The following is a 56627-nucleotide window of genomic DNA, read 5'->3' on the forward strand; positions in this document are numbered from 1 at the left end:
CGCGGTGACGAGCGCGTCGGCGTCCCGAGCGGCCGCGTCGAGCAGGTCGCTCACCTTCTCCTGCCCGACGAGGTCGTCCCACACCGTCATGGGTCACGCCGCCCTTCCGTCACATTTCGCGTTCCGGTGTCCATTGTGCGGGCGACCACTGACAGCCGGGGGCCGTGGTGACGTTCCCGGTCAGCCCCTGCGGCCCCGCCCGCGGCCCCGGCCGCCCTGATCCTCGTCGTACCCGTCGTCCTCGTACGACCCCAGCAGCTCGTCCGCGAGCGTCGGCAGATCGTCCAGCGGTGTCTCCTCGGCCCAGTCGGACCGCGGCCGCCGTCGCGCGACGCCGTCCTCGTCGACCTGCGGAAGCTCCCGCGTACGGTCGTCGGGGGCGGCGGGACCGGCGGCCGACCGCTCGTCCCGGAAGAACCCCTGCGGCATCCGCTGCGCCGGGTCCTCGCCCCGCACGGGAGGCAGTACGGCGGTCTCGTCCGCCGCACCGGGAGCGACCGGAGGCAGCACGGCCGTCTCGTCCGCCGCGCCCGCAGCCACGGGGGGCAGCACGGCCGTCTCGTCGGCAGCACCCGGAGGTACCGGCGGCTGCGGAAGCTTCGCCGTCACCTCGGACTCGGACTCCCCGGACGGCTTGCGGGACCGGGACGGCCGACCGCCGCCCTGCTCGCCCTTGGCGCCGCCCTTCGGCTCCTCCTCGTCCGCCCGAACCGGCCGCAGCACCGCCGTCTCGTCCGCCGCGCCCGGCTTCACCACGGGCGTCGGCACGGTCGCCGCCTCCCGCGCGGCGGCGGGAGCCGTCGGCCGGGGTGCCGCGGTGACCGTCGGCTGGGGTGCCGCGGGCTGCTGTGCGGCCACGTCGGCGGCGGCCGACGCCGCTGCCGCCTGGCGCCGGGCCTCCTCGGCGCGCAGCAGCGCCGCCTCGGCCTTGCGCTGCTTCTCCAGCCGCCGGGCCTCGGCCTCGGCGTGCAGCCTGGCCTCCTCCTCGGCCTGCCTGCGCCGCCGCTCCTCCTCGGCTCTGCGCCGGGCCTCCTCGGCGGCCCTGGCCTCTTCCTCGGCAAGGAGCCGGGCCCGCTCCTCCTCGGCACGCCTGCGTGCTTCCTCGGCCCGCTGCCGGGCCTCCTCCGCCTGCCGCTCGGCCTCGCGCCGCTGCGCCTCCTCCAGCTCGCGCCGCTTGCGCTCCTCCTCCTCGGCGCGCAGCTTGGCGAGCTGTTCCTGGCGCTCGCGCTCCAGGCGCTCCTCCTCGGCCTTGCGCGCGGCCTCCTCCTCGGCCTTGCGGCGGGCCTCCTCCTCGGCGGCCTTGCGGGCCTCCTCGGCGGCCTTCACCTCGGCCTCGGACAGTGGGAGCACGGTGTCGAGCCGGTGCCGGATCACGGTCGTGACGGCCTCGGGCTCCTGGCCCGCGTCCACGACCAGATAGCGCCCGGGGTCGGCGGCGGCCAGCGTGAGGAAACCGGCCCGCACGCGCGCGTGGAACTCGGCAGGCTCCGACTCCAGCCGGTCCGGAGCCTCGGTGAACCGCTCGCGGGCGGCCTCCGGCGCGACGTCCAGCAGGACGGTCAGATGGGGGACGAGGCCGTTGGTCGCCCAGCGGTTGATCCGGGCGATCTCGGTCGGGGACAGGTCCCGGCCCGCGCCCTGGTAGGCCACCGACGAGTCGATGTAGCGGTCGGAGATGACGACGGCTCCCCGCTCCAGCGCGGGCCGTACAACCGTGTCGACGTGCTCGGCGCGGTCCGCCGCGTACAGCAGCGCCTCCGCCCGGTGCGAGAGCCCCGCCGACGACACGTCCAGCAGGATCGAGCGCAGCCGCTTGCCCACGGGAGTCGCCCCCGGCTCGCGGGTGAGCACGACCTCGTGGCCCTTGGCCCGGATCCACTCCGCGAGGGCCTCGGCCTGGGTGGACTTCCCGGCGCCGTCGCCGCCCTCCAGGGCGATGAAGAAGCCGTTCGCGGCCGGCGTCTGTGCCGGGTCGTCGCCGCCGAGCAGCGCGTCCCGCAGGTCGTGCCGCAGCGGCACGCCGGACCGGTCGTCGACCTTGGCCAGCACCAGCGCGGCCACCGGCAGCAGCAGCGCGCCGACCAGCATCAGGGTGAAGGCGGCGCCGCCGTGCGCGAACACGAACTTGCCGTTCTCCAGCCGGTGCGGGCCGATGAGGGCCGCCACCAGGGGCGCGATCAGCGCGCCGAGCGCCACGAGGACCCGTACGACCGCGTGCAGGTGTTCGGTGGTACGCGGCCGGCGGTAGTCCTCGGTCTCCTGGTCGAGCAGCGTGTGCCCGGTGTTGGCGGCCACGCCCGCGCCGACCCCGGCGAGCGCGACGATCAGCAGCACGCTGGTGACGTCCGGGACGAGCCCGGCGGCAAGCAGCGCGACGCCCGTGAAGGCGATCGCCAGCGACAGCAGCCGGCGGCGGGACAGCGACGGCAGCACGGCGGGGGCCGTGCGGATGCCGACGACGACTCCGCCGGTCAGGGCGAGCACCAGCAGGCCGTACAGCACCGGGCCGCCGCCGAGGTCCTTGGCCTGCAGCACGGACACGGCGACGGCGGCGGCGATCGCCCCGGCGACGGCGGCGCAGGCGAGGACGAGCAGCGGTACGGCCCCCGTGCGGCCGTTGTCCACGCCCGTGCCCGTCCTGGGGCGGCGCAGTCCCTCCAGCGGGGACCGCGGGCGCGGGGTGCGCGCGTCGGGCAGCTCCAGGTACGTCAGCACGGACAGCGACGCGGCGAACAGGCCGGCCGCCACATACGAGCCGAGGGCCGCCTGGTGCTGGGCGAACCAGGCGCTCACGGTGCCGAGGAGGTTGTTGAGCAGCGCCGCGGTGACGAGGGCGGCGGCCGCCAGGGGGACCGCCACGAAGCCCGTGCGCAGCGACAGGCGGCGCAGGGCGTCCATGTGGTCCGGCAGCGGTCGTACCGTCGCGCCCTCGGGGGGCGGGGCGGGCAGCAAAGCGGGGGCGGCGCTCTCCCGGCACACGGACCAGAAGCGCTCGGCGACACCGGTCACGAAGGCGGTGACGAGCAGGACCGGCAGCGCGTTGGCGGGCGTCCAGTCGATCCACAGGGGCGCGATGATCAGCAGTACGGCGCGCAGACCGTCGGCGCCGACCATCGTCCAGCGGCGGTCGAGCGGGCCGTCCTGCGAGGTCAGGGAGGTGAGCGGGCCGAGGAGTACGGCGCCGAAGAGCAGGGTGGCCAGGATGCGTGCCCCGAAGACGGTCGCCACTGCGAACGCCACGCCCCGGTAGCCGCCGCCGAAGGAGCCCTCGGCGATCGCCGCCTGGAGGGCGAGCAGGACCAGCACCAAGAGCGCGAGGGCGTCGCCCACGCCGCTCACGAGCTGTGCGCTCCACAACCGCTTCAGCTGCGGCTGGCGCAGCAGGGCGCGGACCGCCCGCTCGCGGGAGTCCGCTACGAGGGTGTCGTCGGGTGCTGTGGTGAGGGCCGTTGGCTGCTCGGCTCGCGTCATGCTTTCAGCCTATCGGCAGGGACCGACAGCCCGCCGCGCCCGTCCGAACGTGCGCACGCCCCGACACCAAAGTGATGCCGGGGCGTTCGTTTTGCGAACAAGATGTGAAGCAGGATGTGAAGACCGGCGGTCCCAGTCGTCCGCCGACCGGTCTCAGTCCTCCGCCGACGCCTTGGAAGCAGCGGCCTTCGAGGCCGTCGTCGCCTTCTTGGCGGCGGTCTTCTTGGCCGTCGTCGTCTTCTTCGCCGTGGTCGTCTTCTTGGCGGCCGTCTTGGTGGCGGTCGCCTTCTTGGCCGGGGCCTTCTTGGCCGGGGCCTTCTTCGCGGGCGCCTTCTTCGCCGTCTTCTTGGCGGGGCCCTTGGCGCGCTTCTCGGCGAGCAGCTCGAAGCCGCGCTCCGGGGTGATCTCCTCGACGCTGTCGCCCGAACGCAGGGTCGCGTTGGTCTCGCCGTCGGTGACGTACGGCCCGAAGCGGCCGTCCTTCACGACGACCGGCTTTCCGCTGACCGGGTCCTCGCCCAGCTCCTTCAGCGGCGGCTTGGCGGCCGCCCGGCCACGCTGCTTCGGCTGGGCGTAGATCGCCTGGGCCTCCTCCAGCGTGATCGTGAAGATCTGGTCCTCGGCCTGCAGCGACCGCGAGTCCGTGCCCTTCTTCAGGTACGGGCCGTAGCGGCCGTTCTGCGCGGTGATCTCCACGCCGTCCGCGTCCGTGCCGACGGAACGCGGCAGCGACATCAGCCGGAGGGCGTCCTCCAGGGTCACCGTGTCCGGCGACATCGACTTGAACAGCGAGGCCGTACGCGGCTTGACGGCGTTCTTGCCGGTCTTCGGGGTGCCCTCGGGGAGCACCTCGGTGACGTACGGGCCGTAGCGGCCGTCCCTGGCGATGATCTGGTGGCCGCTCTGCGGGTCCGTGCCCAGCTCGAAGTCGCCGCTCGGCTTGGCGAGCAGTTCCTCCGCGAGCTCGACGGACAGCTCGTCCGGGGCGAGGTCGTCGGGGATGTCCGCGCGCTGGTGCTGCTCGGTGTCCTTCTCGCCGCGCTCGATGTAGGGGCCGTAGCGGCCGACCCGCAGCACGATGTCGTTGCCCACGGGGAACGACGACACCTCGCGCGCGTCGATCGCGCCCAGGTCGGTCACCAGCTCCTTGAGGCCGCCGAGGTGGTCCCCGTCGCCGTTGCCCGCCTCGGCCGCGTTGCCGTTGTTCGTGCCCTCGCCGAAGTAGAACCGCTTCAGCCACGGCACGGCCTGCGCCTCGCCGCGCGCGATGCGGTCGAGGTCGTCCTCCATCTTGGCGGTGAAGTCGTAGTCGACGAGCCGCCCGAAGTGCTTCTCCAGCAGGTTGACCACGGCGAAGGACAGGAAGGACGGCACCAGGGCCGTGCCCTTCTTGAACACATAGCCGCGGTCGAGGATCGTGCCGATGATCGACGCGTACGTCGACGGGCGGCCGATCTCGCGCTCTTCGAGCTCCTTGACCAGGCTGGCCTCGGTGTAGCGGGCCGGGGGCTTGGTGGCGTGCCCGTCGACCGTGATCTCCTCGGCCGTCAGCGCGTCACCCTCGTTGACCTGGGGCAGCCGGCGCTCGCGGTCGTCCAGCTCGGCGTTCGGGTCGTCGGCGCCCTCGACGTAGGCCTTCAGGAAGCCGTGGAAGGTGATCGTCTTGCCGGACGCGCTGAACTCGACGTCCCGGCCGTCGGCGGCGGTGCCACCGATCTTGACGGTGACGCTGTTGCCGGTCGCGTCCTTCATCTGAGAGGCGACGGTCCGCTTCCAGATCAGCTCGTAGAGCTTGAACTGGTCGCCGGTCAGCCCGGTCTCCGCCGGGGTGCGGAAACGATCACCCGAAGGACGGATCGCCTCGTGCGCCTCCTGGGCGTTCTTGACCTTCCCGGCGTAGGTGCGCGGCTGCGGCGGCAGATAGTCGGCGCCGTACAGCTGCGTGACCTGGGCGCGAGCGGCCGCGACGGCGGTGTCGCTCAGCGTCGTGGAATCCGTACGCATGTACGTGATGTAGCCGTTCTCGTACAGCTTCTGCGCGACCTGCATGGTCGCCTTCGCGCCGAAGCCGAGCTTGCGGCTGGCCTCCTGCTGCAGCGTCGTCGTACGGAACGGGGCGTACGGCGAGCGGCGGTACGGCTTGGACTCGACGGACCGCACGGAGAACCGGGTGTTCTCCAGGGCGGCGGCGAGGGCGCGGGCGTTCGCCTCGTCGAGGTGGAGGGTGTTCGCGGTCTTGAGCTGCCCGAGCGAGTCGAAGTCGCGGCCCTGGGCGACGCGCCTGCCGTCGACGGACTGAAGCCGGGCGACCAGGGTCGACGGGTCGCTCGCGTCGCCGGCGCGGCCGGTCCCGAAGGTGCCCGTCAGGTCCCAGTACTCGGCGGAACGGAAGGCGATGCGCTCACGTTCGCGCTCCACCACGAGCCGGGTCGCGACCGACTGGACACGGCCGGCCGACAGGCGCGGCATGACCTTCTTCCACAGGACCGGCGAGACCTCGTAGCCGTACAGGCGGTCGAGGATGCGGCGGGTCTCCTGGGCGTCGACCATGCGCTGGTTCAGGTCGCGCGGGTTGGCGACGGCCTCGCGGATCGCCTCCTTGGTGATCTCGTGGAAGACCATCCGCTTGACCGGGACCTTGGGCTTGAGGACCTCCAGGAGGTGCCACGCGATGGCCTCGCCCTCGCGGTCCTCATCGGTGGCGAGGAAGAGCTCGTCGGAGTCCTTCAGCAGGTCCTTGAGCTTCTTGACCTGGGCCCTCTTGTCGGCGTTGACGACATAGATCGGCTCGAAGTCGTGCTCGACGTCCACGCCGAGGCGGCGGACCTCGCCGGTGTACTTCTCCGGCACCTCCGCGGCGCCGTTGGGAAGGTCGCGGATGTGCCCGACGCTCGCTTCGACTACGTAGCCGGGGCCCAGGTAGCCCTTGATCGTCTTCGCCTTGGCAGGCGACTCGACGATGACGAGTCGGCGGCCGCCCTGTGCGGTCTCGCTGGTCGGGGACAACTTCGCTCTTCTCTCCGGTCGACGCTGGGGCCTGCCCGGGCCTGTGTCCCGGGTCGTGTCGTGGTGACGCTGCGGAGTGTGACGGTACATCCCGCCCCCGTGTCAAACGGGAAAAGCCCACAACGGCCACTCGAACGGTAACCCGACTACCGGCATTCCTGCCGCCCGGAGTGCCAGGCCGCCGTCACAGCCCTGTCCGGAGCGTGACGCTCCCCTTACGCGTACGGCAGTACGCGACCCGCGGTCACATGCGGGTGAGGCAGTACGCGCCGAGGCCCAGGGCGACCACTCCGGCGAGGCCCGCGAGGGTGGCCGATGCGACCTGATTCACGCCATGGGCGACCGGTTCACGGTGCCGGACCCGGGCGCCGGTCCACACCAGCAATGCGCCTCCGAACAGGGCGAACACCACTCCCGCGAAGATCGCCGGTCCGCTCTCCATGGCTCCCCTGCCCCTTTTCCGCCGTCCATGAGTGCCCAGGGGCCGGAGACTGGCACGCACGGGCGGCGTGCGGGCGAACCCGAGGTGAACGACGAGCCGACAGCTTTTCGTACGCGCATTCGAATAGTCTCGATGCGAGACCGGACACAGATATTTTTCCGGCCGTTTTCTTGCCGTCGGCGCGTCCCGGGTCGCGCCGCGCCCCGTCCGCGCCCCCTTCGGGCCCGGTGCGACGCCGGTCACCCGACCGGTGTGCCGTACGGCACGGGTGGTGTGCGCGTGTCGCGCGGCCGGCGTGCGCGACGGGTGTCCGTACGCCAGGTGACGCTCACCCGGGTCGGCCCGACGCCGTAGCCACCCGGCCGGAGCCGGCCGCGGACCGCGGACTCAGCCGGCCGGTTCGAGGAAGCCCTGTTCCACCAGCAGCCGGATCTGCGCGGGCGTGCTGTCGCGCAGCACCACCGGGTCCTCACCCATCAGCTGGGCGATGGCGTCGATGATGCGGCCCGCGCTCAGCGTGCCGTCGCACACGCCCGCGAAGCCGGCCCCGACGGTGTCCACCCGGGTGGCGCGGCGCATACCGCGGTGCTGGCGCAGCACCACATGCTCCGGGTCCTCGGCGCCGGGCAGCCCGACCTGCTCCTGGACGACCTCGGCGACGAGCCTGAAGTGCCCCTCCAGCAGGGCGGCGTCGTCGTGCCGACGGAGATAGTCGAGCCGGGCGAAGTGCGCCCGCACCGTTTCCCCGAGCGGCTGTTCGATCGGGTGCGGCCATTCCTCCACGACGACCGAGGGCTCGGCGGCAGAGGTCCTGCGCAGCGTGATCCAGCCGAAGCCGACCGCCTTGACCTTGCGCGCCTCGAACTCGTCGAGCCAGGCGTCGTACCGCGCCTGGTACTCCGCCGGGTCACCGCGGTGGTCACCGGCGTCCCTCAGCCACAACTCGGCGTACTGCGTGACGTCCTGCACCTCGCGCTGCACGACCCAGGCGTCGCACCCGCGCGGCACCCACGACCTGATCCTGTCCTGCCAGTCCTCCCCTTCCACGTGCTGCCAGTTGGCGAGGAACTGGGCGAACCCGCCCTCGTTCAGACGCTCGCCCGCTCCCTGAACGAGCGAGCGGCACAGATCGTCCCCGCCCATCCCGCCGTCGCGATAGGTCAGACGGGCGCCGGGCGAGATCACGAACGGCGGGTTCGACACGATCAGGTCGAACGTCTCGTCGTCCTTGAGCGGCTCGAAGAGCGAGCCCTCGCGCAGATCGGCCGCCGGGGCGCCGGACAGGGCGAGTGTCAGCGCGGTGATGTGCAGCGCGCGCGGGTTGAGGTCGGTCGCCGTCACGCGTGTGGCGTGCTGGGCGGCGTGCAGCGCCTGGATGCCGGAGCCGGTGCCGAGGTCGAGCGCGGCGGCGACGGGCGTGCGGACGGTGATGCCGGCCAGGGTCGTGGAGGCCCCGCCGACGCCGAGGACCACGGCCGAGTCGGTCTGACGGCTCTGGCCGCCGATGCCGCCCGCGCCGCCGACGGCGCATCCGAGGTCCGACACGATGAACCAGTCCTCGCCGTCCGGGCCGCCGTAGGGCCGGATGTCCACGGTGGCGGCGACCTCGTCGTCGCCGACGCGCGTCAGCCACCGGCTCTGCAGGCACTCCTCGACGGGCAGCACGTCCGCCACGCGCGCGTGCGGCACGGGCTGCTGGAGCAGGAACAGCCGTACGAGTGTCTCCAGCGGCGTGTCTCCGCGGGTGGCCCTGAGTGCGGGCACGGTCTCGCTGCGGGCCAGGGCCGCATACGCGGGGGCGCCGAGCAGTTCGAGCAGCCCGTCGGCGGTGAAGGCGGCGCCGAGCAGGCCGGCACGGAGCCGGGCGGCGACATCGGGACGGTCGGAGGACGGCAGGGGGGACAGGGTGGCGTTACTCACGTCCCCCATTGTGTCCGCTCGGACCGACATCGCACGTACCCGAACCGGCCCGCGTCAGCCGCCCGCCTTCGTGCTCAGCCCGCCGTCGCCGAGGCCGAGGAGGAGGCCGACTTGCAGCTCTCCTGCTTGGCCATCGCCTTGCCGACGTCACCTTCCTCAAGGTTCTTCAGCGCGTCGTTCCCGGTCGTGCTCAGCTTGTCGAGCTGGGTGGCGATGTCCTTGAGGCCGTCGGCGAACTTCGCCTGGTCCTTGGTGTCGAGCTCGTCGACCTGCTTCTTCAGGGAGGCGTAGGACGCGCCGATCTGGTTGAGCTCCTTGACCGCGTCCTGCTGCTTCTTCTTGCCGTTGTCCACATCCGGCGCCCCGGCCGAGTTCACGGCGGCGCCGATCGCCTTGTAGGCGTCGGACATGTCCTGGAAGGCCTTCGCATCGGTCTTCTGGACGTCCGCGGGCGCGCTGTTGTCCGAGGTCTGCTTCTGGATCGCGGCGTTGGCGGCCGCGATCTTCTTGGCCTGCGGCTGGACCGCGTCGCAGACCTGCTTGGCCCAGGCATCCAGCTTGTCGTTGTTGTCGCTTCCGCCGCCGCTGCTGCATCCCGTCAGCGCCGCCATGAGTACCGCACCGCCGGACAGTGCGGCCGCGAGCTTCTTGTTCACCGGATCGGTCCCTTCCCTGGCTCTCGGCCCCCGGACCCTACACGCCGGATGGGTGACAGTCGCACGCCGAACAGCCGATAAGGACCATTTTGCTCCTCTTTGCACCAAGCGAGAGAAGGCTCACCATGAGGGCGTGCGCACACACGAACGGGCGGGCGGCACATCAATGCGCGCCACCCGCCCGTCCGTTGAACGGTCCGCCGTAAGACGGCCTACGAAACCACCGCAGGATCGGCCGACTTGCTCACCCGTTCGGCACTGTCCTCGTCGCCCACGGCGATACCGCGCCGCTTGGAGACGTACACGGCGCCGACGATCACGACCAGCGCGAGGACCGCGATCGCGATCCGTACGCCGAGGTTCTTGTCATTGCCGTACGAGAACTTGATGACCGCGGGCGCGATGAGCAGCGACACCAGGTTCATCACCTTCAGCAGCGGGTTGATCGCGGGACCGGCGGTGTCCTTGAAGGGGTCGCCGACCGTGTCACCGATCACCGTGGCCGCATGGGCCTCGCTGCCCTTGCCGCCGTGGTGGCCGTCCTCGACCAGCTTCTTGGCGTTGTCCCAGGCACCACCGGAGTTGGCCAGGAACACCGCCATCAGCGTGCCCGCGCCGATCGCGCCCGCGAGATAGGAGCCGAGGGCGCCGACACCGAGCGTGAACCCGATGAAGATCGGCGCCATCACCGCGAGGAGGCCCGGCGTGGCCAGCTCCCTGAGGGCGTCCTTGGTGCAGATGTCGACGACCTTGCCGTACTCGGGCTTCTCCGTGAAGTCCATGATCCCGGGCTTCTCGCGGAACTGCCGTCGCACCTCGTACACCACGGAACCCGCCGACCGCGACACCGCGTTGATGGCGAGTCCGGAGAAGAGGAAGACGACCGCCGCACCCGCGATCAGGCCGACCAGGTTGTTCGGCTGCGAGATGTCCAGCGACAGGCTCATCGGCGCGCCCGGGCCGGTCAGTTTCGCGCCCACGTCCTGCACGCTGGTCGTGATCGCGTCGCGGTACGACCCGAAGAGCGCCGATGCCGCGAGGACGGCGGTGGCGATGGCGATGCCCTTGGTGATGGCCTTGGTGGTGTTGCCGACCGCGTCCAGGTTGGTGAGCACCTGCGCGCCCGCGCCCACGACGTCACCGGACATCTCGGCGATGCCCTGCGCGTTGTCGGAGACCGGACCGAAGGTGTCCATGGCGACGATCACACCGACCGTGGTGAGCAGACCGGTGCCGGCCAGCGCGACCGCGAACAGGGCCAGCATGATGGACGTACCGCCGAGCAGGAACGCCCCGTAGACGCTGAGGCCGATCAACAGGGCGGTGTAGACGGCCGATTCGAGACCGACCGAGATACCGGCCAGGATGACGGTGGCCGGGCCGGTCAGGGAGGTCTTGCCGATGTCCATCACCGGACGGCGGTTGGTCTCGGTGAAGTAGCCGGTCAGTTGCTGGATCACGGCGGCGAGCAGGATGCCGATGGCCACCGCGACCAGTGCGAGGATCCGCGGGTCGCCGTCCTTGCCGCTGATCGTCGTGTCGGTGACGCCGTCGAGGTCCGCGTACTTTCCGGGCAGATAGATGAAGACCGCCACCGCCACGAGCACGAGCGAGATCGCCGCGGAGATGAAGAAGCCCCGGTTGATCGCGGTCATGCCGCTGCGGTCGCTGCGGCGCGGCGCGACAGCGAAGATGCCGATCATCGCGGTGATCACGCCGATCGCGGGCACCAGCAGCGGGAAGGCGAGCCCGGAGTCGCCGAAGGCGACCTTGCCGAGGATGAGCGCCGCGACCAGGGTCACGGCGTACGACTCGAACAGGTCCGCCGCCATACCGGCACAGTCGCCGACGTTGTCGCCCACGTTGTCGGCGATGGTCGCGGCATTGCGCGGGTCGTCCTCCGGAATGCCCTGCTCGACCTTGCCGACCAGGTCGGCGCCGACGTCGGCGGCCTTGGTGAAGATGCCGCCGCCCACACGCATGAACATGGCGATCAGGGCGGCCCCGAGGCCGAAGCCCTCGAGCACCTTCGGCGCGTCGGCCGCGTACACCAGCACCACACAGGAGGCGCCCAGCAGGCCGAGCCCCACCGTGAACATGCCGACGACGCCGCCTGTGCGGAAAGCGATCTTCATGGCTTTGTGCGAGACGGCGGTGAGATCCTTTTCCGGCTCACCTTCCGCCGGGGTGGCCTCCCGGGCCGCCGCGGCGACACGCACATTGCTGCGGACGGCGAGCCACATGCCGATATAGCCGGTGACCGCCGAGAACGCCGCGCCGATCAGGAAGAACACCGATCGCCCGGCGCGCTGATTCCAGTCGTCCGCGGGCAGCAGCATGAGCAGGAAGAACACCACGACGGCGAAAACGCCGAGCGTGCGCAGCTGCCGGGCCAGATAGGCGTTGGCGCCTTCCTGGATCGCCGTCGCGATCTTCTTCATGCTGTCGGTGCCCTCGCCCGCCGCGAGCACCTGGCGCACCAGGACTCCCGCGACGACCAGCGCCGCGACCGCGACGACCGCGATGATCGCCACGAGGACACGGTTGTCGTCGGTCAGGACTGCGGCTGCGAAGGTTGTGGGTTGGCCCAACTGATGAGGGGTAGAAAGCCCCGCCATTCGTCCTCCTTGACGCTTGGGCTGAGCTCAAGATGTGGACGGATTGTAGGTACCGGAACCTGATCAAAACAGAGCGCGGTAAACGGAATTAGCCTTCACCTGCTCTTCAGCAAATGATCGACATCGCGCCAGAGAACCCGAAAGTGGTAACGCCCCAAAGGCATTGACGCCCGCATTGGCGCTTGATCAAATAATCCGGTGATTGATCGTGAATTTCTTCACGAATTCCGATGGTCGCAGGTGGCCGCAGGGAAACAGCACGAAGGGCCCTGCTGAGCAGGGCCCTTGTGAGTGAGCGGGGTTGCGCCGAACGGGTGCGACGGGAGTGGTTCAGGCGAGCGCGACCGCCGGCGGGGTGGTCGGCCAGGTCATGCGGATCAGCCCGCCGTGCTCCCCGGCGCTGACCTCCACGTCGTCGACGAGGCCGCTGATGACCGCGAGGCCCATCTCGTCCTCCTCGGTCTCCGCGTCCCCCTCCTCGGGGGCACCGCCGGGCGCCCGGTCACCCGGGGCCGAATGCGGCGCCTCGTCGCCGACCTCGATGGAGAACTGTTTCTCGTCCTCGATCAGCGCCACCTTCACCGGCGCCGCGATACCGGCGCTCTGGTGCAGCCCGACAGCGCGGGAGCAGGCCTCGCCGACGGCGAGCCGCACTTCGTCCAGTACGGCCTCGTCCACTCCGGCCCTGCGCGCCACCGCTGCCGCCACCAGTCGGGCGGTCCTGACGTGCTCGGGCAGCGCGCTGAAGCGGAGTTCAACGGTGGCCATGCATCCCCCTCGCAACTTCGGGCGTGCGGTCGGGGGCCGGGCCGCCGAAAGCCCGGACCCCCTGATGAGACTTCTTCCGCCCCGGGCACTGCGGCCCGGGACCGGGCGCGCCGACGATTCGGGCCGATCGGCGGTCCGGGATCGGTCGGCAGCAGCCCAGGTCAGTCGGTGGCCGCCACCGCTTCCTCGACCGAGGTGTGGATCGGGAACACCTTGGTGAGGCCGGTGATGCGGAAGATCTTGAGAATGCGCTCCTGGTTGCAGACCAGGCGCAGGGAGCCCTCATGGGCACGCACGCGCTTCAGCCCGCCGACCAGCACGCCGAGACCGGTGGAGTCGAGGAAGTCCACGCCCTCCATGTCGACGACGAGGTGGAAATTCCCGTCGTTCACCAGCTCGACCAGCTGCTCGCGCAGCTTGGGCGCGGTATATACGTCGATTTCGCCACCGACCTCGACGACCGTACGATCGCCGACGGTACGGGTCGACAGGGACAGGTCCACGGATCCTCCAGCACCTTGCTATCGAGCGGTCGCCCCTCGGGACACCTCGGCTTGCGGCCCCCGGGACGTACGCCAGCCGCGATGGCATTCAATCACTTACCGGCAGGCGTGCACGACGCCTTGGCCCCATTGTCCGTCACGCCAGTGACACACTCGGTGCCAATGGCCAAGAATCACCGATCCGATCGATCCCCGACGGACACCGCAACCCGCCTCGCTCCGGGCACGGTCCTGGACCGGCTCGCCTCCGGACCGAGCCGGGCCTCGCGCATCACTCATACGGAGCACTTGCCCCCGCGCGAGGGTCGCCATGCCGTCTGGCCGCACCGGATTCGCCCGGAAGTGATCGCGGCGGTGCAGTCGGCCGGTATCGAGCACCCCTGGGCGCACCAGGCACTCGCCGCCGAGCACGCCCTGGACGGCGACTCGGTGGTGGTCGCCACGGGCACGGCGTCGGGCAAGTCCCTGGCGTATCTCGTGCCCGTCCTGTCGACGCTCCTGGACGGCTCAAAGGCCCCGAACGGCCGCGGCGCCACCGCCCTGTACCTGGCTCCCACCAAGGCCCTCGCGGCCGACCAGTGCCGTTCGGTGAAGGAACTTTCACACCCGCTGGGCACCGCGGTCCGGGCCGCCGTGTACGACGGCGACACGCCGGTGGAAGAACGCGAATGGGTCCGCCAGTACGCCAACTACGTCCTCACCAACCCCGACATGCTCCACCGCGGCATATTGCCCTCGCACCCGCGCTGGTCCTCCTTCCTGAAGGCGCTCAAGTACGTCGTGATCGACGAGTGCCACACCTATCGGGGCGTCTTCGGCTCGCACGTGGCACAAGTTCTGCGCCGACTACGCCGTCTGTGTCAGCGCTACGGCGCGTCGCCCGTCTTCCTGCTGGCCTCCGCGACCGCCGCGGAGCCCTCCGTGGCCGCCCGCCGCCTCATCGGCCTTCCGGTGACCGAGGTCGCCGACGACGCCTCCCCACGCGGGGAACTGGTGTTCGCCCTGTGGGAGCCCCCGCTCACCGAGCTGCACGGCGAGAAGGGCGCGCCGGTCCGCCGCACGGCCACCGCCGAGACGGCCGACCTGCTGACCGACCTCACCGTGCAGGGCGTGCGCTCGGTCGCCTTCGTACGCTCCCGGCGCGGCGCCGAGCTGATCTCCGTCATCGCCCAGGAACGGCTGGCCGAGGTCGACCGCTCCCTGGCCCGGCGTGTCGCGGCCTACCGCGGCGGCTACCTCCCCGAGGAGCGCCGCGCCCTGGAACGCGCCCTGCACTCCGGTGAGCTCCTCGGCCTGGCCGCGACAACAGCCCTGGAGCTCGGCGTGGACGTCTCGGGGCTCGACGCCGTACTGATCGCCGGGTACCCCGGCACGCGCGCGTCCCTGTGGCAGCAGGCGGGCCGGGCGGGCCGCTCCGGGCAGGGCGCCCTGGCAGTGCTGGTCGCCCGCGACGACCCGCTGGACACCTTCCTCGTCCACCATCCCGAGGCCCTGTTCGACCAACCGGTGGAATCCACGGTCCTCGACCCCGACAACCCGTACGTCCTGGCCCCGCACCTGTGCGCGGCCGCCGCGGAGCTTCCGCTGACCGAGGACGACCTGGAGCTGTTCGGCCCCGCCTGCGCGGAGCTGCTGCCGCAGCTGGAGGCCGCGAAGCTGCTGCGCCGCCGCACGAAGGCCTGGCACTGGACGCGCCGGGAGCGGGCCGCCGACCTGACCGACATCCGCGGCGGGGGCGGCCGGCCGGTGCAGGTCGTCGAGGAGGGCACAGGACGCCTCCTCGGCACGGTGGACGCGGGCGCCGCGCACTCCACCGTCCACGAGGGCGCGGTGCACCTGCACCAGGGCCGTACGTACCTGGTGCGCTCCCTCGACCTGGAGGACTCGGTCGCCCTGGTCGAGCAGGCGGACCCGCCCTATTCGACGGTCGCCCGCGACACGACCTCGATCTCCGTCCTGGAGACGGACGTCGAGCTCCCCTGGGGCGCGGGACGCCTGTGCTACGGCTCGGTCGAGGTCACCAACCAGGTCGTCTCCTTCCTGCGCCGGCGTGTCATCACGGGCGAGGTACTGGGCGAGACCAAGCTCGACCTCCCGCCGCGCACCCTTCGCACCCGCGCCGTGTGGTGGACGGTCACCGAGGACCAGCTGGACGAGGCCCGGATCAACCCGGAGATCCTCGGCGGCTCCCTGCACGCCGCCGAGCACGCCTCCATCGGCATGCTGCCCCTCTTCGCCACCTGCGACCGCTGGGACATCGGCGGCGTGTCGGTGCCGCTCCATCCCGACACCCTCCTGCCGACGGTCTTCGTGTACGACGGCCACCCGGGCGGTGCGGGCTTCGCGGAGCGCGCCTTCCACACCGCCCGCGAGTGGCTCACGGCCACCCGCCAGGCCATCGCCTCCTGCGAGTGCGACGCCGGCTGCCCGTCCTGCATCCAGTCCCCCAAGTGCGGCAACGGCAACGATCCGTTGCACAAGCGGGGGGCCGTGCGCCTGCTCACGGTGCTGTTGCGGGGGGCGCCGGAGGAGAAGGCCGGGGAGGATCCGGAGGAAGGGCCCCAGCAGGAGCCGGAGGAGAAGGCCGAGCAGGAGCCGGAGGAGGGGGCGGAGCAGGGGCCGGTCCCGCAGGTCCCGCCCGCGATCTGACCTCCGCCGTGAAAGGCCCCTGCCCGGAGGACGCCGTCACGTCCGACGTGTCGCCCACGACGGCACAGCGCACCAGCCGGGTGCCCTGCGCCACCGCCACCCGCTCGGCGCGAGCGCAGGCCGCCGTGGTGCCCTCGGCCCAGTGGTCCGCCGCCGCGAGCGCCGCGAGATCCGCACCGCCCGCCGCACGGTGCCGGGCGACCACGGCATGCCCCAGGGCGAGCAGCACGCCGAACACGACGCACAGGACGGCGATCGCACCGATGCTCCAGACGGTGGCCGACCCTCGGTCCGAGAAGCGGCACGAGGCCCATCTCCCCAGGCGGCGACTCATCGCCCAGCCTCCGCCCCGCCGCCCGTCGGCCCCGCGGTCACCGCGTCCTCCGCCGACGCCACGGCCTCCTCCCGTACTTCGAAGGGCAGGCCGGGCAGCAGCGGCGGATCGGCCACCACCGTCACCCGGACCCGGTCCCCCTCCCGGGCCACCGTGACCTTCGCGCCGTGCGGTGCCGCCTCACGGGTGACCGCCACGACCGCGTCGGCCGGATCCTGGCGGGCGGCAGCCCGGGCGCCCGTGCGCGCCGCGTCCACGCACTGGATCTGCGCCGCCACCACGAGCAGCCCACAGACCAGCGCCATCGTGAACGCCACCAGCACGGGCAGCACCACGGCCGCCTCCGCGGTCACGAACCCCGCGTCCCGGCGCTCCCCTCGCTCACATCCGGGCACTGAGGGCTCGTTTCACGATGGCCTGCAGCTCCGCCCTGACCTGCCCGCTCGTCACGACCTCGTAGAGCAGCAGGGCGAATCCGACCGCCGCGACGATCCCCATCGCGTACTCGGACGTGACCATGCCCGCGTCCCGGCACCGCCGCGCCTGCCACCACGCCCGTACCTTCCTGGCCTTCTCATTCATCTGCACTCCTTCGCATTGCAACTCGGTTGACCACGTGGATTCGTCTATCGGCCCGGTCATCGACCACCCCCTCCCACCACTCCGCCCGCCAACCCGATCACCACGGGCAGCACACCGACCGCGATGAAGGCGGGCAGGAAGCACAGCCCGACCGGCGCGGTGACCATGACGGCCGCACGGCGGGCCCGTGCCGTCGCGGTGCGTGCCCAGTCCGCGCGGGCGTCCGCGGCGAGCCGTGCGACGGGACCGGCCGCCGGGAGCCCCGATTCGTCAGCGCGCTCCAGGAGCCGGGCCAGGGCACCGGCGCCGGGCAGCGACGCCAACCGCCGCCAGGCGTCCGCCGGTTCACTGCCGAGCCGCACCTCCACGGCGCCCCTTGCCAGCCCTTGTCCGACAGGCCCCGCGAGGGCGTCACCGACGGCCTGGGCGGCGATCACCGGACCGGCACCGGCCGCGATGCAGGCCGCCAGAAGGTCCGCGGCGAGCGGGAGTTGGCGCGCGGCTTGAGCGGCATCCAACTCCTCCGCCCGGCCCGCTTCCTCCTGCCGGTGCCGCCAACGCCACAGCCCCGCGGCGGCTCCCAGCCCCACCGCCATCCCGGCCGGCCCGCCGACCAGCGCCCACCCGGCGCCCACCACCCCGGCCACGGGCAGCCACCGCCGTACGACGCCCCGCACCTCGAAGGGCGTCCCGGTGTCCGGTGCCTTCGAAGCCACCAGCCCGGCCAGCCGTCGCCGCACCCGCCGTCCGCGCCGTGCCGCCTCGAACCGCCGTACCGGCCAGCCGAGGAGCAGCACCGCGACCGCGACCGCGACCGTCCCCAGGCTGTGGACAAGCTGAGCGCTCATACCGCCTCCGCTCCCCGCACGATCCGCGCCGCCCACCACAGGCCGACGGCCTCCAGCACCCCGCCGACCACCAGGCAGCCCAGGCCGGCCCCGGTGTGCAGCAGCACGTGCAGCGGGTCGGCGCCCATGGCCGTACCGAGGAGCAGGCCCAGTACGGGCAGTGCCGCGAGCATCACCGCCGTCGCCCGAGCGCCCGCCAACTGGGCGCGCAGGTCGGCGCGCTGGTCCCGTTCGGCGCGCAGGGCCCCGTCGAGCCGGTCGAGGCCGGCCGCGAGCCCGGCGCCCTGGTCCACGGCCACCCGCCAGCAGGCCGCGAGCCCCAACAGCCCCTCGGCGCCCGGGTGCCGGGCCGCCGCGGCGAGGGCGCCCGGTACGTCCCCGCCGAACCTGGCCGCCGCGAGCACCGCCGCCTGTGCGTCCGCGAGCCCGCCGGAGTCCCGCTCGGCCCGCAGCAGCGCCTCCCCCGGCTGCCGCCCGGCACGCACCTCCCCGGCGAGCACGCCACACAGCGCGATCACCGCGTCCCCGCGTCGCTCCCGGGCCCGCCCCGCCTCCCTGGCCAGCCGCAGCCGCCGCAGCACCGGCACCCCGGCCGCCCCCGCGACGACCGGAATCACCGAGGCGCCCAGCAGCGCCAGCACCAGCCCCGCGGCCAGTGACCACCACTCGCCCCGCAACCGGCCGCGAAGCCGCCGCAGTTCACCCATGGCCTGCTCCCACGGGGACGGTCCGGTCCCCACCGCCCCGCCACCGGCAAGGAGCAGCCTCGCCCGCCGGGCTTCCCGGTGCCGTCCACCCATCAGCCAGACGGCCGCACCGGCGCACGCCACGGCAGCACTCATCGACATCTCACCCATCTCACCCATCTCAGCCACCACTTCCGTCGCTTCCCTCGCCGCCGCCCCATCTGTCGAAGCTGTCGACCTGGTCGTCGGCCCAGCTGCCGCCGTCGTCGCCCAGCAGCCCCCGCAGGCGCTCCCAGCCCCGCTCCCGCTCGAACGCCCGCGTGCCCCAGCGCAGCGCCGGTACCGTCCGCACCAGGCCCGTGGGATCCCGCTCCAGCACATGCACCTCGGCGATCCGCCGTCGGCCGGTCCGGTCCCGCACGAGGTGCAGCACCACCGACAGCGCGGCCGCCAACTGGCTGTGCAGGGCGGCCCGGTCGAGCCCGGCTGCGGTGCCGAGGGCCTCCAGGCGGGCCGGTACATCCGCGGCGGCGTTGGCGTGGACCGTGCCGCAGCCGCCTTCGTGACCGGTGTTGAGCGCGGCCAGGAGATGGACCACCTCGGCTCCGCGCACCTCGCCCACGACCAGCCGGTCGGGCCGCATCCGCAGTGCCTGCCGCACCAGGTCCTCAAGGGTGACCAGGCCCGCGCCCTCCTGGTTGGCGGGTCTGGTCTCCAGCCGTACGACGTGCGGGTGATCCGGCCGCAGCTCCGCCGAGTCCTCGGCGAGCACGATGCGTTCGCCCGGTCCGACGAGCCCGAGCAGCGCGCTCAGCAGGGTCGTCTTGCCGCTGCCGGTGCCGCCGCTGATCAGGAAGGACAGCCGCGCCCGCAGCAGCGCGCCGAGGACGCGGTCCCCGCCGGGCGGCACCGTGCCCGCCGTCACCAGTTCGTCGAGCGTGAACGCCCGCGGCCGTACGACCCGCAGGGCCAGACAGGTGCAGCCGACGGCCACCGGGGGCAGCACCGCGTGCAGCCGGGTCCCGTCGGGCAGCCGGGCGTCCGCCCAGGGCCGCGCGTCGTCCAGCCGGCGTCCGGCCACCGCGGCCAGGCGCTGTGCGAGGCGTCGTACCGCCGCCGCGTCGGGGAAGGTCACCGAGGTCAGCTCGAGGCCGCCGCCGCGGTCCACCCACACCCGGTCCGGGGCCGACACCAGGACGTCGGTGACCGACGGGTCGGCGAGCAGCGGCTCCAGTGGCCCGCTGCCGACCAGTTCGGACCGTAATCGGGCGGCCGCGCCGAGGACTTCGGCGTCGCCGAGCACCCGCCCCTGTTCTCGCAGCGCCTGGGCCACGCGCGCGGGTGTCGGTTCGGCGCCGCTCTCGACCAGCCACCGCCGTACACCGTCGAGCAGTTCCGGGCCGTCCGCCGGATCGAGCCCGGGTCCGGGCAGCGTCCTCATGCGACGCCACCCGCCTCCACCAGCGTCCGCTCCCAGAAGCCCTTGCAGAACCGCGCCAGCGGCCCGCGGCCGGCGGCTCCGGGCGGTTTCCCTGTCTCGTACGGACGCAGCAGTCCCGATTCGACGGGCACCTCTCCGGCCAGCGGCAGCCCGAGCAGTCTGGCCACCTCGCGGTCGTCCAGACCCGGTGCGTACGGTCCCCGTACCGCCACCCGCAGGTCGCGCAGGACCATGCCGACGGCGGACGCCACCCGTCCTGCCGCCGCGACGGCGCGCAGCTCGGCGGGGACGACGAGGAGCGCGAGGTCGAGCTGGGCGAGGGCCTCGGCGACCCCGTCGTCCAGGCGCCTCGGCAGATCGACGACCACCGTGCCGCCACGCCGCCGGGCGGCCGCGAGGACCGCCCGCACCGCCGGGGGCGGGATGGCGACACAGTCACCGCGGTCCCAGCTGAGCACCCTCAGGGAGTGGATCCGGGGCAGCGACTCCTCCAGGGCGCCGCCGCCGACCCGGCCGCGCGAGGCGGCGAAGGCGGGCCAGCGGAGGCCCTCGGCCGTCTCACCGCCGAGGAGTACATCGAGTCCGCCGCCCAGCGGATCCGCGTCCACGAGCAGGGTGCGCAGTCCCTCGCGCGCCGAGGTGACGGCGAGCGCGCAGGCGAGCGTGGAGGCGCCGGCCCCGCCGCGGCCCCCGATGACGCCCACGGTGAGCGCCGGGCGGCCGACGCCCTCGGCGACGTCGGCGATGCGGTCCACCAGCCACTGTTCGCCGTCGGGGAGCATCAGGACGTGGTCCGCGCCGATCTCGACGGCCCGTTTCCATACCCCCGAGTCGTCCTGGTCGCGGCCCACCAGGACCACTCCTCGTCGGCGCGCGGCCCCGCGCACGCGCCGCGCCGCATCATCACCGACCAGGACGAGCGGCGCCGCCTCCCAGGTGCCTCTGGGTTCCGGTACCCCGTGGTGGACCTCGGGTGTCGCGCCGGCCGCCGCGCACAGGCGCAGCAGATCGTCGAGAAGCCCGGCGTCCTCGGTGATGATCAGCGGCCGTCCCGGACGCCCTTGGGTGTCGGGCGGCGGATCGTGAGTGACGGTTCCGGCCACGTGTGCTCCCCCTTCGCTGCATGTCCCGCGCAGCCCTCTGCGGCCACGCGATTCCCGGACGTGTGAAGAACCGGCATCCGGCCTCCATATGAACGGCCGATACGAACCGGCCATACGCGCCCCGACAAACGGAACCGGCCATGAACTCGCCGCGAGCGTTGCGCGTTGGAATCACAGTGCAGCGATCCCGGAAATCGTGTGGATCTTGGTGGAAAACTGTGGACAACTCAGCGGCTGTGAATATCGCTGTCGCCCATACCGGTGACCCCCGCACGGTCCCCTGTGCGACTTCCGCAGAGCAGCGTCTCGACTACACTCGGTGACGAATCATGCGCAGACTTGAGAGGCGGCCGAAGCCGCCCTGCCGCGGTCTCGCGACCGCCTGGAGAACGGGGAAAACCCACCCGGACATGCGACGACCCCCGCCGGGGGGGAGAGCGGGGGTCGTCCCCACGGCCGACTCGGGGGGGGAGGAGTCGGGCCGGGTTAGCACGGTCGCGAACGATCCGTGACTTCCATGGTGTACCCGAGAGCCCTCTCAGGCAAACCCACGCGCCCCACCTTACGCCGAATGGTGGGCGCCTATGCTCTGGGTCGTGGAAAACCACTCCTTGCCCCGCACAGCGGCCTTCTTTGACCTGGACAAGACGGTCATTGCGAAGTCGAGCACGCTCACGTTCAGCAAGTCGTTCTACCAAGGCGGACTGATCAACCGCAGGGCGGCCTTGCGTACCGCCTATGCCCAGTTCGTCTTCCTGGTCGGCGGCATGGACCACGACCAGATGGAGCGCACCCGCGAGTACCTGTCCGCGCTGTGCCGCGGCTGGAACGTCCAGCAGGTGAAGGAAATCGTCGCCGAGACCCTGCACGACCTGATCGACCCGATCATCTACGACGAGGCCGCCTCCCTCATCGAGGAGCACCACCGGGCCGGCCGCGACGTCGTGATCGTGTCCACGTCGGGAGCCGAGGTGGTCGAGCCGATCGGCGAGCTGCTCGGCGCCGACCGGGTGGTGGCCACCCGCATGGTCGTGGGCGACGACGGCTGCTTCACCGGAGAAGTGGAGTACTACGCGTACGGCCCGACCAAGGCCGAGGCGGTCAAGGAGCTCGCCGAGTCCGAGGGCTACGACCTGGAGCGCTGCTACGCCTACAGCGACTCGGCGACCGACCTGCCGATGCTCAGGACGGTCGGGCATCCGCATGCGGTGAACCCGGACCGGACCCTGCGCCGTGAGGCACTCTCGCGCGGGTGGCCGATTCTGGACTTCCACCGCCCGGTCCGGCTCAAGCAGCGGCTCCCCGTGCTCTCCATACCGCCGCGGCCGGCGCTGGTCGCGGCGGCCGCCATAGGTGCCGCGGCCGCCACCGCGGGTCTCGTCTGGTACGCCAGCCGACGCCGGAGCTCGGTCGCCTGACCTGGGATTTCACCGCCACTCCGGATTGGTTCGGCATATCGGTGCCCGTTTAACGCACATTTGCCCCAAAAGTAAAGAGCTGCAGCCAGGGGTTCCGCTTGCTCCGGGCTTGCAGTACAAAGGATTTAACGGCCCGCGAGACCAAAGGACATCCGAAAGGATCACCTTTAAAACGCATTTGGCCCACGGACCGACGCATGAACACCGGGCACCCACGCGACGTCGACCCGTCGATTACGGGCCAGCCACACCAGGTGACGGGCAAAGTACCCGACCTGATGGGCAATATATCGAGGACGCTTGGTAACTCGGCGCGCATGCCAGCGGCGGTACGAAAACTCGTACCGCCGCAACCCTTTTCCCGGCCTTCTCAGGCGGCGCCGCGCTGCAGCGCCTCGCACACCGCCGTGGACTCGCGCGCACCCAGTTCGACCGCCCGGCCGCAGTGCGCGATCCAGGCGGCCATGCCCTCCGGAGTGCCGGCGACATAGCTGTCGAGCGCCGCCAGATACGGCGCGCGGCCCAGCTCCGCGTGCCCGACCTCGGCCGGGCAGACCGACTTCGGGTCCAGACCGCTGCCGATCAGGACGATCCGCTCGGCGGCGCGCGCCACCAGACCGTTGTGGGAGGCGAAGGGACGCAGCGCGAGCAGCTCGCCGTGCACGACGGCCGCCGTCACCAGCGCGGGCGCGGAACTCCCCGCGATGATCAGCCGAGAGAGGCCCTCCAGCCGTCCGGACACCTCGTCCGCGTCCGGCAACGCCAGCTCGACCAGGGGCTCGTCGACCGGCTCGCCGTTCCCGCGGGGCCGACCGACCTCGTCGCCGGTGCCCGCGGCCGCCACCATGTGCAGCCGGGCCAGCACCCGCAGGGGCGACTGCCGCCAGATGGACAGCAGTTGGCCCGCCTCGGCGGTCAGCCGCAGGGCCGCGCCCACGACGCGTGCCTCGTCGTCGCCACTGAAGTCGGTGCGCCGCCGCACCTCCTCCAGGGCCCAGTCGGCACCGGACAGCGCCGCGGAACCCCGGGCGCCGCGCAGGGCCGCCTCGGAGGTGATCTCATTGCTGCGGCGTCGCATGATCCGGTGCCCGTAGACCCGGTCCACGGCCTTGCGCACGGACTCCACGGACTCGGCCACACCGGGTAGCGAGCCCAAGGCTGTGAGCGGATCGGAAGTCGCGCCTGTCGTACTCATGAGTACGACATTACGCACCCCGCGGTGCCACCCCACGAAGGAGTGGTCTTCTTCACTCGACCTGCCACGCAGAGCAATCGGGCCACTACTCTTTGTGAACATGAAAATTGCTTTCGTCGGGAAGGGCGGCAGCGGCAAGACCACGCTCTCCTCCCTCTTCATCCGCCACCTGACGGCCGCCGGCGCGCCGGTCGTCGCCATCGACGCCGACATCAACCAGCACCTGGGCCCCGCGCTCGGCCTCGACGACGCACAGACGGCCGCACTGCCCGCGATGGGCCAGCGACTGACGCTGATCAAGGAGTACCTGCGCGGTTCCAACCCACGCATCGCCTCCACCGCGACGATGATCAAGACGACCCCGCCCGGCGAGGGTTCGCGACTGGTCCGGGTGCGGGAGCCCAATCCGGTGTACGACGCCTGCGCGCGGCCGGTGGAACTCGACGGCGGCGCCGTCCGTTTGATGGTCACCGGCTCCTTCACCGACGCCGACCTGGGAGTCGCCTGCTACCACTCCAAGACGGGAGCGGTGGAGCTGTTCCTGAACCACCTGGTCGACGGCCCCGACGAGTATGTCGTGGTCGACATGACGGCGGGCTCGGACTCCTTCGCGTCCGGCATGTTCACCCGCTTCGACATCACGTTCCTCGTGGCCGAGCCGACCCGGAAGGGGGTCTCCGTCTATCGCCAGTACAAGGAGTACGCCCAGGACTTCGGTGTGGTCATGAAGGTCGTCGGCAACAAGGTGCAGGGGCAGGACGACATCGACTTCCTGCGCGCGGAGGTCGGGGACGACCTGCTCGTGACCGTGGGGCACTCCGACTGGGTGCGCGCCATGGAGAAGGGCCGGCCGCCGCGGTTCGAGCTCCTGGAGGACGCCAACAGCCGCGCCCTGCGCACCCTTCGGGTCGCCGCCGACGCGACGTACGACCTGCGGGACTGGGAGCGCTACACGCGCCAAATGGTGCACTTCCACCTGAAGAACGCCCACTCGTGGGGCAATGAGCGCACCGGGGCCGACCTGGCGGCACAGATCGACCCCGGGTTCGTGCTCAGCGAGGGTGTCGCCACCCCTGTCTGACGGCTGCTGCCCGTCCGACGGCTACCGCCCGAGCGCCGGTGCCCCCGGCGCCCCCTTCGGGGCCGGGGCGGAGCGGTTCGACAGGAAGGACGCCCAGCCCTGCCTGGGGGCCTTGCCGACCTCCAGGGTGCGCAGCTTCGACAGGGTCTGCGGATCCTGGGCGTCCAGCCAGTCGGCGAGCTGCCGGAAGGAGACGCAGCGCACCTCGGGCTTGTTGCAGACCTGCTCGACGACCTCGTCGACGGCACGCATATAGGTGCCGCCGTTCCAGTGCTCGAAGTGGTTGCCGATGACCAGGGGCGCGCGGTTTCCGTCGTAGGCCCGGTAGAAGCCCTTCAGCAGACCGTCACGCATCTGGTCGCCCCAGTAGCCGTACTTGTCGGGGTCGCCCTGGGTCTTGGTGCCGGATTGGTTGATCATGAAGTTGTAGTCCATGGTCAACTGCTCGTAGGTGTGCCCGGGGAAGGGTACGAGCTGCATCGACAGGTCCCACAGCCCGTCTCTCTTCTTCGGCCAGAGCTGGTTGTTGACGCCGCTGGTGTCGTAGCGGAAGCCCAACTGGCTCGCCGCCTTGATGAAGTTCTTCTGGCCCTCCAGACACGGAGTGCGGGCGCCGATGAGCTCCTTGTCGTAGTCGAAGGGCAGCGGCGGCGCCTTCGTCTGGCCCGAGTTGGTCTTCCAGTTCTTCACGAACTGCTTGGCCTGGGTGATCTCGTCCTTCCACTCGTCCACCGACCACTGGCCGACGCCGCCGTCATTGCCGCAGAAGTGGCCGTTGAAGTGGGTGCCGATCTCGTTGCCCTCCAGCCAGGCGAGGCGCAGCTGCCGGACGGTGTCGGCGATGCCCTTCTCGTCGTTGAAGCCGATGTCGGAGCGGCCCGGCGAGTGCTGCGGGGGCCGGTAGAGGTCGCGCTTCTCCTCCGGCAGCAGATACACGCCGCTGAGGAAGTACGTCATGGTCGCGTGGTTGGCCTTGGCGACCTTGCGGAAGTGGGAGAACAGCTTCTGGCTGTCCTCGCCCGCTCCGTCCCAGGAGAACACCACGAACTGCGGAGGCTTCTCACCGGGCTTGAGCCGCTCGGGTCTGGGCAGGTGCGGCTGCGCGCCGGTGTACGCGGTGGAGCCGTCGCCGATCAGGCGGACCATGCTCTGGGGCGCGGCAGCGCCCTGCCGAGGTCCGGATGCTCCTTCCTTGGAGCCGTCGGCGTCGCTCGCGCAACCGGCGAGCGACGCCGCACAGGCCGCGGCGGCCATGGCGCCCGCGGCGATCCTCTGGTTGGCGGCCATGTTCCGCCCACCTTCTTCCTTCTCTCAGGCCAACGCCGATACGGGCGTTGTCTGGTGATCTGCCGGGGTGTGCCGACAGTGCCGCCAAGGTCCCACGGGACCGAGAAGGAATTAGTACGACAAGCCGATGAAATGCTCGGTTCATCCCAGCGGGTGAATCTCTGAACCATTTGCACTGAAAGTCCATGCATGACCTTTACTCTGCATTACGATCTGTTTACCCAGCGTTGATTTCATCCCGCCGCTGCACGCCGTGACCCATGGCCGCGACCCGCCCCCGTCACCTCGACGGGGCCACCCCCATCGCGACCGCGCCGCCCCGGAGGAGACGGGAAAACATGTCAGTCTGCGCATCCACCCAGGCCCTCGGCCTTGCCCGATCGGCCGGAGTCCGCACCGCCGACCAGACCCGGACCAAGCACCCCCACCAACCGCACAGCCCGCCGCCGGCCCCGCCCCGCCGCTTCCATCTCGCGGGCGCCGACCTGTCGGCATCGATCGCGGTCTTCCTGATCGCCCTGCCCCTGTCACTGGGCATTGCCCTCGCCACCGGCGCCCCGCTCCAGGCGGGACTCGTCGCCGCCGCCGTCGGCGGACTCGTCGCCGGGCGGCTCGGCGGCTGCCCGCTCCAGGTGAGCGGCCCCGCCGCCGGACTCACCGTCGTCACCGCCGATCTGATCCACCGCTACGGATGGCGGACGACGTGCGGCATCACCGTCCTCGCCGGTCTCGCCCAGCTCGGCCTCGGCTGTCTGCGCGTGGCCCGCACCGCCCTCGCCGTCAGCCCGGCCGTCGTGCACGGCATGCTCGCCGGCATCGGCGTCACCATCGCCGTCGCCCAGTTGCACATCGTCCTCGGCGGCACTCCGCAGAGCTCCGTCCTCGACAACATCCTCGCGCTGCCCGCCCAGTTGGCGGCCCTGCAGCCCGCCGCCGTATCGATGAGCGCGCTGACCCTGACCCTGTTGCTGGTCTGGCCGCGCCTGCCCGGCCGTCCCGGCCGTCTGCTCCGCAAGATCCCGGCCGCCCTCGTCGCCGTCGCCGCTGCCACCGCGACCGCCTCGCTCGCCGCGCTCAGCCTGCCCAAGGTCGACCTGCCGTCCTGGCGCAGCCACGCCCTTGCGGGACTGCCCGAGGGGCCGGTGCTCGGCATCGCCGCCGCCGTGTTCACCACCACGTTGGTGTGCAGCGTGCAGTCACTGCTCGGCGCGGTCGCCGTGGACAAGCTGGTCGCCCGCCGCCCCGGACCGCGGACCCAGGTCGGACGCTCCGACCTGGACCGGGAGTTGCTCGGGCAGGGCGCCGCCAACTGCGTCTCCGGAGCACTGGGCGGACTGCCGGTCGCGGGAGTGGCCGTGCGAAGTTCGGCGAATGTGAAATCCGGTGCCGTGAGCCGGAACTCCACGATGCTGCACGGCGTTTTCGTAGTAGTCGCCGCGCTGCTGATGGTCCCGGTCCTCGACCTCATCCCGCTCGCCTCGCTCGCCGCCCTGGTGATGGCCGTCGGCATCCAGATGGTGTCCCTGCACCACATCCGCGCGGTGACCCGCCACCGCGAAGTACTGGTGTACGCCGCCACCACACTCGGCGTGGTCTTCCTGGGCGTCCTGGAGGGCGTGGCGCTCGGCGTCGCCGTGGCCGTCGCCCTCGCCCTGCACCGCCTCGCCCGCACCCGTATCACGCACGAAGAGAAGGAAGGAGTCCATCACGTACATGTACGAGGACAGCTGACGTTCCTCGCGGTGCCTCGGCTCAGCCGGGCCCTGCATCTCGTACCCCAAGGCGCGCACGCCGTCGTGGAGTTGGACGGTTCGTTCATGGACCACGCGGCGTACGAGTCACTGCAGGACTGGCAGAACGCACACACCGCGCAGGGCGGCACGGCCGAACTGACCGGCCGCCGCACCGGGCTCAGGACCGCCGAGCCGACGGCGTCCGCCGGATGCCGCTGCCGGCCCTGGACGCCCTGGCGCAACCACCAGTGCGACATGCCGTCCGGCGGCGGACGGAGCGGTGGTGCGGGCAGACGGCCGGATCCCGACGTGGCCGACGGCCCGGAGGGAGCGACACAACCGGGCGACGGCACCGCTGCCGAGGCCGCCTCCGACGCCGAGACCGTCTCCGACGACGGCTCCGGCTCCGGCTCCGACTCCAGCTCCGGCTCCATGTCGGCTTCCGGCCCCGATGCCACGTCCAGCGCGCATGAACTGGCCCGCGGCATCAGCGCGTTCCAGCGCAACACCGCCCCGCTGGTGCGGCACGAATTGGCGCGGTTGGCGCGGGAGGGGCAGCGGCCGTCCCAGCTCTTCCTCGCCTGCGCCGACTCCCGGCTCGTGACGTCGATGATCACCTCCAGTGGTCCCGGCGACCTCTTCGTCGTCCGCAATGTCGGCAACCTGGTGCCGCTGCCGGGCGAGGAGAGCGGCGACGACTCCGTGGGGGCCGCGATCGAGTACGCGGTGGACGTGCTGAACGTGCGCTCCATCACGGTGTGCGGGCACTCCGGGTGCGGGGCCATGCAGGCGCTGCTGGGCTCCGAGCCCGGGGGCGAGCCGACCCCCCTCAAGCGGTGGCTGCGACACGGCCTGCCGAGCCTGGAGCGGATGGCGGACGACAGCCGGCCCTGGGCACGGCTGGCCGGGCGGGCGGCGGCCGACGCGGTGGAACAGCTCTGCCTGACCAACGTGGTCCAGCAGTTGGAGCATCTGCGCGCGCACGACTCGGTGGCGCGGGCGCTGGCGGACGGTGCGCTGGAGCTGCACGGGATGTACTTCCACGTGGGCGAGGCGCAGGCGTATCTGCTCGGCGGCACGGTCGGCGACGAGGCGGTGTTCGAGCACGTGGCGGGGGCGGAGGAGCTGCCCAGCCCGGCGTGACCGGACGGGCGTGACCGGACGGGCGTGACCGGACGGGCGGACCCGATCCGGGTGCGGCCAACGGTGTGCGGGTGCATGACCTGCGGCCGCACACCCGAGGGCTCCGCCCGCGGCCGCACACCCGGGGGCTCGGGCACCGTGCAGGGGGCCCATGTGGGTGACACCTGGGCGACACATGGCTGCCCCGGCAGCCCGCGGCAGCCGTCACAACGAAGGTCAGGAGGCTGAACCCGGCCTTGGCCGGCATCCGTGTACAGGGGTAGTGGACCATCCAGACAGGTCTAAACCAATTCCAGGTCGACCCTTGTCATCGGACCCCCGGGTCTGATGAGCTGTGGCCTGGGACACAACGGACACCCTTGGAAAGGGAGATGTCGTGAGCAACGAAAGCCTGGCCAACCTGCTCAAGGAGGAGCGCAGGTTCGCGCCGCCCGCCGAGCTGGCCGCGCACGCCAATGTCACGGCGGAGGCGTATGAACAGGCCAAGGCTGACAGGCTCGGCTTCTGGGCCGAGCAGGCCCGCCGGCTGACCTGGGCCACCGAGCCGACCGAGACGCTGGACTGGTCGAACCCGCCGTTCGCGAAGTGGTTCAAGGACGGCCGACTGAACGTCGCCTACAACTGTGTGGACCGGCACGTGGAGGCCGGCCTGGGCGACCGGGTCGCGATCCACTTCGAGGGCGAGCCCGGCGACAGCCGCGCGATCACCTACACCGAGCTGAAGGACGAGGTCTCCCGCGCCGCGAACGCCCTGCTGGAGCTCGGCGTCCAGGCCGGCGACCGGGTCGCGATCTACATGCCGATGATCCCGGAGACGGCGATCGCGATGCTCGCCTGCGCCCGGATCGGCGCCACCCACTCCGTCGTCTTCGGCGGCTTCTCCGCGGACGCGCTCGCCACCCGCATCCAGGACGCCGACGCCAAGCTCGTCATCACCTCGGACGGCGGCTACCGGCGCGGCAAGCCGTCCGCGCTGAAGCCCGCCGTCGACGACGCCATCAACCGCGTCGACAACGTCGAGCACGTCCTCGTCGTGCGCCGTACCGGCCAGGACGTCGCCTGGACCGACGGCCGCGACGTGTGGTGGCACGAACTCGTCGAGGGGCAGTCCACCGAGCACACCCCGCAGGCGTTCGAGGCGGAGCACCCGCTGTTCATCCTCTACACCTCCGGCACCACGGGGAAGCCGAAGGGCATCCTGCACACCTCCGCCGGCTACCTCACCCAGGTCGCCTACACCCACGACGCGGTCTTCGACCTCAAGCCGGAGACGGACGTGTACTGGTGCACGGCCGACGTCGGCTGGGTGACCGGGCACTCGTACATCGTGTACGGGCCGCTGGCCAACGGCGCCACCCAGGTGATGTACGAGGGCACCCCCGACACCCCGCACCAGGGCCGCTTCTGGGAGATCATCCAGAAGTACGGGGTCACCATCCTCTACACGGCGCCGACCGCGATCCGCACGTTCATGAAGTGGGGCGACGACATCCCCGCCAAGTTCGACCTCAGCAGCCTGCGGGTGCTGGGCTCGGTGGGCGAGCCGATCAACCCCGAGGCGTGGATCTGGTACCGCAAGCACATCGGCGCGGACCGGACCCCCATCGTCGACACCTGGTGGCAGACCGAGACGGGCGCGATGATGATCTCCCCGCTGCCCGGCGTCACCGAGACCAAGCCCGGCTCCGCGCAGCGGCCGCTGCCCGGCATCTTGGCGACCGTGGTCGACGACGAGGCGAACGAGGTGCCCAACGGAGGCGGCGGCTATCTGGTCCTGACCGAGCCGTGGCCGTCCATGCTGCGCACCATCTGGGGCGACGACCAGCGCTTCCTCGACACCTACTGGTCCCGTTTCGAGGGCAAGTACTTCGCCGGTGACGGGGCGAAGAAGGACGACGACGGCGACATCTGGCTGCTCGGCCGGGTCGACGACGTCATGCTCGTCTCCGGCCACAACATCTCCACCACCGAGGTCGAGTCCGCGCTCGTCTCCCACCCCGCGGTCGCCGAGGCCGCCGTCGTCGGTGCCACCGACGAGACGACCGGACAGGCCATCGTCGCCTTCGTGATCCTGCGTGGCAGCGCCTCCGAGGACGACATGCTGATGGGCGCGCTGCGCGACCACGTCGGCGCGACGCTCGGCCCGATCGCCAAGCCCAAGCGCATCCTGCCCGTCGCGGAACTGCCCAAGACCCGCTCCGGCAAGATCATGCGCCGACTGCTGCGCGACGTCGCCGAGAACCGCCAGCTCGGAGACGTCACCACGCTGACCGACTCCACGGTCATGGACCTCATCCAGGCCAAGCTGCCCGCCGCACCCAACGAGGACTGAGCAGACAGAGGAACACCCGTCTGAACAGCCGTCCCAGGGGCGCCCCGCACGAAAGCGGGGCGCCCCTCGGACGCATAACGTGGAACCACCGGATGCGTCACCCGGCAATCTTAGGTAAACTAAGCAAAGCGCCACTGGCGCGGCAAGATCCTCAAGGTGCGCCGGGAAGTCTGGTCGGCATGTGCTCAGCTCTGCCCACCACCCGGAGGTCTCCCCGTGGCCGCGCCCCGCACCACCGCCCGACGCAAGGTCCTCGGACGTCTGTCCCTTCCCGAGCGGACCTTCGTCATGGACGCGCTGCGGACCGAGACCGTCGGCGGTGTACTGCTGCTGATCGCCGCGGTCGCCGCGCTGGTCTGGGTGAATGTCCCTGCGCTGCGCGACAGCTACGAGACCGTCAGCCACTTCAGCTTCGGCCCCGAGGCCCTCGGACTGGACCTCTCCGTCACGCACTGGGCCGCCGACGGACTGCTCGCCGTCTTCTTCTTCGTCGCCGGCATCGAGCTCAAGCGCGAACTGGTCGCCGGCGACCTGCGGGACCCGAAGGCGGCCGTCCTGCCCGTCGTGGCCGCGCTGTGCGGGATGGCCGTACCCGCGCTCGTCTACACCCTCACCAACATCACCGGCGGCGGATCCGCCCAGGGCTGGGCCGTGCCCACCGCCACCGACATCGCCTTCGCGCTCGCCGTGCTCGCGGTCATCGGCACCTCGCTGCCCAGCGCCCTGCGCGCCTTCCTGCTGACGCTCGCCGTCGTCGACGACCTGTTCGCGATCCTGATCATCGCGGTCTTCTTCACCGACCGCGTCGACTTCGCCGCGCTCGGCGGGGCCGTCGTCGGCCTGGCCGTCTTCTGGGTGCTGCTGCGCAAGGGCGTACGGGGCTGGTACGTGTACGTCCCGCTCGCCCTGGTCATCTGGGGGCTGATGTACAACAGCGGCATCCACGCGACGATCGCCGGCGTGGCCATGGGCCTGATGCTGCGCTGCACCACCCACGAGGACGAGGCGCACTCGCCCGGCGAGCACATCGAGCACCTGGTGCGGCCCCTGTCGGCGGGCCTCGCTGTGCCCCTGTTCGCACTGTTCAACGCCGGTGTACTGGTCTCAGGCGGGGCGCTCCTCGACGTGTTCACCAAGCCGGAGACCTTCGGCGTGGTCCTCGGGCTCGTCGTCGGCAAGACGCTCGGCATCTTCGGCGGCACCTGGCTGACCGTCCGCTTCACCCGGGCGTCCCTCAGCGACGACCTCGAATGGGCCGACATCTTCGCCGTGGCCGCCCTGTCCGGCATCGGCTTCACCGTCTCGCTGCTCATCGGCGAACTCGCCTTCGAGGGCAACGCGGTGCTCACCGACGAGGTCAAGGCGGCCGTACTGACCGGCTCACTGATGGCGGCCGTGTGCGCGACCGTCCTGCTGAAGATACGCAACGCCAAGTACCGCAGGCTGTGGGAGGACGAGGAGCGGGACGAGGACCTCGACGGCATCCCGGACGTCTACGAGCAGGACGAGCCGTCGTACCACCTGCGCATGGCGAAGATCCACGAAGAGAAGGCGGCCGAGCACCGGCGCATCGCCCGGGAACAGGCCGCGGCGCGCCACGGGCTTGCCGAAGTGCCGGGCGGGGCAGGCGAGGACGACGACCGTCCGGCATGATCTGACGAGACGGTACAAAAAGACGAAGAGGGAGACCGCGATGAGCGCACCCGACGGCAGCCCGGTCGGCGCCGAACGCAGCATCGGCCAGCTGTTCGCCTCGGCGACGACCGAATTGTCGGCGCTGGTGCACGACGAGATCGCGCTGGCCAAGGCCCAGCTGAAGCAGGACGTCAAGCGCGGCGCGACGAGCGGCGGCGCGTTCTCGGCGGCGGCCATGCTGCTGCTGTTCTCCCTGCCGATGCTCAACTTCGCGCTGGCGTACGGCATCCGGACCTGGAGCGGCTGGAACCTCGCGATCTGCTTCCTGCTGTCGTTCGCGGCGAATGTCCTGGTGGCCGTCGTGCTGGCGCTGATCGGCGTGGTCTTCGCGAAGAAGGCCAAGCAGAGCCAGGGCCCGCAGAAGGTGGCGGCCTCGATGAAGGAGACGGCGGGCGTCCTGCAGAACGCCAAGCCCCACCCCCGTGCCGAGCGCCCGGCGCTGGAAGACCGGGTCCCCGAGGCCATCGAAGCTGTGGGACGCTCGTCGTCATGACGGATCCCTCCGCGACTTCGGTCGTACGCGTCGATGTCCCCGAAGGGGTGACCCACCGGGACGTCGCCGCCAACGGCGCCCGCTTTCACATCGCGGAGCTGGGCGACGGCCCCCTGGTGCTGCTGCTGCACGGCTTCCCCCAGTTCTGGTGGACGTGGCGCCACCAGCTGACCGCGCTCGCCGACGCGGGATTCCGTGCGGTGGCGATGGACCTGCGCGGCGTGGGCGGCAGCGACCGCACGCCGCGCGGGTACGACCCGGCCAACCTCGCCCTCGACGTCACCGGTGTGATCCGGTCGCTCGGCGAGCCGGACGCCGCCCTGGTCGGCCATGACCTGGGCGGCTATCTGGCGTGGACGGCGGCCGCGATGCGGCCCAAGCTCGTACGGCGGCTCGCGGTCGTCTCCATGCCGCACCCCCGGCGCTGGCGCTCCGCGATGCTGCGGGACGCCCGGCAGACGGCCGCCAGCTCGTACATCTGGGGTTTTCAGCGGCCCTGGATCCCGGAGCGGCAGCTGGTCGCCGACGACGCCGCCCTCGTGGGCCGGCTCATCCGGGACTGGTCCGGGCCCCGGCTGCCGGACGACGAGACGGTGGACACCTACCGGCGGGCGATGTGCATCCCGTCGACGGCACACTGCTCGATCGAGCCGTACCGCTGGCTGGTGCGGTCGCTGGCCCGCCCGGACGGCATCCAGTTCAACCGCCGTATGAAGCGGCCGGTGCGCGTGCCGACGCTGCATCTGCACGGCTCGCTGGACCCCGTGACGCGGACGCGGAGCGCGGCAGGCTCGGGCGAGTACGTCGAGGCCCCGTACCGCTGGCGGCTGTTCGACGGACTGGGCCACTTCCCGCACGAAGAGGATCCGGTCGCCTTCTCCACCGAACTGATCAACTGGCTCAAAGACCCCGAACCCGACCGGTGACCGTACCGATACATCCGGTATGTCGCATTGAACGTCTGTCCTACGAACGGCCACATGCCTGGCGCATAGGCCAATTGAGGGGTCCGGAGGCGGTTATCGACCATGAGGCGGGGGCAGACGTCGGGGTATGGGCTGGACGCACGACTACAGTGACGCACCCCGAAACCGCCGTTCCACGGGCGGTCTGAGCTCCCACCAGGGAAGCGCCCCGCAGTTGCCGGGCACCGACCTCAGGGTGGGGATCCCGCGCATCCTGCGCCGCCGGGCCCGCTGGGTCTCGGTACGCCTGCGTCACCCCCGCGGCTGACGGCCCCGCGGCGTCCCAGGTCCTGCAGACCTCGGCCTCAGAGGGCGCAGCTGTCGGTACCCACCTGCTCGTTCGCCGTACGGCCCTTGGCGATGTCCTGCCGGATCTCGTCCGCCGTGAGCGCGTAGCCGGTGTCGGCGTCGTCGAGGGACTTCGCGAAGACCACGCCGTACACCTTGCCGTCGGGCGTGAGCAGCGGGCCGCCGGAGTTGCCCTGGCGGACGGTCGCGTACAGGGAGTAGACGTCGCGGCGGACGGTGCCGCGGTGGTAGATGTCCGGGCCGTTGGCCGTGATGCGGCCGCGCACGCGCGCGGCACGGACGTCGTACGATCCGTTCTGCGGGAAGCCCGCGACGATCGCGCTGTCGCCGCTGTCCGCGTCCCGGGACGCGAACTGCAGGGCACGCGTCTTCAGGTCCGGCACGTCGAGTACGGCGATGTCGCGCTCCCAGTCGTAGAGGACGACCTTGGCGTCGTACTTGCGGCCCTCGCCGCCTATCTGGACCGTGGGCTCGTCGACGCCGCCGACGACGTGCGCGTTGGTCATCACACGGCGGTCGCCGAAGACGAAGCCGGAGCCCTCCAGGACCTTGCCGCAGCTCTGGGCGGTGCCCATGACCTTGACGATGGAGCTCTGGGCGCGGGTGGCCACGGGGCTGCCCGCCAGGGCCGGGTCGGGCGGCTGGACGTCGTTGATCGGCTCGTTGGCGAACGGGCTGAAGACCTGCGGGAAGCCGTTCTGCGCGAGGACCGTGGAGAAGTCCGCGAACCAGGTGTCGGCCTGCGCGGGCAGGGCGCGGGAGACCCCGAGCAGCACCTTGGAGCTGCGGACCTCCTTGCCGAGCGTGGGCAGCGTCGTGCCGGCCAGGGCCGAGCCGATCAGCCAGGCGACCAGCAGCATCGCCACGACGTTGACCAGGGCGCCGCCGGTCGCGTCCAGGGCGCGGGCCGGGGACCAGGTGATGTACCGGCGCAGCTTGTTGCCGAGGTGGGTGGTCAGGGCCTGGCCGATGGAGGCGCAGACGATGACGATCACCACCGCGACGACGGCGACGGTCGTGCTGACCTCCTTCTGGTCGGTCAGGGCGTCCCAGATGACGGGAAGCACATAGACGGCGACGAGACCGCCGCCCAGGAAACCGATCACCGAGAGGATGCCGACGACGAACCCCTGGCGGTAGCCGACGATCGCGAACCACACGGCGGCGACCAGCAGCAGGATGTCCAGCACATTCACGGGGTTCACCCTGTCATGACCGCCAGTCGAGTGGGACCTGCTTCTCTCTGTCCCAGGGCCGCTCCCAGCCCGCGTAGTGCAGCAGCCGGTCGATGATCCCGGCCGTAAAACCCCAGACCAGGGCCGATTCGACCAGAAATGCCGGACCTGCGTGGCCGCGCGGATGGACGGCGGTGGCTCTGTTGGCCGGGTCCGTGAGATCCGCCACGGGGACGGTGAAGACGCGCGCGGTCTCGTTCGGGTCGACGACACCGACGGGGGTCGGCTCCCGCCACCAGCCCAGCACCGGGGTGACGACGAAGCCGCTGACCGGGATGTAGAGCTTGGGCAGCACGCCGAAGAGCTGGACGCCGGACGGATCGAGTCCGGTCTCCTCCTCGGCCTCACGCAGCGCGGCCCGCAGCGGTCCGTCGCCCGAGGGGTCGCCGTCCTCCGGGTCCAGGCTGCCGCCGGGGAACGACGGCTGGCCGGCGTGCGAGCGCAGCGATCCGGCGCGCTCCATGAGCAGCAGTTCGGGACCGTGCTCGCCCTCACCGAAGAGGATCAGCACGGCGGACTCCCGCCCCGCCCCGTCCTCCGGCGGCAGGAAGCGGCTCAGCTGGAGCGGCTCGACCGTCTCCACGGCGCTCACCACCGGGTCCAGCCACTCGGGCAGCCCCTCCCTGCTGAGCGTCGCCGAGCCACCGCGCGTGTCGCTCGTGTGTGTCATCGCCACCCCCGTTCTTCCGTGTCCAACGCCCGACGGCACCTCGATCGTTCCGTCACGCGGCCCCCAGCGGCGGCGCCGGCCTGCCGCCCGCGTCGAGATAGGACTGCGGGGGTTTGAGGCGCTGGCCCGGGAAGCCGCCCTTTTCGTACTTCAGCAGCTTGCTGGCCTTGTCCGGGTCGGTCTCGCCCTCGCCGTACGCCGGGCAGAGCGGGGCGATGGGGCAGGCGCCGCAGGCGGGCTTGCGGGCGTGGCAGATGCGCCGGCCGTGCCAGATCACATGGTGCGAGAGATCCGTCCACTCGCTCTTCGGGAACAGCGAGCCGACGACGGCCTCGATCCTGTCCGGGTCGGTCTCGTCGGTCCACTTCCAGCGCCGCACGAGCCGCTGGAAGTGCGTGTCCACGGTGATGCCGGGCCGCCCGAAGGCGTTGCCGAGCACGACGAACGCGGTCTTGCGGCCGACGCCGGGGAGCTTGACGAGGTCCTCCAGCCTGCCCGGGACCTCACCGCCGAACTCGTCGACCAGGGCCTTCGACAGCCCTATGACCGACTTGGTCTTGGCCCGGAAGAAGCCGGTGGGGCGGAGGATCTCCTCCACCTCCTCCGGGTTGGCGGCGGCCAGGTCCTCGGGGGTGGGGTACTTGGCGAAGAGCGCCGGGGTCGTCTGGTTGACCCTGAGGTCCGTGGTCTGGGCGGAGAGCACCGTGGCGACCAGGAGCTCGAAGGGGTTCTCGAAGTCGAGCTCGGGGTGGGCGTAGGGGTACACCTCCGCGAGTTCGCGGTTGATGCGGCGGGCGCGGCGGACCAGGGCGGTGCGCGACTCGTCGGCCGGAATCTTCTTCGCGGGCGCCGACTTCACCGGCGTCGCCTTCACCGACGCTTTCTTGGCCGACGTTTTCTTCGCCGCTGTCGTTTTGGCAGTTTTTACGGTTTTCCCACCGCCGCCAGGGTTCTGTTCGCCCACAGCGGAATCGCGACGTACAACCACCCGCGCAGCCCCCTTGGCCTGTGCTCTACTGGCGATTTGGACACCCGGCCAGCCTAAAGCCCGGCACCGACATCCGCCCCGGACCCAGAAGATCAGCGCCCAATTGGACCCCTGCCGCTTACCTCGGGACACCTGTGCGGCATCCTTGTGACAGATCACACTGTTTGGACCGTCCGGCAAAATGGGGAGCACGGTCCCCTGGTACCAAGGGGGAGCAAGATCCCCTGAGCAGGTCGACAAGGAGAGAACTCGTGGACGACGTTCTGCGGCGCAACCCGCTCTTCGCGGCGCTCGATGACGAGCAGTCCGCGGAGCTGCGCGCCTCCATGAGTGAGGTGACCCTCGCCCGTGGAGACTCCCTGTTCCACGAGGGCGACCCGGGCGACCGGCTCTACGTCGTCACCGAGGGCAAGGTCAAGCTCCACCGCACCTCGCCCGACGGCCGCGAGAACATGCTCGCCGTCGTCGGCCCCGGCGAGCTGATCGGTGAGCTGTCGCTGTTCGACCCCGGTCCGCGCACGGCGACCGCCACCGCCCTCACCGAGGTCAAGCTGCTCGGTCTCGGCCACGGCGACCTCCAGCCCTGGCTGAACGCCCGCCCCGAGGTGGCCACCGCCCTGCTGCGCGCCGTCGCGCGCCGTCTGCGCAAGACCAACGACGCCATGTCCGACCTGGTCTTCTCCGACGTCCCCGGCCGTGTGGCCCGCGCCCTGCTGGACCTCTCGCGCCGTTTCGGCGTGCAGTCCGAGGAGGGCATCCACGTCGTCCACGACCTGACGCAGGAAGAGCTGGCCCAGCTGGTCGGCGCGTCCCGCGAGACCGTGAACAAGGCGCTGGCGGACTTCGCCCAGCGCGGGTGGCTCCGCCTGGAGGCGCGGGCCGTGATCCTGCTGGACGTCGAACGCCTCGCCAAGCGCTCGCGCTGACGCCGAGTCCCTGCCTTACGACTATGGGGTGCCGCCTCTTGAGGGCGGCACCCCGTTTTCTTCGCCGCCGGGACCTGAACGCCGCGGCCGGGGCGGTGAATGAGCGGCCGGGGCGGTAAATGAGCTGCCCTGCCGCTTCCCCGGGGGCACAGTGAGCCCATGGCCAAAACCGCCCCTTGCAAAGGCCTCGACCCCCTGGGCTACCTCGAACGCGAGGGTTCCCTCGCCCTCGTCCCGCACGGCTTCCGCCCCGTCGTCGCCGCCGCCCGGGACCGGCTGCTCGACGTCTTCGGCGCACAGCTGCACAGTGCGTATCTCTACGGGTCGATCCCACGCGGCACCGCGCGCGTGGGACGCAGCGATCTCGATCTGCTGGTCGCGCTGCGGGAGGAGCCCACGGAGGCGGACCGCGCGGCCGCCCGCGCACTCGGCGACGCGCTCGACAAGGAGTTCGGGCAGATCGACGGGGTGGGGACGCTGCTGTTCGGCCGGGGACGGCTGCTGAGCGAGCCGGAGCGCTACGACCTGGGGTGGTTCGTGGCCTGCCTGTGCACTCCCCTCCTCGGGGAGGATCTCGCCGAGTACCTTCCGCGCTACCGGCCCGACTCGCTGCTCGCCCGCGAGACCAACGGGGACCTCGCTCTCCTCCTCCCGCGCTGGCGTGAGCGGATCGCGGGCGCCGACGACTCGGAGGAGGCCCGGCGGCCCCTCGTACGCTTCATGTCCCGGCACCTCGTGCGCACCGGGTTCACCCTCGTCATGCCCCGCTGGAACGGCTGGACGAGCGACCTGAGGGAGATGGCCGAGGTCTTCGGCGCGTACTACCCGCAGCGGGCGGTGCAGATGCGCACAGCGGCCGAGTACGGGTACGAGCCGGTCGGCGATGCCGTCGCCCTGCGGTCGTACGTCGACGACCTCGGGCCGTGGCTCGCCGAGGAGTACGCGCGCGTGCACGGGGTGAAGGCGCGCAGGCCCGACTGAGCGCCGGGACGCGGCTCGCGCCGGCCCGGCCGTGGCTCGACCGGCCTCCGCCCCCTAGATCAGCCCGTGCTCCTGGAGGTAGTCCATCTGCGCCAGCACCGACAGCTCCGCCGCCGGCCACAGCGAGCGGTCCACGTCGGCGTAGACGTGGGCGACGACCTCGGAAGCGGTGCGGTAGCCGTCCTCGACGGCCGTCTCGACCTGGGCGAGGCGGTGGGCGCGGTGGGCGAGGTAGAACTCGACCGCGCCCTGGGCGTCCTCCAGGACCGGGCCGTGGCCGGGCAGGACCGTGTGGACGCCGTCGTCCACCGTGAGCGACCTCAGACGCCTCAGGGAGTCCAGATAGTCGCCCAGACGGCCGTCGGGGTGCGCCACGACCGTCGTACCGCGGCCGAGGATCGTGTCACCGGTCAGCACCGCACGGTCGGCCGGCAGGTGGAAGCACAGGGAGTCCGCGGTGTGGCCGGGGGTCGGTACGACCCGCAGCTCCAGGCCGCCGACCCGGACCACGTTCCCGGCGGCCAGGCCCTCGTCGCCCAGCCGCAGCGCCGGGTCCAGCGCGCGGACCTTCGTGCGGGTCAGCGCGGCGAAACGGGCGGCGCCCTCCGCGTGGTCGGGGTGGCCGTGGGTGAGCAGGGTGAGGGCGATGCGCCTGCCGGCCCGCTCGGCCGTGTCCACGACGGCGCGGAGGTGGTCCTCGTCCAGCGGGCCGGGGTCGATGACGACGGCCAGGTCGGAGTCGGGCTCCGCGACGATCCAGGTGTTGGTGCCGTCCAGGGTCATCGCGGAGGCGTTGGGCGCCAGGACGTTGACGGCCCGCTCGGTGGCGGGACCGGAGAGGACTCCGCCACGGGGCTGGCCGGGGAGGGCTGCGGCGTCCGTCATGCCAAAGCTCCTTCCGGCGCCGCTGCGAGAAATGCGCGGGGAATCGATTCTCCACCCCCGGCCCGGCCGGGCGGAGCGGCGGCGTCCGTCATGCGGGGCCTCCTCCGGCCGCAGGGTTCGGGATGTGCTTGGTGAACTCGTCGTGGCCCGGCCAGGACAGGACGATCTGGCCGTCCACCAGGCGGGCGCGGGCCAGGACGGGAGTCATGTCGCGCGCGGGAGCGGCGGCGAGCGTCTCGGCTGCGGTGGTGTGCGGGGCCAGTTGGCGCAGGGTCGCGATGGTGGGCGGCATCATCGTCAGCTCGCCGTTGTCGTAGGAGTCCGACGCCTCCTGGGGGCGGATCCACACCGTGCGGTCGGCCTCTGTGGACGCGTTCCGGGTGCGCTGGCCCTCCGGGAGGACGGCCACGAAGAACCAGGTGTCGTAGCGGCGGGACTCGAATTCGGGGGTGATCCAGCGGGTCCAGGCGCCCAGCAGGTCGGAGCGCAGGACCAGTCCGCGGCGGTCCAGGAACTCGGCGAAGGACAGGTCGCGGGCGACCAGGGCGGCGCGGTCCGCCTCCCAGTCCTCGCCCGTGGTGTCGCCGACCACCGAGTCGGGGTCGGGTCCGGCGAGCAGGACGCCCGCCTCCTCGTAGGTCTCCCGGACGGCCGCGCAGACGACGGCCTGGGCGGCGCGCTCGTCGACGCCGAGCCGCTCGGCCCACCACGCGCGCGTGGGGCCCGCCCAGCGGATCTGGTGGTCGTCGTCCCGCGGGTCGACGCCGCCGCCGGGGTACGCGTACGCGCCTCCGGCGAAGGCCATGGAGGCGCGTCTGCGCAGCATGTGGACGGCCGGACCGGCGGCGGTGTCCTTCAGGAGCATCACCGTGGCCGCGCGCTTCGGGGACACCGGGGTGAGGGTGCCTTCCGTCAGCGCTCGGATACGATCCGGCCACTCCGGGGGATACCACTGCCCATTAGCCATGGGCGGAGGCTATCCCGATGTGCGCGAATGTTCGAGAGGGGCCAGTGAGCAGCGCCTTACGGCATCAGCTCGACCTGAACCTCCACCTCGACCGGCGCGTCCAGCGGCAGCACGGCGACGCCGACCGCGCTGCGCGCGTGGACGCCCTTGTCGCCGAGGACGGCACCCAGCAGCTCGCTCGCGCCGTTGATGACGCCGGGCTGCCCGGTGAAGTCGGAGGCCGAGGCGACGAAGCCGACGACCTTCACCACGCGCGCGACGCGGTCCAGGTCACCGGCGACGGACTTCACGGCGGCCAGGGCGTTCAGCGCGCAGGTGCGGGCCAGGTCCTTGGCCTCCTCCGCGGTGACCTCCGCGCCCACCTTGCCGGTGACCGGAAGCTTGCCGTCGACCATCGGCAGCTGGCCGGAGGTGTAGACGTACACACCCGACCGCACGGCCGGCTGGTAGGCGGCCAGCGGCGGCACAACCTCCGGCAGGACAAGGCCCAGTTCGGCCAGCTTGGCCTCGACGGTGCTCACGACTGCTTCTCCCGCTTCAGGTAGGCCACCAGCTGCTCGGGGTTGTTCGGGCCGGGCACGACCTGGACGAGCTCCCAGCCGTCCTCGCCCCAGGTGTCCAGAATCTGCTTCGTGGCATGGACGAGCAGCGGCACGGTTGCGTATTCCCACTTGGTCATGTGGCCGACTGTAGCCCCTGTTATCCACAGCCTCCCGCGTAGCCCGTCCGCGGACTGGTTAGGCTCGAAGACGTGAGCAGGCTCCAGGTCGTCAGCGGCAAGGGCGGGACCGGAAAGACGACGGTCGCCGCGGCCCTCGCGCTGGCCCTCGCGACCGAGGGGAAGCGGGCGCTTCTCGTGGAGGTCGAGGGTCGGCAGGGCATCGCACAGCTCTTCGAAACAGAGGCGTTGCCGTACGAGGAACGGAAAATCGCCGTGGCTCCCGGGGGCGGGGAGGTGTATGCGCTCGCCATCGACCCCGAACTGGCCCTTCTGGACTACCTCCAGATGTTCTACAAACTGGGCGGGGCGGGCCGGGCCCTGAAGAAGCTCGGCGCCATCGACTTCGCGACCACCGTCGCGCCCGGCCTGAGGGACGTACTCCTGACGGGCAAGGCGTGCGAGGCGGTGCGGCGCAAGGACAAGAGCGGGCGGTTCGTATACGACTACGTCGTCATGGACGCCCCGCCGACCGGGCGGGTCACCCGTTTCCTCAACGTCAACGACGAAGTCGCCGGGCTGGCGAAGATCGGCCCGATACACAATCAGGCGCAGGCCGTGATGCGGGTGCTGAAGTCGCCCGAAACCGCGGTGCACCTGGTCACGCTCCTGGAGGAGATGCCGGTCCAGGAGACCGCGGACGGGATCGCCGAACTGCGGGCGGCGCGGCTGCCGGTGGGGAGGGTCATCGTGAACATGGTGCGGCCCGAGGTGCTGGACGAGACCGACCTGGAACTCGTACGGACCGTGCCGCGCACCGCCGTCGCGCAGTCGCTGTCCGCCGCCGGGCTGGGCGGGGCGCGCCGCGGCGGCAAGGCCGAGCAGCTGGTGGACCCGCTGCTGGACCAGGCCGCCGAGTACGCCGAACGGTACGCGCTGGAGCACGAGCAGCGCGCCGTCCTCGGCGAGCTGGACCTGCCGCTGCACGAACTGCCGCTGCTCGCCGAGGGCATGGACCTGGCGGGCCTGTACGAACTCGCCACCGAGCTGCGGAAGCAGGGGATGTCATGAGTCCGGACCCGGCCCAGACGCAGGACACCGGCCGCCACCACCTCTCCGCCGCGCGCGTACTCGACATCGACCCGCTGCTCGACGACCCGAAGACCCGGATCGTGGTGTGCTGCGGCTCGGGCGGGGTCGGCAAGACGACGACCGCGGCGGCCCTGGGGCTGCGGGCCGCCGAGCGCGGCCGGAAGGTGGTCGTCCTCACCATCGACCCGGCCCGGCGACTCGCCCAGTCCATGGGCATCGACTCGCTGGACAACGTCCCCCGCCGCGTGAAGGGCACCGAGAACGACGGCGAGCTGCACGCCATGATGCTCGACATGAAGCGCACGTTCGACGAGGTCGTCGAGGCGCACGCGGATCCCGAGCGGGCGGCCGCGATCCTGGCCAACCCCTTCTACCAGTCGCTCTCGGCGGGCTTCGCGGGCACGCAGGAGTACATGGCGATGGAGAAGCTGGGGCAGCTGCGGGCCAGGGACGAATGGGACCTGATCGTGGTCGACACGCCGCCGTCCCGGTCGGCGCTGGACTTCCTCGACGCGCCCAAGCGGCTCGGGTCCTTCCTGGACGGGCGGCTGATCCGGCTGCTGACGGCCCCGGCGAAGCTGGGCGGACGCGCGGGGATGGCCTTCCTCAACGTCGGCATGTCGATAATGACCGGCACGCTGGGCAAACTGCTGGGCGGTCAGCTGCTGAAGGACGTCCAGACGTTCGTGGCCGCGATGGACACGACCTTCGGCGGGTTCCGTACCCGCGCGGACGCGACGTACAAGCTGCTGCAGGCGCCCGGCACGGCGTTCCTCGTGGTGGCGGCCCCGGAGCGGGACGCGCTGCGCGAGGCCGCGTACTTCGTGGAGCGGCTGGCCGCGGAGGACATGCCGCTGGTCGGACTGGTGCTCAACCGCGTCCACGGCAGCGGCGCCGACCGCCTGTCGGCCGAACGTGCGCTCGCCGCCGCGGAAAATCTTGAAGAGCCCCGCATTGTGGATCAGGGGGGCGGGAAAGCTGGACTTCGTAACTCTCCCGACACGTACGGCAGTTCAGACTCTCCCGCTGTCGAAGCACCGGCTCCTGCCGAAGGCTCCCCCGCCGTCACGGACCCGGAGCGCACAGTCGACCAGCTCACCGCAGGCCTGCTGAAGCTGCACGCCGAGCGCATGCAACTGCTCTCCCGCGAGCAGCGCACGCGCGACCGCTTCACCGCGCGCCACCCCGAGGTGGCGGTGGTGGAGGTGGCCGCGCTGCCCGGCGATGTGCACGACCTCACGGGACTGCGGAACATCGGGGAACGGCTTGCGGCCGGCCGGACGGAGCTGCCCTAGGCCCTAGAGCCCTAGGCCTTGGAGCACTGGAGCCCTGTAGGCACGCCCGAGCCGCACCGGTCGAGCAGATGGCGGACCCAGCCCCGGGCCCCTGCACGGCGGCCGACGGCCCTGCCCCGAGCGTGCATGCGACGACCCCTGACCTGGGCGCGTGCCGCATGAGGCATGCCGTTGCCGCTTCCCGTGACATACGACACACGCCATGTGCAACCTATGCCACTTGACCGGACATACCGCACGCGCCGCTTCCCATGACGCGTGCCCGGCCCGAGGTGCCCTGGGCGTAGACCCGAGGGGAGGGCCCTCAGCTCACCGCTGCGTAGTTCTCGTACACCTCATCGCTGTCGAGAGGCACGATCCCGGCCCCGCGTTCGTACTCCGAGCGCGCGGTCTCCAGGAGCCTGCGCCACGATGTCACGGTGGGCCGCCTGCGCAGCAATGCGCGGCGCTCCCGCTCCGTCATGCCTCCCCACACGCCGAACTCGACGCGGTTGTCCAGCGCATCGGCCAGACATTCGGTGCGAACCGGGCAACCGGTGCACACCGCCTTGGCCCTGTTCTGCGCTGCTCCCTGAACGAACAGTTCATCCGGATCGGTAGTGCGGCAGGCAGCCTGCGCACTCCAGTCGGTTACCCAGCCCATACCGGCGCCGTCCTCTCCCGAATCGAGGCTCCCCCACGGCGGCAGCGGCATATTCACCGCCGCCAGTTGAGGACGTTACGGAAGGTGGGCACAGCGCAACACCCCCTTCGGGCCCAATCTTGAATGGCCCGAACGGACTATGGGTTAACGGCAGATCACCCGCGGGAGTGAGCTGGCGACATGCGTGATCATCCCGGCAAACCGGGACAGCTGTGGTACGTCACAACGGACGCCGGATGACACACAAGGCGGATTCGGACACGCCGCCCACAAGAAATTTGGGCTACCTCCGGAACGATTCGGGGTCGCCGGACGTATTGATACGTGGCCGCACTGCTGTGACAGTTGGGAGCAGCTTAGGCCAAGGCATATACGCGTGTCCGGCGAATGAGAACGTAGACGCCGCACGCTGTCCACGGCCCGGCACGGGCCGTCGGCCCGGGATGTCGCGGATGTCACTCATGTCACGATCCGGCACTCGAACATCCCGAGAGACACCCGTTCCACCGGATCGCTCATCTCTACGGATTAGGCTGCCCTCATGCCAAAGAAGCGCTCGGGTGGTGGCCTCTCGGCAACGCAGCAGGCCGCCAAGTTCCTCGGTGTCAGTGTCCTCGCGGGAGCCGTGATGGCCGGCATCGCGCTGCCCGCGGCCGGAGCGCTCGGGCTCGCGGCCAAGGGGTCGGTCCAGGGCTTCGACGAGATCCCGGCCAATCTGAAGAGCCCACAGCTCAGCCAGCGGACCACCATCCTGGACGCCGCGGGCCATCAGATCGCGACCGTCTACTCCCGTGACCGCACGGTGGTGGACCTCAAGGACATCTCGCCGTACCTGCAGAAGGCGATCGTCGCGATCGAGGACTCCCGCTTCTATCAGCACGGCGCGATCGACCTGAAGGGCGTCCTGCGCGCGCTGAACAAGAACGCGCAGAGCGGCGGGGTCGCCCAGGGCGCCTCCACGCTCACCCAGCAGCTGGTGAAGAACTACTTCATCGAGGAGGCCGGCGACGACCCGACGAAGGTCGCGCAGGCCACCCAGCAGACCCTGGGCCGCAAGATCCGCGAGCTGAAGTACGCGATCCAGATCGAGGAAAAGCTCGGCAAGAAGAAGATCCTCGAGAACTACCTCAACATCACCTTCTTCGGCGAGCAGGCCTACGGCGTCGAGGCGGCCTCCCAGCGCTACTTCTCCAAGCACGCCAAGGACCTCAGCCTGCAGCAGGCCGCGCTCCTGGCCGGCATCGTCCAGTCACCCAGCCGCTACGACCCGGTGAACGACGAGGCGGAGGCCACCAAGCGCCGCAACACCGTCCTCCAGCGCATGGCCGAGGTCGGCGACATCTCCCAGCAGGAGGCAGACGCGGCCAAGGAGAAGCCGCTCGGACTGCACGTCAGCCAGCCCAAGAACGGCTGTATCACCGCCAGCAAGGGTGCCGGCTTCTTCTGCAAGTACGTGGAGAACGCCTTCCTCGACGACCCGGTCTTCGGCAAGACCAAGGAGGCCCGGGCCAAGATCTGGAACCGCGGCGGTCTGACGATCCGTACGACCCTCGACCCGCAGTCCCAGGCGTCGGTCCAGGCCTCGCTCAAGCAGCACGTCGAGAAGTCGGACAAGGTCGCCGCGGCCGCCACCCTGGTCGAGCCCGGCACCGGCAAGATCCTGGCCATGGGCCAGTCGAAGCCGTACGGCTACGGCAAGAACGAGACCGAGTACAACTACTCGGTCGACCGTGACATGGGCGGCTCCAACTTCGGCTTCCCGACCGGTTCGACCTTCAAGCCCTTCGTGGCCGCGGCCGCCATAGAGGGTGGCAAGCCGGCGACCCAGGAGTACTCGTCGCCGTACAAGATGCCCTATCCGAGCCCGGTGCAGGCGTGCAACGGCAAGCAGTGGGTCAACGACCGCGCCTACACGGTGGAGAACGAGAGCGAGTCGGAGAAGGGCCCGTACGCCATGAAGGAGGCGATGGCGAAGTCGGTCAACACCTACTTCGTGCAGCTCATCTCCGACATCGGCCTGTGCCCGGTGGTGAAGATGACCGACGCGCTGCACGTGGTGCAGGGCGACGGCAAGAAGCTCCCCGAGGCGCCGGCCATCGCGCTCGGCTCCAAGGGCATCTCCCCGCTGACGATGGCCAACGCGTACGCCACCTTCGCCGCCCGCGGCATGTACTGCACGCCGATCGCCATCGAGTCGATCACCCAGAAGGTCGGCAACGAGCAGAAGTCCCTCCAGGTGCCGAAGTCGACCTGCTCGCGCGCGATGACCGAGAACACCGCCGACACGGTCAACACGCTGCTGCGCGGCGTGGTCGACTCCGGTACGGGTCAGCAGGCCGGCCTCACCGACCGCGAGAGCGCCGGCAAGACGGGTACGACGGACGAGCGCAAGAACGCCTGGTTCGTCGGCTACACGCCCAACATGGCCGGCGCGGTCTGGGTCGGCAGCGCCCGGCAGAACGTGAAGATGGTCAACATCACCATCGGCGGCGTCTACCGCCCCCTCGTCTACGGCGGCGAGGTCCCTGGCCCGATCTGGAAGGACGCCATGACCGGCGCTCTCCAGGGCAAGCCGTCCGAGTCCTTCAACCTCGTCGACATCCCGGACAGCAAGGACAACGGCGACGACAACGGTGACGGCCACGGACGCGGCCACGGCGGCGACAACGGCGGCTTCATCGGCGGGATCATCGGCGGCCTGACGGACGGCGGTACGACGGCGGGCACGGCCAACGGCGGTACGAACGGCGGCCCGCTCCCGGCGCCCACCCTCTCCATCCCGGGCAACCTCATCCAGGGGCAGAGCAACGGGGGGAACAGGAACGGAGGGACGCGCGGCTGAGGCCGCGCCGTCCGATCAGTGGACGCAGCGGGACGAGCGCGGCGGGACCGCACCCGGGCAGAGGCCCACGGTGCGGTCCCGTTGGTCCTTTTGGCCCTTATCAGCCGTCCGGCTGCTTCAGCCCTGCAGCAGCTTCTTGACCGCGGCGGCGACACGGCCGCCCTCGGCCTGGCCGGCCACCTTCGGGTTCACGATCTTCATGACCGCACCCATGGCGCGCGGCCCCTCGGCGCCCGCCGCCTTCGCCTCCTCGACGGCCTGGGCGACGATCCGCTCCAGCTCCTCGTCGGACAGCTGCTTGGGCAGGTACGCGGCAAGGACCTCGCCCTCCGCCTTCTCCCGCTCGGACTGCTCGGGACGACCACCCTGGGCGAAGGCGTCGGCCGCCTCCCGGCGCTTCTTGGCCTCCTTGGTGATCACCTTGAGGACCTCGTCGTCGGAGAGCTCGCGCTTCTCCTTGCCCGCGACCTCCTCCTTGGTGATCGCGGCGAGCGTCAGTCGCAGCGTCGAGGAGCGGAGCTCGTCGCGCTCCTTGATCGCGGCGTTGAGGTCGTCGTGCAGCTTCGACTTGAGCGTGGTGGTCATGGCGTCGATTGTCTCAGGTACGGAAGGCCGGACGCCTGCCGATTTAGCCGGGAGCCGGTCGGCGCCACGAGAACCACCCCGGTCGCCGAATCGGATGGGGGCTTGGAAGGGCGGGCGGTCCCGGGGCTGCCGTGCGGTCTGACACGATGGTTGTATGCGCGCTCGATACGGAGTACCTCTGGGAATCGCGGCGGCCGGCGCCGCCGGTGTGTTGTACGCGGCGGGATTCGAGGCCCGCTCCTTCCGGCTCCGACGGGTGACCGTCCCGGTCCTCCCCGCGGGCATGCGCCCGATGCGCGTCCTCCAGGTCTCCGACATCCACATGGTGAGCGGTCAGCGCAAGAAGCAGCGCTGGCTGCGCTCGCTGGCGGGCCTGCGCCCGGACTTCGTGATCAACACGGGTGACAACCTCTCGGACCCGGAGGGCGTCCCCGAGGTCCTGGACGCCCTCGGCCCGCTGATGGAGTTCCCGGGCGCGTACGTCTTCGGCTCCAACGACTACTACGGCCCCAGATTCCGCAACCCGGCCCGCTACTTGCTGGAGAAGGCCAGAGGCCACCATGGCCTGAACGGCAACCCGCCGGTCGTGGGCGCGTTGCACAACCCCTGGGAGGACCTCCGCGACTGCTTCGACGCGGCGGGCTGGCTGAACCTGACCAACACGCGGGGTGTGCTGAAGGTCGAGGGCGTCTCGGTCGAGCTGACGGGCCTGGACGATCCGCACATCAAGCGGGACCGCTATCTGCAGGTGGCCGGCGGCCCCTCGGGTATGTCCGACTTCTCGATGGGCGTGGTGCACGCCCCGTACCTGCGGGTGCTGGACTCGTTCACGGCGGACGACTACCCCCTGGTCCTGGCCGGCCACACCCACGGCGGCCAGCTCTGCATCCCCTTCTACGGCGCCCTGGTCACCAACTGCGACCTGGACACGGACCGCGTGAAGGGCCTGTCCACGCACACGGCGGAGGGCCGCACGTCGTACCTCCATGTGTCGGCGGGCTGCGGCACGAACCGCTACACGCCGGTACGGTTCGCCTGCCCACCGGAGGCGACGCTGCTGACGTTGGTGGGCCGGGAGTAGTACGCGGGGGCGCCAGGGACGGGCGGGGCACTGGCGACGACGGGCCGGAGCGGCTGCTGCCCCGGCCCGCCCGCAGTCCACCCAGCCCGCGCGTAACCCACCCGGCCCGCCCGTATCGCCCCTTTTATGCGCTTTGCTTACCGTGAGGGCATGACCGCCCCGATACCCAGGGACATCCCGGACCTCCCCGCGGTCCCGCGCAAGCCCAGACTGCTCCCCTCGTACGTACCGCCCACGGCGGTGGTGCCTCCCTTCCCCCGCCCCCTCACCGCGGCATTCCGCCTCCTTACGGCCCTGACGGCGGCCACCGGCGTAACCCTGGAACTCCTCCTGGGCAGCCCGCCCCGGGCGCTGAGCTACTTCAGCGTCCAGGCCAATGCCCTACTGGCGCTGGTGTTCCTGATCTCCGCCCACCGGGCATGGACGGCCCGCCGCCCCGTACCGTCGGCCGTGACGGGCGCCGTACTGCTCTACGCCGTGATCTCGGCCCTCGCCTACCACCTGCTGCTGGCCCACACGACGCCCCCGTTCTCCATGACGGGCGCGACAACGCCGCCGGCACCGTGGCACGGCGAGTGGCTCGCCGCCCAGCTCCTCCACAAGGCGGCCCCGGCCGCGGCGGTCCTGGACTGGCTCCTGCTCACGGCCCCCGGCCGCCTGCACCTGCGCCAGGCCGCGACGTGGCTCCTCTACCCCCTGGCCTACCTGGCCTTCTCCCTCGCCCGGGGCGAACTCCTCCTCCCCGGCACCCCCGACCGCTACCTCTATCCCTTCCTGAGCGTCGACCGGCACGGCTACCGCGGCGCCCTCGCCAACGCCCTCCTCCTCGGCCTCGCCTCCTACGGCCTCGCCGTCCTCCTGATCGCCCTCGACCACGCCCGCCCGAACCCCGTCCGCCGCCGCGCCAAAACCGGATTTCGTCTCCGGCCACCAGTGGGCTAAAGTAAACGACGTCGCCGCGACAAGCAGCGACATCGGGGTGTAGCGCAGCTTGGCAGCGCGCTTCGTTCGGGACGAAGAGGTCGTGGGTTCAAATCCCGCCACCCCGACAGTAAAACACCAGGTCGGGCCCGGTGCTGAGAGATCAGCACCGGGCCCGACCTGGTGTACGGCCCCGTTTTGGGAGCCATTTGAGAGCCGACTTTGAAAGCCGACTTCGAGAACCGGCTCCCAGGGCCCGTCTGCCGACGAGCACGCAGGAGCGTGCGGTCAGAGCCAGTCCCAGTGCCTGAAAGCGTCGCGCAGCGACTCCGTCCACTCGCCGGCACGCAGCACGTGGTCGTACACCAGTGATTTCCGCAGGGCGTAGGACTGGCGCTGCACGGTCTGGATCTGCCGGCCGCCTTCGGCGAAGTGCCCGTCGACGACATGGTCGAGCAGGCCGTGGAGTAGAAAGGCGACCCCGTGTGCGGCCAGAGCCGGGGTACGGTCCCAGCGGGCGACCAGCTCGTCGAGGGCGAACGCGGCGTCCTTGCGGACGGTGATCAGCGCCTGCGGCGTGAGGATGACCGCGAGCTCGCTCATCGTCGGTCCTGCGCCGTCCGGGTCGACGGCGACCGCGTGGACACTGAGGAAGTGATGGGTGCGGTAGTTGTCGAGTTTCGACCGCTGTCCCTCGTGCAGCGCGTCCTCGAGAGCTGGCTCGTGGAGGCCGAGTTCCTCGCCGGCCGCCGTGAACTCGGCGCGGTCCGGGCGGTACAGGTCCAACCACACGGTCGAAGACCGGTCCGCCAGATGCTGGGAGATGTCCCGGACCGGCGGGCGGCAGCCCCTCGATCGCCTTGAAGTAGGCGCCGCCCAGCAAAGACAGCTCTACGGGCGCCCGGACCTCCAGAAGTCATTCCTCGGGCTCGTGGCGTTCCTCGTCGGTCCGAGGGTCCGCCGCGGGGAGCGGGTGTGCCTGATGGGTGCCGGTGTCGATGAGGATCTGTGCGGCACGGGTGACGTTGTCGGCCCGGACGGCCCTTGCCATCGCGGCACGGGCGGCGTCGGGTGTCGCGTGCGGCGGGATCACGAGAAGGGAGAAGTAGTCCTGGTCGCCCCGAGTGATCAGGACGGTGTCATCACCGACCGGGAAGGAGTCGATATGGACGAGCTGGTCGTCGATGACCAGGCGCGAGGGAAGTTCATCCCATGCGGTGGCGTCCAGACCGACGCGCGTGATGGGGCCGAGGTGCCCGGTCAGCACGTGGACGAGGTCGGGCAACTCCGCGCCGATGTCGCGGGAACGCGGCCACCACGCGCCATCGAGGTTGCCTTCCCGGGATCGTGTCGTCTCCAGCCGCAGAAGAACTGTCCCGGGTTTCGCGGCCCGATGGATCGCGTCCGGCAGGAGCCCGGGGGCACGAGGGACATCGGATTCGGTCATGGTGTGTCCGCCTGTCTGCGGGATTCGGTGTCGCCGCCGAACACGGGACCTCGTCCTCTCACCGTAAATCGCGCACCGCCGCACCGGCTGCGCGCCGGCGGTTCCGGACTCGTTGCCTCGGTGAATGCCTGCTCACGCGCACGTTCCGGGTCTTCGGACCGGCGTAGAGTGAAAGGACCGGGAGTACTTCGCACACCGGCCGTCATGTCGATGTCGTTCCCGGCGAGCACAACACTGGCCTCCAAGAGGAGGCCCAGGGACAGGTCCGTGTCATGACCGCGACCATCGAACCTACGATCATCAAAGAGCGCCTGCCTTCGGCGTCGGCCCGGCTGTCCCTGACCCCGACCGGCTCGGTTCCGGGTCTCCTGGACGGTGCCTGGTGGCCCCGCTCCCGTGATCTCTTCCGGGAGATCCCCACTCTGACAGACGCGCTGGACGCATGCTGGGGCCGGATCACCCACGTCACCGTGAACCCGGCCCACTGGCCTGTCATCCCGCGCAAGGTCCCCGTCACGGGCCACACGGTGCATGTCGGCTGGTTCGCCGACGAGCAGGACCCGAACAAAGTGATCCTCCTCTCCTACACGGTGGGCCGCCTGGACCTGCTGGTGATCCCTCCGGAAACGGAGCCGGCCGCCGCCGCCCGGCTGATGGCAGCAGCAATCGCTCCGGGAGGTATCCGCACCGCCAGTGGTCTGATGGCCGACGAGGCCATCAGCCACGACGCGGCAGAGGCTCAAAGCCGGGAAGAGGAATGGGAGACCGACGGCGGAGCCGCTTCGGCGGACGGAGCCGCGATCGGGATCTTCGGTTCCGCCCTGAGGAGGTGAGGACGTGGAGACAGCCGTCACCGTCGCCGTGATCATCTTCGTGATCATCGCAGGAATGTTCCTGATCCACCGGCTGAACGCGCAGCATGACGAAAGGATGGGGGCGTTCCACTACAGCGACGCCCTACCCGGATTCGGTCGGCGGACCCGTAAGAGCCCATGTGCCACCGTGCAGAAGGGTCCTCCTGCCGACGCCGCACGCCGTGAGCATCGAGAGGGAGCCGCTGATGACGCAGACCGGCTTCCAGCCAGGGGTGGGTGTGGGGCGGCGGCCGTCACACCCAGCGGCACGTCGCCCCCGAGGCACGTCGTCCTGGATGAGCAAGGAGTCGGCATGAAGTCACCGGAACTGCCGACGGCCGGGCACGCGGAGGTCCGTATCGTCGCCGCGGACCCGGAGACCGCTCGCGATGTCGCGGAGACTCTCCGCCGTTGTTTCGCCGCCACCGAAGCACGCAGCTACCCCGCAGGCACCGACGGCGGAACACGCCTCTACCTCACCGTGGACACCACGCGCATGACGGAGCCGGTGCGCTCCTGGTTGTTGACCAGCCAGTCCTCCCGGGACGATCACACACAGCCGGACGAAATCTGAGGAGCATGCCAAAGGCAGGCGACCATGGCGACGCCGTACGAGCGGGAGCACTGTCGCGAGGCGCTCATGAAGACCCTGTACGAGGCCGCCGAAGGCAATCGCCTCCTCGGCCTCACCGGGGCGCAGCTGCGCGAGGACCTCGCCATGCCCGAGGAGGATCTGACCGCCGCCTGCACGTACCTGGCGGCCAGTCACATGACGGCCGTATCACCATATGAGGCCGAGAGCGCCTATGACGAAGCCACCGCCCAGCTCGTGAACGCCCTCGCTGAACGGCGGTGTGTCCTGCGCGTCGGCCGGCAGGACCGGGATCCCGGAACGCGGTCCGAGAAACTCCGGCTCGCGCTGAGGCAGTACCGGGAGATCACCCGGCGACTGCTCCGCATCTGGGCGGCCACTACTGCGCGCTGCGGCGGAGCGCGGAGAGAGCCATCTGTTTCTGACCATGTGGGACATGCCGCGTCTGGCGTAATGGGCCGTCCGGGCGGTCGGCCGCGTCACTCTGTGCGGGTTGATCGCGGTCGTGTCAGGAGCCGATGTGTGCAGATCACGTGAGAGCGTCGAGCGCATCCGCCGTGACCGCGGGACGGCCCGAGCGTGTCGGTGCGTGGCGCTGGATTCGCGGCACGACGCCGGCAGGAACATGGTGACCGAGACTTTGAGGACACCGGTGCAAGGGCGCGGACATGGCACGAGGTGAGCGGCGGCCGGACAACAGCATGACGGACCGTTCGGAAGGGTTCGGCGAGCGGCTGCTGGGGGTGCTGCTGGACCGGGCACACCAGATGCCGCCGCAGCTGATCGCCCCGCTGATCGCGGAAGAGGTGGCCAGGGTCGGTGGTCGCGACGTCTCGATCCTGCTGCAGGACTACGGCCAGCTGGTGCTGGTACCGCTGCCGGGTCGGCGGCTGATGGTCGGCGAGCCCGAGCCGATCGGTGACTCTCCCGCCGGCATGGCCTTCCTGCAGGCGACCACTGTCGAGGTGCCGCAGCCCGACGGCGTCCGGATGTACCTACCGTTGCTGGACGGCAGCGACCAGGTGGGAGTGATGGGCCTCACCCTGGACACCGTCGATGACGACGACCGGCGGCTCCTGCGCAGGCTCGCCGGTCTGGTCGCCGACATGCTGGTCACCAAGCACAGCTACACCGACCAGTTCTTCCTCGCCCGGCGCCGCGAACCGATGAGCGTGGCCGCGGAGATCCAGTGGTCCCTGCTGCCGCCGCTGGCGATGTCCGTCCCACAGGCAGCAGTGGCCGGAATCCTGGAGCCCGCCTACAGCGTCGCAGGCGACAGCTTCGACTACGCCCTCAACGAGGACATCCTGCACGTGGCCATGGTCGATGCGATGGGCCACGGTCTGGACGCCGCCACGATGGCGACCGTCGCCGTCGGGGCCTACCGGCACGCCAGACGTGCCGACATCGGCCTGTCCGAGATCTATGCGTTCATGGACCGGGCCATCGCCGACCAGTTCGGGCCCGACCACTTCGTCACCGCGCAGATGATGCGTCTGAACATCGCAACGGGCCACCTGCAGTGGGTCAACGCGGGCCACCCCGCGCCGCTGCTGATCCGCGACCACCAGGTCGTGCGCCAACTGGCAGGCCCGACCACCTTGCCGGTCGGCTTCGGCGGTGAAGAGCCCCGGATCAGCGAGCAGACGCTCCAACGCGGCGACCGGGTGCTGTGCTTCACCGACGGCCTGATCGAGGAACACGAAGCCGGTGAAGAGCAGTTCGGCGAGGAGCAACTCATCCACTGGGTGAACCGCATCGAACACACAGAGAAGGGAGTACGCGCGGTGGTGCGCGCACTCTCCCACGCTCTGAAGCAGCAACGGGGCGGCCGCACCAGCGACGACGCGACCCTCTTCCTGATCGAATGGCGCGGGGGCGCCGCCGACCACCTCGCCCTCCTGGAGTGAGCCGACAACCGCGCCACCGAAGACAGGGCCGACGACACAGGGACCGCTGCCTGGCCAACCTCGGTGCGCACTCGCCCCTGGCTGTCCGCCGGTGCGCCCCTACAGGGATTACCGAATTGCGTGACGCCGACCCGGGGAATCACGCGACCGTCCACAGTCATCCCTCCATCGCTCCCATGTGGCGTTCCCGGGGGGACTTTCTCCACCACCCCGTCCGCGACGATCGTTTTGCCTTGCGCGTGCCACCGCGCTTTTGCACCGTCCATATCCTGGGATTGGTCTGCTTCGGACCGTCTGTCACACGACGCGAGGACTACGCTGCTGTGTAGACGTCCCAGACCCCGGCGGCATGCTGTTGCTGAACACGGATGGCTGCGGGGTACGGAGTCTTCGTCTGTCACCCGGCGCATCCCTGGAGGGAACTGGGTGGGTCCTCTGTCCTGCTGCGCAGGCTGTCGGACCGGCCGTTGCTCTGCCTCCGTCGAAAGTACGCCCCTGCCCGGAGCGCTCCCAGGGGGCCGGAACTCCGGCCCACCGTGCCCGCTGCCGGATGGTCTTCCGAACCGAGGCGTCATGCCCCTTCCCCAGCTCACCGTGTACCGCCATGACCGAAGGACTCGGGCGCTGATCACCCTGTCGGGTGAGATCGACCTCGAATCCGCGCCGTTGGTGTGCGTGTCCCTGGAACGGTGCCTGCGAGACGGTATCCGCACCGTCGACGTCGACCTCACCCCCGTCACCTTCTGCGACTGCAGCGGACTCAACGCCTTCCTCCACGCTTCGCAGCAGACCACGGTGGCCGGCGGGACCCTGCGACTGCACCATCCGCCGGCGATGCTGGCTCGGATTCTCGACCTCACCGGCAGCGGCTTCCTCCTCCTCGGCCTTCCGTTCGACCACCTGCCACCTCCTCTCGGCGACACCCCGGCCACGCCCCTTCCAGCCCCGCCACGCCGGTCTGTCCCGCTTGCGCCTGTTCTCTCGGGAGATGTGCGATGACGGCCGAACCAGGTCGGGAACAGTCACGGAAGCCCGGGGACGGCGAGCCGTCCACCGTGGCTCCGGTGTGGTTGCGTCGGCTGAACCGTTGGCTGGTGGAGGGCCTGCGTGAGGATCTGGCGGATCTGTATGTGGAGTCCCGCGCAACGGCGCCGGGTGATCCGTACCACCGTCCCAGCCGCCAGAACTTCCTGGACCGTCTCACCGCGGACATGCACCGACCGGGATTCGCCATGGTGATCGCCGAGACGGACAGCCTGAGGGGATGCGCCTTCGGATTCCCGGTACGCGGCGACGGCTCCTGGTGGCTCGGCTTCGAAGGAATACTGCCGCGCAGCGTCGGGCAACTCACCGTGTCCGGCAGCGTCTTCGCATTCG

50 protein-coding genes, 1 tRNA gene and 1 pseudogene (2 of these 52 only partly in view) are annotated in these 56627 nt (G+C 70.8%); 23 read left to right on the forward strand and 29 right to left on the reverse strand.

The window, feature by feature from the left end:
• The 9 genes from ACFY1J_RS28285 to bldG all read right to left on the reverse strand — a co-directional run.
• On the reverse strand, window positions 1-90 hold the start of the coding sequence (locus ACFY1J_RS28285) for a DNA polymerase III subunit delta' (RefSeq protein WP_390711715.1). 1116 nt of this gene lie to the left of the window's left edge; 90 of the gene's 1206 nt are visible here — the first part of the coding sequence; its start codon is at window positions 88-90; its stop codon lies beyond the left edge, outside the window.
• 90 nt (window positions 91-180) lie between these two features.
• A complete protein-coding gene (gene tmk, locus ACFY1J_RS28290) occupies window positions 181-3471 on the reverse strand; it encodes a dTMP kinase (RefSeq protein WP_390732207.1) in 3291 nt (1096 codons plus the stop codon).
• A gap of 153 nt (window positions 3472-3624) precedes the next feature.
• Window positions 3625-6477 carry a type I DNA topoisomerase gene (topA, locus tag ACFY1J_RS28295; RefSeq protein WP_390711717.1) on the reverse strand — a complete coding sequence of 951 codons (2853 nt, stop codon included), beginning with the start codon at window positions 6475-6477 and terminating at the stop codon, window positions 3625-3627.
• A 244-nt stretch (window positions 6478-6721) separates the two neighbouring features.
• Window positions 6722-6919: a hypothetical protein gene (locus ACFY1J_RS28300; RefSeq protein WP_390711718.1), complete on the reverse strand. Its 198-nt coding sequence runs from the start codon at window positions 6917-6919 to the stop codon at window positions 6722-6724.
• A gap of 387 nt (window positions 6920-7306) precedes the next feature.
• Window positions 7307-8848, reverse strand: coding sequence for a methyltransferase (locus tag ACFY1J_RS28305; RefSeq protein ID WP_390711719.1), 1542 nt, complete (start codon window positions 8846-8848; stop codon window positions 7307-7309).
• Between the two features lie 65 nt (window positions 8849-8913).
• Entirely contained in the window at window positions 8914-9450 is a 537-nt protein-coding gene (locus ACFY1J_RS28310) for a small secreted protein (RefSeq protein ID WP_390711760.1), read from the reverse strand.
• Between the two features lie 257 nt (window positions 9451-9707).
• Window positions 9708-12113: a sodium-translocating pyrophosphatase gene (locus ACFY1J_RS28315; RefSeq protein WP_390711720.1), complete on the reverse strand. Its 2406-nt coding sequence runs from the start codon at window positions 12111-12113 to the stop codon at window positions 9708-9710.
• Window positions 12114-12443: 330 nt separating this feature from the next.
• Window positions 12444-12881, reverse strand: coding sequence for an ATP-binding protein (locus tag ACFY1J_RS28320; protein ID WP_390711721.1), 438 nt, complete (start codon window positions 12879-12881; stop codon window positions 12444-12446).
• A 161-nt stretch (window positions 12882-13042) separates the two neighbouring features.
• Window positions 13043-13384: an anti-sigma factor antagonist BldG gene (bldG, locus tag ACFY1J_RS28325; RefSeq protein WP_010986038.1), complete on the reverse strand. Its 342-nt coding sequence runs from the start codon at window positions 13382-13384 to the stop codon at window positions 13043-13045.
• 81 nt (window positions 13385-13465) lie between these two features.
• Here bldG and ACFY1J_RS28330 point away from each other — a divergent pair, with 81 nt between their 5' ends.
• A complete protein-coding gene (locus ACFY1J_RS28330) occupies window positions 13466-16033 on the forward strand; it encodes a DEAD/DEAH box helicase (RefSeq protein ID WP_390711722.1) in 2568 nt (855 codons plus the stop codon).
• Here the strand turns inward: ACFY1J_RS28330 and ACFY1J_RS28335 are convergent.
• The 7 genes and pseudogenes from ACFY1J_RS28335 to ssd all read right to left on the reverse strand — a co-directional run.
• Window positions 15987-16367 (reverse strand): annotated as a pseudogene (locus ACFY1J_RS28335) (Rv3654c family TadE-like protein); the annotation flags it as partial. The gene ACFY1J_RS28330 and the pseudogene ACFY1J_RS28335 overlap by 47 nt on opposite strands.
• Window positions 16364-16720, reverse strand: a complete 357-nt coding sequence (locus tag ACFY1J_RS28340; protein WP_390711723.1) for a TadE family type IV pilus minor pilin — start codon at window positions 16718-16720, stop codon at window positions 16364-16366. The pseudogene ACFY1J_RS28335 and the gene ACFY1J_RS28340, both read right to left, overlap by 4 nt.
• Window positions 16721-16748: 28 nt before the next feature.
• The gene (locus ACFY1J_RS28345) at window positions 16749-16949 is read right to left on the reverse strand and encodes a DUF4244 domain-containing protein (RefSeq protein ID WP_390711724.1); all 201 of its coding nucleotides are present in this window, start codon (window positions 16947-16949) and stop codon (window positions 16749-16751) included.
• A 56-nt stretch (window positions 16950-17005) separates the two neighbouring features.
• Entirely contained in the window at window positions 17006-17797 is a 792-nt protein-coding gene (locus tag ACFY1J_RS28350) for a type II secretion system F family protein (protein ID WP_390732208.1), read from the reverse strand.
• Window positions 17794-18663, reverse strand: a complete 870-nt coding sequence (locus tag ACFY1J_RS28355) for a type II secretion system F family protein (protein ID WP_390711726.1) — start codon at window positions 18661-18663, stop codon at window positions 17794-17796. The genes ACFY1J_RS28350 and ACFY1J_RS28355 overlap by 4 nt, the downstream gene beginning before the upstream one ends.
• Before the next feature lies 1 nt (window position 18664).
• Entirely contained in the window at window positions 18665-19924 is a 1260-nt protein-coding gene (locus ACFY1J_RS28360) for a TadA family conjugal transfer-associated ATPase (RefSeq protein ID WP_390711727.1), read from the reverse strand.
• A complete protein-coding gene (gene ssd / locus ACFY1J_RS28365) occupies window positions 19921-21027 on the reverse strand; it encodes a septum site-determining protein Ssd (protein ID WP_390711728.1) in 1107 nt (368 codons plus the stop codon). Before ssd ends, ACFY1J_RS28360 begins: the two co-directional genes overlap by 4 nt.
• Window positions 21028-21611: 584 nt before the next feature.
• On the opposite strand from ssd, the gene ACFY1J_RS28370 reads away from it, so the two are divergent.
• Complete coding sequence (locus tag ACFY1J_RS28370; protein WP_390711729.1) at window positions 21612-22445, forward strand: HAD family hydrolase; 834 nt, start codon at window positions 21612-21614, stop codon at window positions 22443-22445.
• Between the two features lie 370 nt (window positions 22446-22815).
• Here ACFY1J_RS28370 and ACFY1J_RS28375 read toward each other — a convergent pair whose 3' ends face one another.
• The gene (locus ACFY1J_RS28375) at window positions 22816-23640 is read right to left on the reverse strand and encodes an oxidoreductase (RefSeq protein WP_390732209.1); all 825 of its coding nucleotides are present in this window, start codon (window positions 23638-23640) and stop codon (window positions 22816-22818) included.
• Window positions 23641-23740: 100 nt separating this feature from the next.
• On the opposite strand from ACFY1J_RS28375, the gene ACFY1J_RS28380 reads away from it, so the two are divergent.
• A complete protein-coding gene (locus tag ACFY1J_RS28380) occupies window positions 23741-24721 on the forward strand; it encodes an ATP-binding protein (RefSeq protein ID WP_390732210.1) in 981 nt (326 codons plus the stop codon).
• 21 nt (window positions 24722-24742) lie between these two features.
• Here ACFY1J_RS28380 and ACFY1J_RS28385 read toward each other — a convergent pair whose 3' ends face one another.
• Window positions 24743-26008, reverse strand: coding sequence for a hypothetical protein (locus tag ACFY1J_RS28385; RefSeq protein ID WP_390711732.1), 1266 nt, complete (start codon window positions 26006-26008; stop codon window positions 24743-24745).
• Window positions 26009-26346: 338 nt separating this feature from the next.
• Here ACFY1J_RS28385 and ACFY1J_RS28390 point away from each other — a divergent pair, with 338 nt between their 5' ends.
• The 6 genes from ACFY1J_RS28390 (at window position 26347) to ACFY1J_RS28415 (ending at window position 34637) form a co-directional block, all read left to right on the forward strand.
• Complete coding sequence (locus ACFY1J_RS28390; protein ID WP_390732211.1) at window positions 26347-28884, forward strand: bifunctional SulP family inorganic anion transporter/carbonic anhydrase; 2538 nt, start codon at window positions 26347-26349, stop codon at window positions 28882-28884.
• A gap of 334 nt (window positions 28885-29218) precedes the next feature.
• Window positions 29219-31216, forward strand: coding sequence for an acetate--CoA ligase (gene acs / locus ACFY1J_RS28395; protein ID WP_390732212.1), 1998 nt, complete (start codon window positions 29219-29221; stop codon window positions 31214-31216).
• Between the two features lie 216 nt (window positions 31217-31432).
• Window positions 31433-32869 (forward strand): Na+/H+ antiporter NhaA, encoded by a 1437-nt coding sequence (gene nhaA, locus ACFY1J_RS28400; protein WP_390711735.1) that lies wholly within the window; start codon window positions 31433-31435, stop codon window positions 32867-32869.
• Between the two features lie 40 nt (window positions 32870-32909).
• The gene (locus tag ACFY1J_RS28405; protein ID WP_390711736.1) at window positions 32910-33404 is read left to right on the forward strand and encodes a phage holin family protein; all 495 of its coding nucleotides are present in this window, start codon (window positions 32910-32912) and stop codon (window positions 33402-33404) included.
• A complete protein-coding gene (locus tag ACFY1J_RS28410) occupies window positions 33401-34330 on the forward strand; it encodes an alpha/beta fold hydrolase (protein ID WP_390711737.1) in 930 nt (309 codons plus the stop codon). The genes ACFY1J_RS28405 and ACFY1J_RS28410 overlap by 4 nt, the downstream gene beginning before the upstream one ends.
• Before the next feature lie 127 nt (window positions 34331-34457).
• Entirely contained in the window at window positions 34458-34637 is a 180-nt protein-coding gene (locus ACFY1J_RS28415; RefSeq protein WP_316760244.1) for a hypothetical protein, read from the forward strand.
• Between the two features lie 37 nt (window positions 34638-34674).
• Here the strand turns inward: ACFY1J_RS28415 and ACFY1J_RS28420 are convergent, their stop codons facing one another.
• From ACFY1J_RS28420 to nth, 3 genes are read right to left on the reverse strand one after another with little or no spacing between them, the layout of a single operon-like run.
• Entirely contained in the window at window positions 34675-35874 is a 1200-nt protein-coding gene (locus tag ACFY1J_RS28420; RefSeq protein ID WP_390711738.1) for a MarP family serine protease, read from the reverse strand.
• A 13-nt stretch (window positions 35875-35887) separates the two neighbouring features.
• Window positions 35888-36583: an NUDIX hydrolase gene (locus ACFY1J_RS28425; RefSeq protein ID WP_390711739.1), complete on the reverse strand. Its 696-nt coding sequence runs from the start codon at window positions 36581-36583 to the stop codon at window positions 35888-35890.
• Window positions 36584-36635: 52 nt separating this feature from the next.
• Window positions 36636-37547 carry an endonuclease III gene (nth, locus tag ACFY1J_RS28430; protein WP_390732213.1) on the reverse strand — a complete coding sequence of 304 codons (912 nt, stop codon included), beginning with the start codon at window positions 37545-37547 and terminating at the stop codon, window positions 36636-36638.
• Window positions 37548-37822: 275 nt separating this feature from the next.
• On the opposite strand from nth, the gene ACFY1J_RS28435 reads away from it, so the two are divergent.
• Both ACFY1J_RS28435 and ACFY1J_RS28440 read left to right on the forward strand, forming a co-directional pair.
• On the forward strand, window positions 37823-38497 hold the full coding sequence (locus tag ACFY1J_RS28435) for a Crp/Fnr family transcriptional regulator (RefSeq protein ID WP_018547939.1): 675 nt from the start codon (window positions 37823-37825) through the stop codon (window positions 38495-38497).
• A gap of 159 nt (window positions 38498-38656) precedes the next feature.
• Window positions 38657-39478, forward strand: a complete 822-nt coding sequence (locus ACFY1J_RS28440; RefSeq protein WP_390732214.1) for a nucleotidyltransferase domain-containing protein — start codon at window positions 38657-38659, stop codon at window positions 39476-39478.
• A 54-nt stretch (window positions 39479-39532) separates the two neighbouring features.
• Here the strand turns inward: ACFY1J_RS28440 and ACFY1J_RS28445 are convergent, their stop codons facing one another.
• The 4 genes from ACFY1J_RS28445 to ACFY1J_RS28460 form a co-directional block, all read right to left on the reverse strand.
• The gene (locus ACFY1J_RS28445) at window positions 39533-40363 is read right to left on the reverse strand and encodes an MBL fold metallo-hydrolase (protein WP_390711742.1); all 831 of its coding nucleotides are present in this window, start codon (window positions 40361-40363) and stop codon (window positions 39533-39535) included.
• Window positions 40364-40451: 88 nt separating this feature from the next.
• Window positions 40452-41330 (reverse strand): NUDIX hydrolase, encoded by an 879-nt coding sequence (locus ACFY1J_RS28450; RefSeq protein ID WP_390711743.1) that lies wholly within the window; start codon window positions 41328-41330, stop codon window positions 40452-40454.
• Window positions 41331-41386: 56 nt separating this feature from the next.
• Window positions 41387-41851, reverse strand: a complete 465-nt coding sequence (locus ACFY1J_RS28455; protein WP_390711744.1) for a RidA family protein — start codon at window positions 41849-41851, stop codon at window positions 41387-41389.
• Window positions 41848-42009, reverse strand: coding sequence for a DUF4177 domain-containing protein (locus tag ACFY1J_RS28460; protein WP_121891618.1), 162 nt, complete (start codon window positions 42007-42009; stop codon window positions 41848-41850). The genes ACFY1J_RS28455 and ACFY1J_RS28460 overlap by 4 nt, the downstream gene beginning before the upstream one ends.
• Window positions 42010-42081: 72 nt before the next feature.
• Here ACFY1J_RS28460 and ACFY1J_RS28465 point away from each other — a divergent pair, with 72 nt between their 5' ends.
• The gene (locus tag ACFY1J_RS28465) at window positions 42082-43059 is read left to right on the forward strand and encodes an ArsA family ATPase (RefSeq protein WP_390711745.1); all 978 of its coding nucleotides are present in this window, start codon (window positions 42082-42084) and stop codon (window positions 43057-43059) included.
• On the forward strand, window positions 43056-44375 hold the full coding sequence (locus ACFY1J_RS28470) for an ArsA family ATPase (RefSeq protein WP_390711746.1): 1320 nt from the start codon (window positions 43056-43058) through the stop codon (window positions 44373-44375). The genes ACFY1J_RS28465 and ACFY1J_RS28470 overlap by 4 nt, the downstream gene beginning before the upstream one ends.
• A 304-nt stretch (window positions 44376-44679) precedes the next feature.
• On the opposite strand, the gene wblA is transcribed toward ACFY1J_RS28470, so the two are convergent.
• Window positions 44680-45018 (reverse strand): transcriptional regulator WblA, encoded by a 339-nt coding sequence (wblA, locus tag ACFY1J_RS28475; protein WP_067116510.1) that lies wholly within the window; start codon window positions 45016-45018, stop codon window positions 44680-44682.
• 541 nt (window positions 45019-45559) lie between these two features.
• Between wblA and ACFY1J_RS28480 the strand changes: the two genes are divergently transcribed.
• Window positions 45560-47860, forward strand: a complete 2301-nt coding sequence (locus ACFY1J_RS28480) for a transglycosylase domain-containing protein (protein ID WP_390711747.1) — start codon at window positions 45560-45562, stop codon at window positions 47858-47860.
• Window positions 47861-47977: 117 nt separating this feature from the next.
• On the opposite strand, the gene ACFY1J_RS28485 is transcribed toward ACFY1J_RS28480, so the two are convergent.
• Window positions 47978-48445 (reverse strand): GatB/YqeY domain-containing protein, encoded by a 468-nt coding sequence (locus ACFY1J_RS28485; protein ID WP_363296384.1) that lies wholly within the window; start codon window positions 48443-48445, stop codon window positions 47978-47980.
• Window positions 48446-48599: 154 nt separating this feature from the next.
• Between ACFY1J_RS28485 and ACFY1J_RS28490 the strand changes: the two genes are divergently transcribed.
• The 3 genes from ACFY1J_RS28490 to ACFY1J_RS28500 all read left to right on the forward strand — a co-directional run bounded on the left by ACFY1J_RS28490 (window position 48600) and on the right by ACFY1J_RS28500 (window position 50575).
• A complete protein-coding gene (locus tag ACFY1J_RS28490; RefSeq protein ID WP_390711748.1) occupies window positions 48600-49526 on the forward strand; it encodes a metallophosphoesterase in 927 nt (308 codons plus the stop codon).
• Between the two features lie 150 nt (window positions 49527-49676).
• Complete coding sequence (locus ACFY1J_RS28495; RefSeq protein ID WP_390711749.1) at window positions 49677-50468, forward strand: Pr6Pr family membrane protein; 792 nt, start codon at window positions 49677-49679, stop codon at window positions 50466-50468.
• 33 nt (window positions 50469-50501) lie between these two features.
• Window positions 50502-50575 (forward strand) — tRNA-Pro (locus tag ACFY1J_RS28500).
• Window positions 50576-50735: 160 nt separating this feature from the next.
• On the opposite strand, the gene ACFY1J_RS28505 is transcribed toward ACFY1J_RS28500, so the two are convergent.
• Together ACFY1J_RS28505 and ACFY1J_RS28510 are read right to left on the reverse strand one after the other, a co-directional pair.
• Complete coding sequence (locus ACFY1J_RS28505) at window positions 50736-51239, reverse strand: CorA family divalent cation transporter (protein ID WP_390711750.1); 504 nt, start codon at window positions 51237-51239, stop codon at window positions 50736-50738.
• A 124-nt stretch (window positions 51240-51363) separates the two neighbouring features.
• Window positions 51364-51894 (reverse strand): DUF5994 family protein, encoded by a 531-nt coding sequence (locus ACFY1J_RS28510; RefSeq protein WP_390732215.1) that lies wholly within the window; start codon window positions 51892-51894, stop codon window positions 51364-51366.
• Window positions 51895-52166: 272 nt separating this feature from the next.
• On the opposite strand from ACFY1J_RS28510, the gene ACFY1J_RS28515 reads away from it, so the two are divergent.
• From ACFY1J_RS28515 to ACFY1J_RS28540, 6 genes are all read left to right on the forward strand, one after another.
• Window positions 52167-52727: a DUF5994 family protein gene (locus ACFY1J_RS28515; protein ID WP_390711752.1), complete on the forward strand. Its 561-nt coding sequence runs from the start codon at window positions 52167-52169 to the stop codon at window positions 52725-52727.
• Between the two features lie 334 nt (window positions 52728-53061).
• Window positions 53062-53322, forward strand: a complete 261-nt coding sequence (locus tag ACFY1J_RS28520) for a hypothetical protein (RefSeq protein ID WP_390711753.1) — start codon at window positions 53062-53064, stop codon at window positions 53320-53322.
• A 24-nt stretch (window positions 53323-53346) separates the two neighbouring features.
• Window positions 53347-53877: a hypothetical protein gene (locus tag ACFY1J_RS28525; protein ID WP_390711761.1), complete on the forward strand. Its 531-nt coding sequence runs from the start codon at window positions 53347-53349 to the stop codon at window positions 53875-53877.
• A gap of 131 nt (window positions 53878-54008) precedes the next feature.
• Complete coding sequence (locus tag ACFY1J_RS28530; RefSeq protein WP_390732216.1) at window positions 54009-55250, forward strand: PP2C family protein-serine/threonine phosphatase; 1242 nt, start codon at window positions 54009-54011, stop codon at window positions 55248-55250.
• A gap of 573 nt (window positions 55251-55823) precedes the next feature.
• Window positions 55824-56249, forward strand: coding sequence for an STAS domain-containing protein (locus tag ACFY1J_RS28535; RefSeq protein WP_390708113.1), 426 nt, complete (start codon window positions 55824-55826; stop codon window positions 56247-56249).
• A protein-coding gene (locus ACFY1J_RS28540; protein WP_390708114.1) for a hypothetical protein crosses the window boundary here: on the forward strand, window positions 56246-56627 show its 5' portion. It continues 278 nt past the right edge of the window; the window shows 382 of its 660 coding nt (coding positions 1-382); the start codon lies at window positions 56246-56248; its stop codon lies off the right edge, out of view. Before ACFY1J_RS28535 ends, ACFY1J_RS28540 begins: the two co-directional genes overlap by 4 nt.

Origin of the sequence: Streptomyces sp. NPDC001406, assembly GCF_042895285.1 — a bacterium.
Classification (GTDB): Bacteria; Actinomycetota; Actinomycetes; order Streptomycetales; family Streptomycetaceae; genus Streptomyces.

Bases quoted from the DNA above. Each gene is read 5' to 3' on its own strand.
- ACFY1J_RS28410 (WP_390711737.1), top strand. From the start codon at position 33,401: ATGACGGATCCCTCCGCGACTTCGGTCGTACGCGTCGATGTCCCCGAA.
- ACFY1J_RS28350 (WP_390732208.1), bottom strand. From the start codon at position 17,797: ATGAGCGCTCAGCTTGTCCACAGCCTGGGGACGGTCGCGGTCGCGGTC.
- ACFY1J_RS28510 (WP_390732215.1), bottom strand. From the start codon at position 51,894: ATGACCGAATCCGATGTCCCTCGTGCCCCCGGGCTCCTGCCGGACGCG.
- ACFY1J_RS28390 (WP_390732211.1), top strand. From the start codon at position 26,347: ATGTCAGTCTGCGCATCCACCCAGGCCCTCGGCCTTGCCCGATCGGCC.
- ACFY1J_RS28300 (WP_390711718.1), bottom strand. From the start codon at position 6,919: ATGGAGAGCGGACCGGCGATCTTCGCGGGAGTGGTGTTCGCCCTGTTC.
- ACFY1J_RS28520 (WP_390711753.1), top strand. From the start codon at position 53,062: ATGAAGTCACCGGAACTGCCGACGGCCGGGCACGCGGAGGTCCGTATC.
- ACFY1J_RS28405 (WP_390711736.1), top strand. From the start codon at position 32,910: ATGAGCGCACCCGACGGCAGCCCGGTCGGCGCCGAACGCAGCATCGGC.
- ACFY1J_RS28345 (WP_390711724.1), bottom strand. From the start codon at position 16,949: ATGAATGAGAAGGCCAGGAAGGTACGGGCGTGGTGGCAGGCGCGGCGG.
- ACFY1J_RS28415 (WP_316760244.1), top strand. From the start codon at position 34,458: ATGGGCTGGACGCACGACTACAGTGACGCACCCCGAAACCGCCGTTCC.
- ACFY1J_RS28530 (WP_390732216.1), top strand. From the start codon at position 54,009: ATGGCACGAGGTGAGCGGCGGCCGGACAACAGCATGACGGACCGTTCG.
- ACFY1J_RS28445 (WP_390711742.1), bottom strand. From the start codon at position 40,363: ATGACGGACGCCGCAGCCCTCCCCGGCCAGCCCCGTGGCGGAGTCCTC.
- ACFY1J_RS28320 (WP_390711721.1), bottom strand. From the start codon at position 12,881: ATGGCCACCGTTGAACTCCGCTTCAGCGCGCTGCCCGAGCACGTCAGG.
- ACFY1J_RS28490 (WP_390711748.1), top strand. From the start codon at position 48,600: ATGCGCGCTCGATACGGAGTACCTCTGGGAATCGCGGCGGCCGGCGCC.
- ACFY1J_RS28440 (WP_390732214.1), top strand. From the start codon at position 38,657: ATGGCCAAAACCGCCCCTTGCAAAGGCCTCGACCCCCTGGGCTACCTC.
- wblA (WP_067116510.1), bottom strand. From the start codon at position 45,018: ATGGGCTGGGTAACCGACTGGAGTGCGCAGGCTGCCTGCCGCACTACC.
- ACFY1J_RS28315 (WP_390711720.1), bottom strand. From the start codon at position 12,113: ATGGCGGGGCTTTCTACCCCTCATCAGTTGGGCCAACCCACAACCTTC.
- ACFY1J_RS28480 (WP_390711747.1), top strand. From the start codon at position 45,560: ATGCCAAAGAAGCGCTCGGGTGGTGGCCTCTCGGCAACGCAGCAGGCC.
- ACFY1J_RS28495 (WP_390711749.1), top strand. From the start codon at position 49,677: ATGACCGCCCCGATACCCAGGGACATCCCGGACCTCCCCGCGGTCCCG.
- ACFY1J_RS28485 (WP_363296384.1), bottom strand. From the start codon at position 48,445: ATGACCACCACGCTCAAGTCGAAGCTGCACGACGACCTCAACGCCGCG.
- ACFY1J_RS28525 (WP_390711761.1), top strand. From the start codon at position 53,347: ATGGCGACGCCGTACGAGCGGGAGCACTGTCGCGAGGCGCTCATGAAG.
- ACFY1J_RS28355 (WP_390711726.1), bottom strand. From the start codon at position 18,663: ATGGGTGAGATGGGTGAGATGTCGATGAGTGCTGCCGTGGCGTGCGCC.
- ACFY1J_RS28375 (WP_390732209.1), bottom strand. From the start codon at position 23,640: ATGAGTACGACAGGCGCGACTTCCGATCCGCTCACAGCCTTGGGCTCG.
- ACFY1J_RS28515 (WP_390711752.1), top strand. From the start codon at position 52,167: ATGACCGCGACCATCGAACCTACGATCATCAAAGAGCGCCTGCCTTCG.
- ACFY1J_RS28470 (WP_390711746.1), top strand. From the start codon at position 43,056: ATGAGTCCGGACCCGGCCCAGACGCAGGACACCGGCCGCCACCACCTC.
- ACFY1J_RS28370 (WP_390711729.1), top strand. From the start codon at position 21,612: ATGCTCTGGGTCGTGGAAAACCACTCCTTGCCCCGCACAGCGGCCTTC.
- ACFY1J_RS28385 (WP_390711732.1), bottom strand. From the start codon at position 26,008: ATGGCCGCCAACCAGAGGATCGCCGCGGGCGCCATGGCCGCCGCGGCC.
- ACFY1J_RS28380 (WP_390732210.1), top strand. From the start codon at position 23,741: ATGAAAATTGCTTTCGTCGGGAAGGGCGGCAGCGGCAAGACCACGCTC.
- ACFY1J_RS28330 (WP_390711722.1), top strand. From the start codon at position 13,466: ATGGCATTCAATCACTTACCGGCAGGCGTGCACGACGCCTTGGCCCCA.
- ACFY1J_RS28535 (WP_390708113.1), top strand. From the start codon at position 55,824: ATGCCCCTTCCCCAGCTCACCGTGTACCGCCATGACCGAAGGACTCGG.
- ACFY1J_RS28310 (WP_390711760.1), bottom strand. From the start codon at position 9,450: ATGGCGGCGCTGACGGGATGCAGCAGCGGCGGCGGAAGCGACAACAAC.
- ACFY1J_RS28425 (WP_390711739.1), bottom strand. From the start codon at position 36,583: ATGACACACACGAGCGACACGCGCGGTGGCTCGGCGACGCTCAGCAGG.
- ACFY1J_RS28305 (WP_390711719.1), bottom strand. From the start codon at position 8,848: ATGGGGGACGTGAGTAACGCCACCCTGTCCCCCCTGCCGTCCTCCGAC.
- tmk (WP_390732207.1), bottom strand. From the start codon at position 3,471: ATGACGCGAGCCGAGCAGCCAACGGCCCTCACCACAGCACCCGACGAC.
- ACFY1J_RS28450 (WP_390711743.1), bottom strand. From the start codon at position 41,330: ATGGCTAATGGGCAGTGGTATCCCCCGGAGTGGCCGGATCGTATCCGA.
- ACFY1J_RS28460 (WP_121891618.1), bottom strand. From the start codon at position 42,009: ATGACCAAGTGGGAATACGCAACCGTGCCGCTGCTCGTCCATGCCACG.
- ACFY1J_RS28360 (WP_390711727.1), bottom strand. From the start codon at position 19,924: ATGAGGACGCTGCCCGGACCCGGGCTCGATCCGGCGGACGGCCCGGAA.